Source organism: Actinopolyspora xinjiangensis, from assembly GCF_900104475.1.
Classification (GTDB): domain Bacteria; phylum Actinomycetota; class Actinomycetes; order Mycobacteriales; family Pseudonocardiaceae; genus Actinopolyspora; species Actinopolyspora xinjiangensis.
In genome coordinates, this window is sequence record NZ_FNJR01000019.1 from 1 (window position 1) to 57,671 (window position 57,671).

44 protein-coding genes, 1 tRNA gene and 1 pseudogene (1 of these 46 running past the window's edge) are annotated in these 57,671 nt (G+C 69.8%); 16 read left to right on the top strand and 30 right to left on the bottom strand.

The window, feature by feature from the left end:
* Positions 1-177: 177 nt before the first annotated feature.
* Positions 178-1,311, bottom strand: a complete 1,134-nt coding sequence (locus BLQ75_RS21535) for an IS701 family transposase (RefSeq protein WP_092604163.1) — start codon at positions 1,309-1,311, stop codon at positions 178-180.
* A 1,338-nt stretch (positions 1,312-2,649) separates the two neighbouring features.
* On the opposite strand from BLQ75_RS21535, the gene BLQ75_RS21545 reads away from it, so the two are divergent.
* Both BLQ75_RS21545 and BLQ75_RS21550 read left to right on the top strand, forming a co-directional pair.
* Complete coding sequence (locus tag BLQ75_RS21545) at positions 2,650-3,279, top strand: hypothetical protein (protein ID WP_092604504.1); 630 nt, start codon at positions 2,650-2,652, stop codon at positions 3,277-3,279.
* Positions 3,280-3,418: 139 nt separating this feature from the next.
* A pseudogene (locus BLQ75_RS21550) lies at positions 3,419-3,865 on the top strand (helicase-related protein); the annotation flags it as partial.
* A 338-nt stretch (positions 3,866-4,203) separates the two neighbouring features.
* On the opposite strand, the gene BLQ75_RS21555 reads toward BLQ75_RS21550, so the two are convergent.
* The gene (locus tag BLQ75_RS21555; RefSeq protein ID WP_092604506.1) at positions 4,204-4,659 is read right to left on the bottom strand and encodes a MarR family winged helix-turn-helix transcriptional regulator; all 456 of its coding nucleotides are present in this window, start codon (positions 4,657-4,659) and stop codon (positions 4,204-4,206) included.
* 111 nt (positions 4,660-4,770) lie between these two features.
* Here BLQ75_RS21555 and BLQ75_RS21560 point away from each other — a divergent pair, with 111 nt between their 5' ends.
* The gene (locus BLQ75_RS21560; protein ID WP_092604507.1) at positions 4,771-5,214 is read left to right on the top strand and encodes a DoxX family protein; all 444 of its coding nucleotides are present in this window, start codon (positions 4,771-4,773) and stop codon (positions 5,212-5,214) included.
* A 136-nt stretch (positions 5,215-5,350) separates the two neighbouring features.
* Here BLQ75_RS21560 and BLQ75_RS21565 read toward each other — a convergent pair whose 3' ends face one another.
* The 6 genes from BLQ75_RS21565 to BLQ75_RS21590 form a co-directional block, all read right to left on the bottom strand.
* A complete protein-coding gene (locus BLQ75_RS21565; RefSeq protein ID WP_092604508.1) occupies positions 5,351-6,484 on the bottom strand; it encodes a SagB/ThcOx family dehydrogenase in 1,134 nt (377 codons plus the stop codon).
* Positions 6,485-7,218: 734 nt separating this feature from the next.
* Positions 7,219-8,676, bottom strand: coding sequence for an FGGY-family carbohydrate kinase (locus BLQ75_RS21570; protein ID WP_092604509.1), 1,458 nt, complete (start codon positions 8,674-8,676; stop codon positions 7,219-7,221).
* The gene (locus tag BLQ75_RS21575; RefSeq protein ID WP_092604510.1) at positions 8,673-9,710 is read right to left on the bottom strand and encodes a 2-hydroxyacid dehydrogenase; all 1,038 of its coding nucleotides are present in this window, start codon (positions 9,708-9,710) and stop codon (positions 8,673-8,675) included. Before BLQ75_RS21575 ends, BLQ75_RS21570 begins: the two co-directional genes overlap by 4 nt.
* A gap of 125 nt (positions 9,711-9,835) precedes the next feature.
* Positions 9,836-10,291 carry a ribose-5-phosphate isomerase gene (locus BLQ75_RS21580; RefSeq protein WP_092604543.1) on the bottom strand — a complete coding sequence of 152 codons (456 nt, stop codon included), beginning with the start codon at positions 10,289-10,291 and terminating at the stop codon, positions 9,836-9,838.
* A 5-nt stretch (positions 10,292-10,296) separates the two neighbouring features.
* Positions 10,297-12,036, bottom strand: a complete 1,740-nt coding sequence (locus BLQ75_RS21585) for a dihydroxyacetone kinase family protein (RefSeq protein WP_092604511.1) — start codon at positions 12,034-12,036, stop codon at positions 10,297-10,299.
* Entirely contained in the window at positions 12,036-12,758 is a 723-nt protein-coding gene (locus BLQ75_RS21590; RefSeq protein ID WP_092604512.1) for an HAD family hydrolase, read from the bottom strand. The genes BLQ75_RS21585 and BLQ75_RS21590 overlap by 1 nt, the downstream gene beginning before the upstream one ends.
* A gap of 330 nt (positions 12,759-13,088) precedes the next feature.
* Between BLQ75_RS21590 and BLQ75_RS21595 the strand changes: the two genes are divergently transcribed.
* The 4 genes from BLQ75_RS21595 (at position 13,089) to BLQ75_RS21610 (ending at position 17,637) form a co-directional block, all read left to right on the top strand.
* Positions 13,089-14,465 carry an MFS transporter gene (locus tag BLQ75_RS21595; protein ID WP_244515843.1) on the top strand — a complete coding sequence of 459 codons (1,377 nt, stop codon included), beginning with the start codon at positions 13,089-13,091 and terminating at the stop codon, positions 14,463-14,465.
* Positions 14,466-14,720: 255 nt separating this feature from the next.
* The gene (locus BLQ75_RS21600; RefSeq protein WP_092604513.1) at positions 14,721-15,425 is read left to right on the top strand and encodes an HAD family hydrolase; all 705 of its coding nucleotides are present in this window, start codon (positions 14,721-14,723) and stop codon (positions 15,423-15,425) included.
* A complete protein-coding gene (locus BLQ75_RS21605) occupies positions 15,422-16,888 on the top strand; it encodes an FGGY-family carbohydrate kinase (RefSeq protein ID WP_244515845.1) in 1,467 nt (488 codons plus the stop codon). Before BLQ75_RS21600 ends, BLQ75_RS21605 begins: the two co-directional genes overlap by 4 nt.
* Positions 16,889-17,076: 188 nt before the next feature.
* The gene (locus BLQ75_RS21610) at positions 17,077-17,637 is read left to right on the top strand and encodes a ferritin (protein WP_092604514.1); all 561 of its coding nucleotides are present in this window, start codon (positions 17,077-17,079) and stop codon (positions 17,635-17,637) included.
* A 238-nt stretch (positions 17,638-17,875) separates the two neighbouring features.
* Here the strand turns inward: BLQ75_RS21610 and BLQ75_RS21615 are convergent, their stop codons facing one another.
* From BLQ75_RS21615 to BLQ75_RS21655, 9 genes are all read right to left on the bottom strand, one after another.
* Positions 17,876-18,838: a DUF5926 family protein gene (locus BLQ75_RS21615; protein ID WP_092604515.1), complete on the bottom strand. Its 963-nt coding sequence runs from the start codon at positions 18,836-18,838 to the stop codon at positions 17,876-17,878.
* Between the two features lie 157 nt (positions 18,839-18,995).
* Positions 18,996-19,913, bottom strand: a complete 918-nt coding sequence (locus BLQ75_RS21620) for a DUF4328 domain-containing protein (protein WP_092604516.1) — start codon at positions 19,911-19,913, stop codon at positions 18,996-18,998.
* Positions 19,910-20,251, bottom strand: coding sequence for a rhodanese-like domain-containing protein (locus BLQ75_RS21625; RefSeq protein ID WP_092604517.1), 342 nt, complete (start codon positions 20,249-20,251; stop codon positions 19,910-19,912). Before BLQ75_RS21625 ends, BLQ75_RS21620 begins: the two co-directional genes overlap by 4 nt.
* A 126-nt stretch (positions 20,252-20,377) precedes the next feature.
* Entirely contained in the window at positions 20,378-22,219 is a 1,842-nt protein-coding gene (locus tag BLQ75_RS21630) for a sodium/solute symporter (RefSeq protein WP_092604518.1), read from the bottom strand.
* Complete coding sequence (locus BLQ75_RS21635) at positions 22,216-22,608, bottom strand: hypothetical protein (RefSeq protein ID WP_211481543.1); 393 nt, start codon at positions 22,606-22,608, stop codon at positions 22,216-22,218. The genes BLQ75_RS21630 and BLQ75_RS21635 overlap by 4 nt, the downstream gene beginning before the upstream one ends.
* A 42-nt stretch (positions 22,609-22,650) precedes the next feature.
* The gene (locus BLQ75_RS21640) at positions 22,651-23,574 is read right to left on the bottom strand and encodes a LytR/AlgR family response regulator transcription factor (protein WP_211481544.1); all 924 of its coding nucleotides are present in this window, start codon (positions 23,572-23,574) and stop codon (positions 22,651-22,653) included.
* A gap of 626 nt (positions 23,575-24,200) precedes the next feature.
* Positions 24,201-25,109, bottom strand: a complete 909-nt coding sequence (locus BLQ75_RS21645; RefSeq protein ID WP_092604521.1) for a S49 family peptidase — start codon at positions 25,107-25,109, stop codon at positions 24,201-24,203.
* Between the two features lie 91 nt (positions 25,110-25,200).
* Positions 25,201-26,568, bottom strand: a complete 1,368-nt coding sequence (locus BLQ75_RS21650) for a sensor histidine kinase (protein WP_092604522.1) — start codon at positions 26,566-26,568, stop codon at positions 25,201-25,203.
* A 111-nt stretch (positions 26,569-26,679) separates the two neighbouring features.
* A complete protein-coding gene (locus BLQ75_RS21655) occupies positions 26,680-27,117 on the bottom strand; it encodes a DUF983 domain-containing protein (RefSeq protein WP_092604546.1) in 438 nt (145 codons plus the stop codon).
* Positions 27,118-27,338: 221 nt separating this feature from the next.
* Between BLQ75_RS21655 and BLQ75_RS21660 the strand changes: the two genes are divergently transcribed.
* Positions 27,339-27,737 (top strand): PPOX class F420-dependent oxidoreductase, encoded by a 399-nt coding sequence (locus tag BLQ75_RS21660; protein ID WP_092604523.1) that lies wholly within the window; start codon positions 27,339-27,341, stop codon positions 27,735-27,737.
* 143 nt (positions 27,738-27,880) lie between these two features.
* Positions 27,881-27,955 (top strand) — tRNA-Gly (locus BLQ75_RS21665).
* Positions 27,956-28,095: 140 nt separating this feature from the next.
* Here BLQ75_RS21665 and BLQ75_RS21670 read toward each other — a convergent pair.
* The gene (locus BLQ75_RS21670) at positions 28,096-28,305 is read right to left on the bottom strand and encodes a dodecin (RefSeq protein WP_092604524.1); all 210 of its coding nucleotides are present in this window, start codon (positions 28,303-28,305) and stop codon (positions 28,096-28,098) included.
* 231 nt (positions 28,306-28,536) lie between these two features.
* Between BLQ75_RS21670 and BLQ75_RS21675 the strand changes: the two genes are divergently transcribed.
* The gene (locus BLQ75_RS21675) at positions 28,537-29,145 is read left to right on the top strand and encodes a lytic polysaccharide monooxygenase auxiliary activity family 9 protein (RefSeq protein ID WP_092604525.1); all 609 of its coding nucleotides are present in this window, start codon (positions 28,537-28,539) and stop codon (positions 29,143-29,145) included.
* A 177-nt stretch (positions 29,146-29,322) separates the two neighbouring features.
* On the opposite strand, the gene msrA is transcribed toward BLQ75_RS21675, so the two are convergent.
* Both msrA and BLQ75_RS21685 read right to left on the bottom strand, forming a co-directional pair.
* Positions 29,323-29,979 carry a peptide-methionine (S)-S-oxide reductase MsrA gene (gene msrA, locus BLQ75_RS21680; protein ID WP_092604547.1) on the bottom strand — a complete coding sequence of 219 codons (657 nt, stop codon included), beginning with the start codon at positions 29,977-29,979 and terminating at the stop codon, positions 29,323-29,325.
* A 91-nt stretch (positions 29,980-30,070) separates the two neighbouring features.
* Complete coding sequence (locus BLQ75_RS21685) at positions 30,071-31,438, bottom strand: acyltransferase family protein (RefSeq protein WP_092604526.1); 1,368 nt, start codon at positions 31,436-31,438, stop codon at positions 30,071-30,073.
* Positions 31,439-31,795: 357 nt separating this feature from the next.
* Here BLQ75_RS21685 and BLQ75_RS21690 point away from each other — a divergent pair, with 357 nt between their 5' ends.
* Positions 31,796-33,064, top strand: a complete 1,269-nt coding sequence (locus BLQ75_RS21690) for an SHOCT domain-containing protein (RefSeq protein ID WP_092604548.1) — start codon at positions 31,796-31,798, stop codon at positions 33,062-33,064.
* A 104-nt stretch (positions 33,065-33,168) separates the two neighbouring features.
* On the opposite strand, the gene BLQ75_RS21695 is transcribed toward BLQ75_RS21690, so the two are convergent.
* The 5 genes from BLQ75_RS21695 to BLQ75_RS21715 form a co-directional block, all read right to left on the bottom strand.
* Positions 33,169-36,402 (bottom strand): glycosyltransferase, encoded by a 3,234-nt coding sequence (locus BLQ75_RS21695; protein WP_092604527.1) that lies wholly within the window; start codon positions 36,400-36,402, stop codon positions 33,169-33,171.
* A 207-nt stretch (positions 36,403-36,609) separates the two neighbouring features.
* A complete protein-coding gene (locus BLQ75_RS21700; protein ID WP_092604528.1) occupies positions 36,610-37,524 on the bottom strand; it encodes a WXG100 family type VII secretion target in 915 nt (304 codons plus the stop codon).
* A 185-nt stretch (positions 37,525-37,709) separates the two neighbouring features.
* Entirely contained in the window at positions 37,710-38,102 is a 393-nt protein-coding gene (locus tag BLQ75_RS21705; protein WP_139183064.1) for a hypothetical protein, read from the bottom strand.
* A gap of 187 nt (positions 38,103-38,289) precedes the next feature.
* Positions 38,290-39,438 carry an RtcB family protein gene (locus BLQ75_RS21710; protein ID WP_092604549.1) on the bottom strand — a complete coding sequence of 383 codons (1,149 nt, stop codon included), beginning with the start codon at positions 39,436-39,438 and terminating at the stop codon, positions 38,290-38,292.
* A gap of 389 nt (positions 39,439-39,827) precedes the next feature.
* Positions 39,828-41,630, bottom strand: a complete 1,803-nt coding sequence (locus tag BLQ75_RS21715) for a gamma-glutamyltransferase family protein (protein WP_211481546.1) — start codon at positions 41,628-41,630, stop codon at positions 39,828-39,830.
* Between the two features lie 191 nt (positions 41,631-41,821).
* On the opposite strand from BLQ75_RS21715, the gene BLQ75_RS21720 reads away from it, so the two are divergent.
* The 3 genes from BLQ75_RS21720 (at position 41,822) to BLQ75_RS21730 (ending at position 45,061) form a co-directional block, all read left to right on the top strand.
* Entirely contained in the window at positions 41,822-42,784 is a 963-nt protein-coding gene (locus tag BLQ75_RS21720; protein ID WP_092604530.1) for an aldo/keto reductase, read from the top strand.
* 310 nt (positions 42,785-43,094) lie between these two features.
* Positions 43,095-43,853 carry an SDR family NAD(P)-dependent oxidoreductase gene (locus tag BLQ75_RS21725; protein WP_092604531.1) on the top strand — a complete coding sequence of 253 codons (759 nt, stop codon included), beginning with the start codon at positions 43,095-43,097 and terminating at the stop codon, positions 43,851-43,853.
* Between the two features lie 173 nt (positions 43,854-44,026).
* Positions 44,027-45,061: an NAD(P)-dependent alcohol dehydrogenase gene (locus BLQ75_RS21730; RefSeq protein ID WP_092604532.1), complete on the top strand. Its 1,035-nt coding sequence runs from the start codon at positions 44,027-44,029 to the stop codon at positions 45,059-45,061.
* Positions 45,062-45,128: 67 nt separating this feature from the next.
* Here the strand turns inward: BLQ75_RS21730 and BLQ75_RS21735 are convergent, their stop codons facing one another.
* Positions 45,129-46,802 (bottom strand): TM0106 family RecB-like putative nuclease, encoded by a 1,674-nt coding sequence (locus tag BLQ75_RS21735; protein ID WP_092604533.1) that lies wholly within the window; start codon positions 46,800-46,802, stop codon positions 45,129-45,131.
* A gap of 273 nt (positions 46,803-47,075) precedes the next feature.
* Here BLQ75_RS21735 and BLQ75_RS21740 point away from each other — a divergent pair, with 273 nt between their 5' ends.
* The gene (locus tag BLQ75_RS21740; protein WP_211481548.1) at positions 47,076-47,684 is read left to right on the top strand and encodes a DUF6474 family protein; all 609 of its coding nucleotides are present in this window, start codon (positions 47,076-47,078) and stop codon (positions 47,682-47,684) included.
* 242 nt (positions 47,685-47,926) lie between these two features.
* Here the strand turns inward: BLQ75_RS21740 and BLQ75_RS21745 are convergent, their stop codons facing one another.
* From BLQ75_RS21745 to BLQ75_RS21760, 3 genes are all read right to left on the bottom strand, one after another.
* Positions 47,927-49,759 carry a BCCT family transporter gene (locus BLQ75_RS21745; RefSeq protein WP_092604534.1) on the bottom strand — a complete coding sequence of 611 codons (1,833 nt, stop codon included), beginning with the start codon at positions 49,757-49,759 and terminating at the stop codon, positions 47,927-47,929.
* A 767-nt stretch (positions 49,760-50,526) separates the two neighbouring features.
* Positions 50,527-51,453 carry a phosphotransferase enzyme family protein gene (locus tag BLQ75_RS21755; RefSeq protein ID WP_244515852.1) on the bottom strand — a complete coding sequence of 309 codons (927 nt, stop codon included), beginning with the start codon at positions 51,451-51,453 and terminating at the stop codon, positions 50,527-50,529.
* Between the two features lie 62 nt (positions 51,454-51,515).
* Positions 51,516-52,898, bottom strand: coding sequence for a helix-turn-helix domain-containing protein (locus BLQ75_RS21760; protein ID WP_092604536.1), 1,383 nt, complete (start codon positions 52,896-52,898; stop codon positions 51,516-51,518).
* Positions 52,899-53,408: 510 nt separating this feature from the next.
* Between BLQ75_RS21760 and BLQ75_RS21770 the strand changes: the two genes are divergently transcribed.
* Positions 53,409-53,747 carry a hypothetical protein gene (locus BLQ75_RS21770; RefSeq protein WP_043569550.1) on the top strand — a complete coding sequence of 113 codons (339 nt, stop codon included), beginning with the start codon at positions 53,409-53,411 and terminating at the stop codon, positions 53,745-53,747.
* Positions 53,748-54,644: 897 nt separating this feature from the next.
* Here BLQ75_RS21770 and BLQ75_RS21775 read toward each other — a convergent pair.
* A protein-coding gene (locus tag BLQ75_RS21775) for an L-tyrosine/L-tryptophan isonitrile synthase family protein (RefSeq protein ID WP_244515854.1) crosses the window boundary here: on the bottom strand, positions 54,645-57,671 show its 3' portion. The gene runs 174 nt beyond the window's last position; 3,027 of the gene's 3,201 nt are visible here — the last part of the coding sequence; the start codon falls outside the window, past its right edge — the gene reads right to left on this strand; its stop codon occupies positions 54,645-54,647.

The following is a 57,671-nucleotide window of genomic DNA, read 5'->3' on the forward strand; positions in this document are numbered from 1 at the left end:
CTAATACTGCAACGGCGCTCAGAGTGGGTAGCCGCGTTGTTGGTAGTGGCAGTGTCGGGCTTGGTGGTGTGCGTCGTCGGCGCCAGCGTGACCAGGACCAGACGTGGTCGGCGGGGTGTGGTGTTCGGGTGATGAGGTTGATCAACAGGCGACGGAGCTCTGCTAAGGTGTAGTCGATCATGCCCTGGTTGCTGACGCGGTTTCCCCCTGTATGGCCTGGGTTTTCGCGACGGCTAGCCAGGCGAGGGCGAGCAGGGACAGGGTGGTGTGGGCGTACCAGGCTCGCCAAGAACGTGCTTGGTAGTGGTCGAGTCCGGCCTCGTTGTTGGCCTGTTGGAAGCATTCCTCGACATGCCAGCGCGAGCCGGCGGTCCAGGCCAGGTCGAGCAGCCGGGATCGGCGGGGCCCATAGGCGATGTAGTAGGCGATCTCGCTGGGGTCGCTGATCGAGCGTCGCGCCAGCAGCCAGCGACCCCGCCCGGGCGGCCAGGCCGTGCCCAGCGGCACGCGGGCCCAGTCATACAGGCGTGGCCCGTGCCCACCGGCCCCGACCGACAGCCGCCGCCACGAGCCCGGCGAGAGTGTGGTGACGAGCTCGTCGGCCCGGCGCGTGTCACCGCCGGCGGTGGTCAGGGTGTCGGTGCGTTTGGTGGCCAGCACGTAGGCCACATCACGGTGCTCGAGCCAGTCCCGCAGGTAATGCGCCTGCCCGTAAGCCTCATCGCCGGTGACCCAGGCGAACGGCACCCCGGCCTGCACAGCACGGTCGATCATGGCCTGGGCCTGCTGGGGCTTGGTGGCGAAACCGACCTCGTCGGGTATCCCGGCCGCTCGGCACCGATCCCGGTCGTCAGTCCACGACCTCGGCAAATACAGCTCCCGGTCGATCAACGCATGCCCGGACCCAGAGGCGTAGGCCAAAAAGGTGCCGATCTGGCAGTTCTCCGTGCGCCCCGCCGTGCCGGAATACTGCCGCTGCACCCCCGCCGAACGCGTGCCCTTCTTCACAAACCCGGTCTCGTCAACGATCAACACCCCGTCGGACTCGCCGAGATGCTCGATGACGTAGTCCCGCACGTCATCGCGGACCCCAGCAATGTCCCAGTCCGCCCGCCGCAACAGCCGCTGCATCCCGTCCGGACTGACCTCACCAGCCTGCTCGGCAATCGTCCACCCGTTCTTGCGCTCCAAGCCCGCGACCAGGCCAGACACATACTCACGCACCCGCGCCCGCGGCTCGGAACGCACAAACCGCCCCGCAATCCGCGCGTGCACCCGCTCCAACTCCACCGAGATCACATCCAGCACCACACCCACCACGATCCACTACCGACTCACACGAGTGCCGTTGCAGTACTAACCCCGCCGGTGAGGCCATCGCGAAACTCAATCAACAGGTCGCCGCCGGAAACGAGGACGCCTCCGAGGAAAGGACCTTACGGGACCGAGAGAAGACCCCCGAAGGCCGTCCAATCTTTCCACTAGGAAATCCGACTTCCCCAGGAAACCGACGAAGGCAACGTCACCAACCTCGGAAAGCAGGAATGACCACCATGCCCCGACACTCCACAACAAGCCGCACCACCCTGCTGGCAGGGCTCGCTACAGGAAGCCTGCTGCTCGCCGCCTGCGGAGTAGACAGCTCCGGCGAGGACAGCTCAACCACTGATGAAGAGTCCACGACAACCGCAAACAACAGTTCCACACTCGCGCAGGAAAACCCGTGCGAACAACTACCACAGCCGACAAGGAAAAATCTTATGCGACACCATCGGAGAAAACCGAAATACAGCGATCCCTTTCAACGAAAAATTCTCCGCAAGTATAAGCAACGCGGTCGAATACATCCTTTCGTGGTGCGCACCGGCAAATAAGGCCGCTTCTATTATACGAAAAACCCCCAGGAGATTATCGATCAGAACACCCATATACTCTAGACCAATCAGCGTACGCTGAATCATGCCCTCGTGCGAGTGAAGCAACACAATAGAGCCCAACCCGTGACGGAACACACAGACGCTTGCAACATGAACACTGAACACCATAAATTTATTACCCGAACCAGAATTAATTTCCCGGCACACCAAGAAGGGGAATCTATGCGTCGCTTTCTAGCGACTCTGGCTAGCGGTGCTATCGTCGCTACTGCGCTCGTGACTGCTGGACCGACAGCTAGCGCCGATCCGGCACCAGGTTTCGAGTTCGACGCCGCAAAGCTGGAACAACGCATGGATGACTACCTAGAATAGGCTGTTGACAACAGCTTCGTCATCATGGGCTGGGTCAACCCCAGCACTGGCGAAACACACCAATGGCGCTGCAGCTCTCTCAAACACATGGTGTGGGACACTGAAAATCGCCCCGCGCACGATCCCTACGTTGATGTCTATAGTTTCATGCATTGTGCCGACCGGGTGGTAAGTTATGGCTTTCCCCGCCCAGGTGATCCAGGAAATACACGTTACATCGTTCAGTACCACGGAACGGACCGCAGAGGTGACGTCGTCGTCAATGACGCGACCGGAGACATAGCCACGATCTACACTGAGCCAAATAATGACTGGCGCGAGTGTACCTTCTGGCAGCCTGCTTCGGCCCAGAAAGACACCCTCGAAGACAAGCAGTGGCGAATGACCTACCCTGCCTCGAATGAGACCGAGGGGAGTACGGCAGCGGATTCAGCAGCTGCGTGAGCACGCCGAGCGACAGGACCAGGCCAATCCACATCTGGCGTTGCGCCGTGGCTTGACCCGGTTCATCCACGGGTGCGCCGCGTTGGGGTACTCCGACATCCCCGGCACCACCCTGGTGGAATCCTATCGAGAAGTGCGTGCGCTGTTGGACGACCCCGGTCAACAGCGCACGCACAGCACGCTGGAACGGGTGAGCCTGGACTGCATCGACCAATTGGGGAAGTGCGACGCCTTCACCGAAGTCGCCGCTGATCCGCAGCGGAAAGCAGGGCGTGACGACGAAATCGCCGAGCCGGTTCTGCTGCGGATACCCCCGAGAACACTGATGGGCCGAGACACCTCCGATTCCTACTTTCCCATGGCCTGCTTCAACGCTGCCGGGACCTGTCTGGACGGTGTCTTGTCCCCCTACCGTTGCTGCCTCCTCGTTACCAGTTTGGGGTACTACGAACCGGCCGAGGAACGAGAGTTGCTCGACATGATGCGCACCTTCCGCATCGACTACGAAGACCAACCCGATAACCGCACAGCCATCGCTGAACGGATTACTCACCAGCTGCGGGACTTCGCTCGGCGGTTCGAGTAGACCACCCTCCGAACGCCCGGTAGGCCATTCAGGGGCATCTAGTAGTGCGACGGCATCTATAGAGCCCCTAACGCATTTGGTGTGGGAGTCGTCGCCAGCAGATGAGGCTGGTGACCAGCGGCACACCACCAGCGCCCCCGCCGGTGTACCGGAGATCACGCTGGACCACGTGGGAACAGTGGAGAACGCGGCGAAAGTGATCGCCGCACTGCACCGGGGTGAGAAACGGCTGGTGTTCGTCGACTCCCGGCGCAGGGTGGAAGAGCCGGCCACGGCGCTCCGTTTCCGCGGAGTGACGACCTTCGTCTCGCACTCCTCGCTGTCGGCGACGCAGCGGCGTTCCTCCGAGCAGGCGTTCGCCGAAGCGAGCGACTGCGTGATCGTCGCCACCTCCACCTTGGAACTCGGCATCGACGTGGGGGACCTGGACCGGGTGATCCAGTTGGGTGCCCCCGCGACAGTCTCCTCGTTCCTGCAGCGGCTCGGCCGCACCGGCAGGCGTACCGGCTCGGTACGGAACTGCCTGTTCCTGGGCCCGAACGAGGAATCGGTGCTGCACGCGGCCGGTCTGCTGCGGTGCTGGAACGCGCTGCGCGGGCTGAAGTTCGCCACGGCGCTGCCCGAGGAACTGGCGGTGGACACGCTGGCACAGCGTCACATGGACACCACCGGCAGTGCCACAGTGCTGGGAGAACCACTGCGGCGAGTCGTCATCGAGGAGTGAATGGCGAGCGAGAGGCGATGGAATCGGTCCGCTACTTCGGTACCGCTTTGGTGAAAGTCCGCTCGACATGGACGGTCACCCGGTGCAAGCAGTCCAGGATCTCGACCTCGTTCCTGTCGGCTCCGAAATCCGGCCGATTCTCGGGTGGGCCAGTGGCCACCGAGATCGCCCTGACCGGCTCAAATGCCGAGCCGCGCCGCTCAGTCCTCCAACCCCCGCGCCACCGTGTCGAGCCCGTCGGTCAGCGCGGCCAGCTGTTCGCGGCTGAGCAGGTCGATCAGGGAGGAGCGGACCAGCTCCACATGGCCGGGGGCGGCCCGGCGCAGTGTCGCCATCCCCTCCTCGGTCAGCACCGCGAGCACCCCACGATCGTCCCCGGGGCACGAGCTCCGGCGGACCAGCCCGGCCTTCTCGAGCTTGCCGATCTGGTACGAGGCGCCGCTCTTGGAGGTCAGCAACGACTCGGCCAGCTCGGTCATCCGCAGCTGCCAGTCCGGCGCGTCGGCCAGCCGCACCAGGATCTCGTACTGGGGGTGCGAGAGTCCCTCCTGCTCGCGCAGGTGATGTTCCACACGCCGCTCCACCCGGTGGCTCACCTCCAGGAAGGCGTTCCACGCTGCCTTCTCCTGGGAGTCCAGCCACCTTGGTTGCGTCATGCATCCATCATAACGGTTGTTCGAATTTGAACAACCCGGTAGTTTGGCGGTGGTTTCGATTCGAACTATCCGGGCCGGGATCTCCCGGCTCCGACCCACAGGAGGAAGACCGTGCCGCAGTTACCAACCGCCGTCCGCGACCTGGCCCTGCTGCTCGGGCGTGTCGTGATCGGGATCGTGTTCGTCGTGCACGGCCTGCAGAAGTTCACCCAGTGGGGGATCAGCGGTACGACCGACTCGTTCGCCCAGATGGAAATCCCCGCTCCCGCTCTGTCCGCGTGGTTCGCGGCGCTGGTGGAGACGCTGGGCGGTATAGCCCTCATCGTGGGAGTCGCGCTGCCGCTGGCCGGAGCACTGCTGGCGGTGGTCATGCTCGGCGCGCTGTTCTTCGTACACCTCAGCCAGGGCTTCTCCGAGTACGAGTACGTGCTCGTGCTGGCCGCCGCCGCGCTCGCCCTCGGCTTCAACGGTGGCAACTACTCGATCGACCGGCTGCTGCGCGGCTCGGGCACATCGGGCAAGTCGAACACCGCGCCCGAAAGCGCCAACGCCTGACGAACCCCACGCCGTCCCCACTGGTCGGCCCCGACGCCGGGAACCGGCGGTCATCTCCGGAAGGATCGCTCCGGTCACCCCCTTCCGACCAGTTCCGGGGAACTTTCCCCGGCAGCGGTGGAACCGGACCACCGGATCAGCTGGACTCCACGGCGACTCCGCCGAGGTCGGTGCGCCGGAAGGTCTCCACCTCGGCCATCGGTGGCGCCTCGGTCTGCTCGGGCGCCGGGTACCCGGCCGCCAGCACGTAGAGCGGGGTGCTGCCGATGTTGTCCAGGCCCAGCCGTTCCGCGACGACCGAGTCGTGGAACGCCCCGGTCTGCGCCGGTCCGAGCCCCAGGGCGGTGGCGGTCAGCGCGAAGGTCTGCCCCAAGTGCCCCGCGTCGAGCAGCATCACGCGGTAGGAGCGCGGCGTGGGGTACTTGCTCAGCAGCCGGTCCACCACCGCGCTGAGCACCACCAGGAACGCCGCGCCACGCGCCCACTCCTGGTCCGCGCAGAAGTGGGTCGCGTCCTCCGGGGTGAAGCCCTCGGAGAGCAGTTCCAGCGAGTGCTCTCTGAGGTTGTAGTGGTACGTCCCCGGCCTCACCCCGGTGACGTTGCGGATCGCCACGTAGGCGTCCAGCTCCTGACGAGCCCCGCCCGCGGGGCTCGTGCGGCGGAACAGCGCGCAGCGTCCGCAGTCGATGTAGTCCACCGGGGCGAACACCGTGGCGAGCAGCGCGCTCAACACCTCGAGCGGTACCGGTTCCTCGGTGTGGTCCCGGCGGGTGCGGCGCGCGTACAGCACCTCGTCGTAGGGGGTGGCGAGCTCCGGGCAGCGCGGCCGGGGCAGCAGAATCCGGTCGGCCTCCGGATAACCGGTGAACAGCACGAAGGGGGAATCGGATTCACCGCCCGACACGATGTTCGCCGGCTGCTCCGTGTCGGGGTACTTGACGTCCTGGGTGGCGTAGTGGAAGAAGGACGCCTCCGGGGCCCAGGTACCCCACTGCCGGTCGAACCGTTCGTCGGACTCGGCCTCGGCGCTGCCCTCCGCCAGCAGCAACCCGTTCTCGTGCAACTGATCGACCGCGCCGGACAGGCTCTCCCCGGAGAGATGCCCCAGCTCCTCGGCCGCCTCCAGGGGATCGGTCCACTCCTCGAACGCGGAGAGGATCTCGGCCGCCACCGGGTGCATCGTGAGCGGATCACCGCCAGGATGCGGGTGGACGACGAAATTTCCCCCGTGCCAGTAACAGACCAGTCCGCGACGGCGACGCAATCGCATGAAGCACTCCGAATTCTCCGGCGTCGAAACAAGAATTCCCGATCAAGGTCGTGAGGCGGGGATTTCCCCGCCCCACGACGGAAGTGATCATCAGGACTGGCTCCACCACCAAACAAAGGGGCGCTCCTTGCGATCACTCCTGTTCACAGCGGCGATCCGCATGTCGATACTGCGCATTTTCATCACCTCCTCTCCACATCCGACGGGACGATGCGCCCACAATTGAGGCAGCACCACCACGGCCGGACAATGAGAAGGACGACCAATCACACCACAGGTGACAGGGAAACACTCGCATGTCGCAGTGAAACATATTTCACGAACCCGACACACCGGCAAGGAAATTATACTTGTTCCCGATGCCGCCCCGTGTGGAACGCGTGAACGAACGCGTCGGAAACGACGGACGAGGATAATCCACTCCGGACGGATTTTCGCCGGCGTCCCTGTCGAGGCGGAGAGCCCGCGGCCTGCCCGGACGAGGGATCCTGCAGTTCCGGCCGCGAGCCCTCCGGTCGGGTTCCGAGGAGTACCGCCCCTCGGACGATCTACGCAACGGGCCCGCCGGGACTTCGTCGACTCGCCTCGGCGACGGCTCGCTCGGCGCTACCTCCCGCCGACTCCCCCCGGCAGGACCGACATCGAGCGGGCACGTCCGAACCCGATGGAGCACCAGCACGGTGGTGTGTGGTGGTTTTCGCGCGAAAACCACCACACACCACTGGCGGAAGAGCTCAGCCCATCCAGTCACGCCAGAGCTCGCGCATGCTGTCCAGGGTCTCGCGGTACCGGCGATAGCCGTCCTCGTAGCGCTCCCGCACCCCGGGATCGGGCTCGACCTCGCGCAGCGGCAGCGTCCACTCGCCCGAGTCCACCTCGTCGCCCAGCGCGCGAGCCGCCGTCACGGCCGCTCCCCTGGCACCCATGCCGGGGTCGTCCGGCAGGTGCAGCGGCTGCCCCAGTACATCGGCGAACACCTGCGCCCAGGGGTGCGAACGCGTGCCACCACCGCATGCCACCAGCTTGCCGTCCAGCCCGGCCGCCTCGAAGCAGTGCCGCGCCGCGTAGGCCACGCTCTCGCAGACCGCCCGCACCACGTCGCTGCGGCTGGTTCCCAGCCGCACCCCGCTGAGCTGCCCACTGGCACGCGGGTCCACGAACGGCGAGCGCTCCCCGCCCGGCGCCAGGAACGGCAGCGCGGAGACGTCGTTGGCGCCGGGCGGGCTGGTCTCCAACGCACCACCCAGGTCGCCGATCTCCATCCCGAGCAGCTCCAGCACCCAGTCGAGGCTGGCCGTTCCCACCATCGCTGGCATGCCGTGCAGCAGCTCGTCCTCCTCGGGCGTGCACAGCCACATCCCGGAAGGCTCGTCCTGCCAACGGCGCTTGCCCACCTCGGTCAGCACCTGGCAGGCCAGCGTGGTCCCCACGATCAGCAGCCCGTCGCCGAACTCGCGCAGCCCGCCGCCCACGGCGCAGGCGGGCAGGTCGAACGGCCCCGCCGTGACCGGCAGCCCCCGCGGTAAGCCGAGCAGTTCGGCACCGTCGGCGCCGAGCTCGAACAGCTGCCTCGGCCGGGCCGGTTCGGGCAGCAGGTGCCGGTACTCCTCCAGCCCGCACGCCCGCAGCGCCTGCTCGTCGTACTCCCTGGTGTCGGCGTCCAGGAACGGCACGGAGGCGTCCGAGGCGTCCACGCCGATCTCACCGGTCAGCACGTGCAGCACCGAGTCGACGCAGTAACCGGCCACGGCGGCCTCGCGCAGCGACTCCGGCTCGTGGTCGCGGAGGTGGGCCAGCAGGGGGCCCTGCGCACCGGGGAACAGCCCGTTGCCGGTGCGGTCGTAGACCTGCCTGCTGACCCCGTCGCGCTGCCACCGCTTCACCACGGGAGCGGCGCGACCGTCCATCCACGAGATGGGGCGGCGGACCGGCCTTCCGGCGGAGTCCCGCAGCCACAACCCGTCGCCCTGCCCGGTCAGCGCCACCGCGCGCGGCCGCTGCCCGGTCCGCTCCCCCACCTCACGCACCACCGCGGCCACAGTGGACACGACGTCGTCGAGGTCCTGCTCGACCCTGCCGTCGGAGTGGTGCTCCAGGCGCGAGTGCCTGCTCGCCTCGACCAGCACGCGACCCGAGTCGTCGAAGGCCGCCGCCTTGGTCAGCGAAGTCCCGATGTCGACCGCGGTGATCATGTCTCGCTCCCCAGGACGTCGGGGTTGGCCAGGTGCGCGGCCGGCTCGCCGCGCGCGTAGCGTCCGACCTCGGCCGCGACGATCTCGGCGGCCCGGTGCGCGGTCTGCCGGGTGGCCCCCGCCAGGTGCGGAGTGGTGATGAGGTTGGGCGCGCCGTGCAACGGCCAGTCGGGCGGCGGGGGTTCCTCGTCGTAGACGTCCAGCGCCAGCGCGCCCAGCTTGCCGTCGCGCAGCAGCCCGGACAGCGGCCGGTAGTCGAGCAGCCCGCCCCTGGCGGTGTTGACCAGCACCGCTCCCTCGGGCAGCAGCGCCAGCCGGTCGGCGTCGAGCAGGTGCTTGGTCTCCGGGGTGAGCCTGGCGTGCAGGCTGACCACCGAGCAGCGCGGCAGCATCTCCTCCAGCCCGACCGGTTCCACCCCGTCGGCGCGCAACTTGTCCGGGTCGGTGTAGGGGTCGGCCACCAACACTTCGGCGCCGAAGGCGCGCAGCACCCTGGCGACCCTGCTGCCGATCGCGCCGTAGCCGACCAGGCCGACCGTGCTGCCCTCCAGCTCGATGCCCGCCTCGGGGTAGGCGTAGAAGTCGCCCCGCCACTCGCCCCGTTTGAGCTCCGAGTCGGAGTCGGGGATGCGCCGCATCGCCGCCAGGATCATGCCGACCGCGTACTCGGCGGCAGCGGCGGCGTTGCGCCCCGGCGCGTAGGTCACCGAGACCCCCGCCCTCGTCGCCGCCGCCAGGTCCACGTTGACCGGACCGCCGCGCGAGACGGCGACCAGCTGCAGCGAGGGCACGGCGTCGAACACCCGCTCGGTGAACGGCGCCATCTGGGTCACGCACACCTCGGCGCCCTCGGCGGCCTCGATGACCTGCTGTTCGGTTCCGCTGGCCTCCTCGACCCCGCCTACGGGGCCGAACGGCTCGACCGGCCAGGGAAGTTTGAGCCTGCCGACCTCCGGGGCGTCCACCTGGGAACGCACCGCGGTCTCGAGCAGGTCCGGGCCGACGAAGTTGTCTCCCGCTGCCAGCACGCGCACTGTTGATTCCTCCTTCAGCGGTCCCACCGCTGTCCGATGGCTCACCGCGACGGCGGGCCGGGGCCGATCCAGCTACTCCGGGGGCACTCCGGCCGTTCCACCGCTGCCGCCGACGGCCGCGGCTATCAGCTCCGGTGTTCGTAGTCGGTTATGTAGGCGACCTTGGCCGCGCTCGCCGAGGACGGGTCGAAGGAATAGCCCAACCACTCGTCGACCAGTCGTCTGGCCAGCTCGGGGCCGATGACCCTGGCTCCCATGGTCAGCACCTGGCAGTCGTTCGACTTGATCGAGCGTTCCGCCGAATAGGAGTCGTGCGCGACCGTAGCGCGCACTCCCTCGACCTTGTTGGCCGAGACGCACATGCCGATCCCGGTGCCGCAGACCAGCACCGCCCGGTCGGCCTCGCCGCGCGCCACGGCTTCGGCCGCCGCCAGCCCGAGCCGGGGGTAAGCCCGGTCGTCGGAGTCGTCGTGCACCCCGTAGTCCAGCACCTCGCCCACCCTGGAGTCACCCTCCAGCTGTTCGGCGAGCAGCTTCTTGAGTTCCACACCGGCGTTGTCGGCCGCCACGGCCACGGTGATCGGGCTCATGATCGCGGGTTCCCCTTTCGACGGTTCCGCTCGCAGGCGCCGTCGGAGACTCCGGCGGCCACGGCGTTGAGCAACAGGGCCAGGGAAGTGGCACCGGGGTCGACGGTGCCCAGGTCGTGCCCGCCCAGCCGGGAGGCGCGACCGCGCGCGGAGGTCAGCAGCGCGGTGTCCCGCGCCGCCTCGGTGGCGACCTCGGCAGCGGCGGTCAGCGCGGCGGGCTGCTCGGATCCGACACGAGCCTGTTCGGCGAGCTCCTCGGCGAACGGCTCCAGCGCGTCGAGCAGCGTCTTGTCACCCTTGGCGGCGCCGCCGAGCTCGGCGACCGCCCTGGACGCTTCCCACACCGCTTCGGCCAGCAGGGCGGTGCTCACGCTCCCGTGGTCACGCAGTCCGGCTCCGGTCTGGCTGAGCAGCGTGCCGTAGAGCGCACCGGAAGCCCCACCGGCCGCGTCGGCCAGCGCGGTCCCGGCCGCCAGCAGAGCGTCACCGATCGAGCGCGGGTCCGCCGAGTCGCTGCCCGCCCCGTCCGCGGCCCGGACGGCGGCCCGCAGGCCGCGCACGATGCCCTGACCGTGGTCCCCGTCGCCCGCCACGGCGTCGAGCCCGCCCAGTTCGTCCTCGGAGGCGGCCACGTCGCGCAGTGCGCGGTCGAGCAGTTCGTGCACGAGTCCACCCCGGCTCTCGGACTCCTCCGAGGGTGCGGCTCCGCGTTCGCCGGGGGCGGGCTCGTCGGCGGCCGGCGGTCGCAGCGGCCGGTGACCGGGGGTGTCGCAGTCCGCGTCGTAGAGCTCGGCGAGCTCGTCGTCCAGCGCGAGCAGCGACAGCGAGAGCCCGGCCATGTCCAGCGAGGTGACGAACTCCCCCACCTCCGGGCGGTGGGGGCGCAGCCCGGCGGCCCGCAACCGGCGCTCGACGGCCGGGTAGCAGGCGAACATCTCCTCGTACTTGGTGCGTCCGAGTCCGTTGAGCAGCACGGCCACCCGCTCGGTGCCGGGCGGCAGCTCGGCCAGCAGGTTGTCGACCAGCTCGGCGGCCAGTTGCTCGGCGCCCATGGCGTCGACGCCGCGCGCCCCGGACTCCCCGTGGATTCCCAGCCCCAGCTCCATCCGGCCGGGCTCGACGGTGAACAGCGGTTCCGACCTGCCGGGCAGCGTGCAGCCGCCGAAGGCGGCGCCGTAGGTGCGGGTGCGCTCGTTGGCCCTGCGCGCCAGCGCGGCCACGCGGTCCAGGTCGTCGCCGCGCTCGGCGGCGGCACCGGCGATCTTGAACACGAAGAGGTCCCCGGCCACGCCGCGCCTGACCTCGGGGGTGTCGGCGGAACCGCTGGCGATGTCGTCGGTGACCAGCACGGTGCGGCTGTCGACACCCTCGGCGGCCAGTCGCCGTGCGGCGAGCCCGAAGTGCATCACGTCGCCGGAGTAGTTGCCGTAGCTGAACAGCACCCCGGCTCCGCCGTCGGCGGCCAGCGCGGTGCGGTAGACCTGTTCGGCGCTGGGGCTGGTGAACACGTCGCCGATCACGGCGGCGTCGGCCAGCCCGGGGCCGACGAGCCCGGCGAAGGCGGGGTAGTGCCCGCAGCCGCCGCCGATGACCACCGACACCCTGCCCCGGCGGGGGGCGTGCCTGCCCACCACGCCGTAGGCGCCGGGCACGCGTGCCACGGAACGGCCGTAGGCGGCGACGAAACCGTCCAGCCAGGAGTCCTTGAAGGTGGCGGCGTCCGTCAGTCCGGTCATCAGGCACCCTCGCTCTCGGTCACCGGTTCGGACAGCATGGCCAGCAGGGTCTCGCGCACTCGGTCCAGCGAATCGACGACGACGGTGGCCGAGGCGATGGCGTCCGGCTTGGGGGGATAACCGGCGTTGGGGATGGCGACCACGCTCATCCCGGCCGCGTGGGCGGCGCGGATGCCGTTGCTGGAGTCCTCGACGCCCGCGCACTCCGGGCCGGTGAACCCGAGCCGGTGGGCCGCCTCGGTGTAGACGTCGGGGCTGGGCTTGCCCCTGGGAACCTCGGCGCTGGAGACGGTCGCGGTGAAGTGCCCGGCCAGACCGTGCCGGTCCAGCACGGCGTCGATCAGCCGCCTGGCTGCCGAGGAGGCGAGCGCGATGGGAACCACCGCGCTGACCTCGGTGACCATCTCGCGGGCACCGTCGAGCAGCTCGATCTCGCCGTCGTCCAGCGCGGCGATCATGTCGTCGACGACAGCGCGTTCGGTCTCCGAGGCGGGTTCGGGGCCGCCGCAGACCCTGCCGAGGTAGGCCGACCATTCCGGCGAGCTCATTCCCTGGACCGTCGAGGTGTCCTCGGCGCTCCACTCGTGCCCGTGCCTGGCGGCGTAGCGGGTCCACATGCGTTCCCAGAGGTGCTCGCTCTCCACCAGCACGCCGTCCATATCGAACACGACCGCCCGCAGCGGTCCCGCCGACCGGGGCTCGATTACCTGACTGACCGTCATGCGCCGTCCTTTCACAAACTTAGAGTTAAATTAACTCCAATCACTTTAAATGTCCAGGGTCGAGTTAACACGTAAGCACGCCTCGATTCCCTCGACTGCGCAGCGACACCCGTTGGCCACCCCTGGACCGATTCACGTCTCGCGCATAGCGATCACCACAGGAAACTCAGAAATAACATCTTGCGAGTTAAAGTAACGGAGTGCATGATAACCAATCAACACCGGCGGTGCCGCGCATCACACTCCGATCGCTCAGCCGCCGCGTCCACGGGACTCCGCCGACCGAGGCCGCGGGGTCCGGCACCACCACTCGCTTCGGAGGCGGAGACATTGGTACAGCAACCAGCCGCGGCGGACGGCTCGGCCGCCGCGTCGGAGAGCCGTAGCCGGCTCGACAGAATCGGCATCCCCAAGCCGCTGCTGTGGGGTTTCGTCGGTGTGCTGATCTTCATGATCGGCGACGGCGTGGAGATCACCTACCTGACCGACTACCTCCAGCAGCCCGAGGGCGGTGGGCTGGAGGGCTCGCAGGCCACCTTCGCCACCGTGACCATCTACGGCCTCGCCGTGATGATCGCCTCCTGGTTCTCCGGCACGCTGTCCTCGATCTGGGGGCCGCGCTACGTGATGTGGCTCGGCGCGGCCTGGTGGATCGTCTTCGAGCTCCTGTTCCTGTTCGTGGCCGTCCCCACGCAGAGCTACGCGCTGATCCTGACCATCTACGGCATCCGCGGCTTCGCCTACCCGCTGTTCGCCTACGCCTTCCTGGTGTGGGCCCAGGTGGCCAGCCCGGTGCACATGCGCGGTTCGGTCGCGGGCTGGTTCTGGTTCGTGTTCACCGGCGGCCTGCCCACCCTGGGTGCGGCCGTGGCGTGGTTCGCGATCGGCCCGCTCGGCATGAGCCTGCACGCCACCCTGGTGCTCTCACTGGTGCTGGTCGCCATCGGTGGCCTGATCGGCTGCTCGGTCAGCGAACCGCACGGCACCAGGCCCATCGCCGACGAGAGCGTGGCCAACCCGCGCAGCCCGAAACGGCTGCTGGAGGGCGTGGACATCCTCTGGCGCGACAAGCGGACCCTGGCGGGCGGCATCACCCGCATCGTCAACACCGCGCCGGAGTTCGGCTTCTTCGCGATGTTCCCCTTCGTGATCGGCCCCGCGACCCCCGGCGGCGGCTTCCTCAGCGCCTCCCAGATCGCGGCGATGACCAGCATCGTCTACGGTGCCAACATCGCCGCCAACCTGGCGTTCGGTGTGCTGGGCGACTACTTCGGCTGGCGCCGCACCGTGACCTGGTTCGGCTGCGTGGGCTGCGCCGTCTCCACCCCGCTGTGGTATTTCGCCACGGTGGCCAGCGAGAGCTTCACCGTCGCGGCCACGCTGGGCGCCGTCTACGGCGTGCTGCTGGCCGGGTTCGTCCCGCTGTCGGCGCTGATGCCCTCCATGGTCGCCACCAAGGACAAGGGCTCGGCCCTGGCGGTGCTCAACTTCGGCGCGGGCGGGGCGGCCTTCCTCGGCCCGGTGACTGTCTACGCCGTCCACCCGGTGTTCGGCGGCGGTGGCGTGGCGATCGCCTTCGCGCTGATGTACGTGCTCGTGGCGGTGCTGTCCTGCTTCGTCAAGGACGACAGCGACCCCGGCGAGGCCAGGAGGAAGCAGCGGGCCACCCCGGACACCGCCCCGACGACGGAGGCCACGACGGCCTGACGCCGGGACGGCGAATACCGCGGGAGGACGCGGAGGGTGCCGCCGAACCGGCGACGAGACGACGCCGTACGGCGTCACGGGGAGTTCGAGCCGCCACGGGCGAGAATCTCCGAGAGCACCCCGTTCCCCCTGGAGGCGGCGCGTGCGGTGGCCGGACCCCGCACGCGCCGTTCCGGCACACCACCCCGCCACGCGCCCGCACGCCGCGAGCGGACCCTGGTACCAGCACACCGTCCGAACCCCACTGCGAGAGCCATGACCAGCGAAGCGAACAGCCACCGGCCCGCCCCCACCGAACTGGTGCTGCTGGACGTGGGCGGGCCGATCTACGACGACGCCGTCTACCGCGACGCGCTGCTGCGCGCCACCCGAGAGCTCGCCGAAACCGAGATCGACCGCGAGACGTTTCAGCGGGTCTACGACGGACAACGGCAGCGGCAGGCGGGCTCGCTGCGCACCGCCGTGGCCGAGCACTTCCTGACACCGGGGGACCGACGCGGGCTGTCCGACCTCGCCGAGAGCTACTGGGAGTACCCGCCGAGCGCGCTCTACCCGGAGGTGGTGCCCACCCTGCGGACGCTGGCCGGGAGGTACCGGCTGGCCGTGGTGGCCAATCAGCGGGAGCTGGTGGTGAAGGCGCTGCGCCGCGACGGCATCGCCGAGCACATCGACGTCTGGGCGATCTCGGAGACGGTCGGTGCGGAGAAACCGGACCCCGCGATCTTCCGGTACGCCTTGGACCGGGCCGGGGTCCCCGCCGAGCGAGCGGTTCACGTGGGCAACCGGCTGGACACCGACGTGCGTGGCGCGAAGCGAGTCGGGCTGCGCAGCGTGTGGATCACCCGGGGCGAGGCACCTCCCGAACCCACCGAGGCGCAGCTGGCGGAACCCGACGCCGTGATTCGCTCGCTCGACGAGCTCCCTGCGGTGCTGGAACGGCTGGAAGGGACGGCGTCGTGAGCCCCAGGACCTCGGAACCCGGCGGGTCGGCCGAACCGTTGGTGGTGGGCGTGGACATGGCCACGGCGGAGGTGCGGGCCGAGGTCCGCGACAGCCGGGGCGGCCTCGCGGCGAGCGCGTCGGCGGCGCTGCCGCACCCGATCCACGGCGCCGACGGCTCGGCCGAGCAGGACGCCCGGACCTGGTGGCCCGCCGTACGCGAGGCGCTGGCGCGCTGCACCGCCGAGCTCGGCGACCGGAGTCGTGCGATAGCGGCGCTGGCCGTCTGCGCCACCTCGGGCACCGTCACCGCGGTGGACACCGACGCGGAGCCGGTCGCGCCCGCGATCATGTACGACGACAGGCGCGGCACCGAACCGGCGGCGCGGGCCAGGCGCGCCGGGGCGGGGCGCTGGAACGACATCGGTATCACCCCTTCGGCTACCTCGGGGCTGGCCCACCTGGCGCTGCTCGCGGAGCACACCGAGGCCCCGGGCACCAGGCTGGTGCACACCCCCGACGTGATAGCCGAGCGGCTGGTCGGCCACCCCGTCGCCACCGACAGCAGCCACGCGCTCAAGAGCGGCTACGACCCGCTGCGCGAGCAGTGGGTGCACGAGGCGCTGGAGGCGGCGGGGGTCGCACCGGAGCGCCTGCCCGAGGTGGTGGCACCGGCCCGCCCGTTGGGCCTGGTCTCCCGGAAGGCGGCCGCCGAGACCGGACTCCCGGTCGGTTGCCAGGTGCGATCCGGGATGACGGATGGCTGCGCCGGACAGCTCGCCGCCGGAGCGGTGGAGAACGGCCAGGTGGTCACCGTCATCGGGACCACGATGGTGCTCAAGGCGGTCTCGGCCGAGCTGGCGCACGACCCGACCGGCGTGGTCTACAGCCACCGGCACCCCGAGGGCGGCTGGTTGCCGGGAGGGGCCTCCAACACCGGGGGTGAGGCGCTGGCGGACATGGCCGGCGAACTGGCCGAACTGGACCGGGCCGCCGAGGAGCGCGGTCCGGCCGGAATGGTCTGCTACCCGCTGCGCAGGCGGGGGGAACGGTTCCCGTTCTCCGACGAGCGGGCGCGCGGCTTCCGCTCGGCGGAACCCGGCGACCGGGTGGAGCTGCACCGGGCGCGCCTCGAAGGGGTGGCGTTCTGCGAGAAGCTGGCGCTGCGCAGGCTCGGTGCGCTCGGGGTCACCGTGAACGGGCCGATCCGCACGGCGGGCGGCGGTGCCCGCAGTTCCACCTGGTGCCGGATACGCGCCTCGGTGCTCGGCGAACCGGTGCTGCGCGTTCCCGGTGCGGGCACACCGCTGGGGGCGGCGCTGCTCGCCGCCAGCGGCACTGTGTACCCCGATCTGTCGAGCGCGGCGGCGGTCATGGCTCCGCGAGCGCGGGTGGTGGAACCGGTGGCGGACGAGGTGGAACGGCTGGCCGAGAGCTACGAGACCTTCCGGGCCGAGCTCACCGCCAGGGGATGGCTCGCGTGACCGCCGACGGGTCGGCCCACCGGGGGTGAATTCCTCAGGGAAAAAGCGGCGGCATTGTTCTCGACGATCCGTGCCACTTTGTTGAGGTTCACCTAAATTCGATGAGGCTCACTTATCGGAGGCAAGGCGAACTTTTTTGAGGCGACCCTGAGGAAAATACCACGGAAGAAAAGGCGTACATTCGTGGTATGACTTTGAAGGCCGCCAAACCGGAAGAACGCGAATCCAAGTTCCACCAGCTGCTGCAGAAGCAGGTGCGCAGCGAGTTCAATGCTTCACAGCAGTACATCGCACTCGCCGTGTGGTTCGACAAGTCCGATCTCCCCAGGCTTGCCGCGCACTTCTACAAGCAGGCCCTGGAAGAACGCAATCACGGGATGATGATCGTCCGGTTCCTGATGGACAACGACATTTCCGTACACATTCCGGGAACCGACGAGGTGCGGAACGAGTTCAACGAGGCCCGCGAACTGGTCGCACTGGCACTGGAGCAGGAGCGCGAGGTCACCCGCGAGATCGAGATGCTGGCCAAGACGGCACGCGCCGAGGACGACTACATCGGCGAGCAGTTCATGCAGTGGTTCCTCAAGGAGCAGGTCGAGGAGGTCTCGCAGATGTCCACGCTGCTGACCGTGATCGACCGTGCGAACGGCAACCTGTTCGAGGTGGAGACCTTCCTCGCACGGGAGAACGTCGGCGACGGCGGCGAGGACCCCTCCGCGCCCGAGGCCGCGGGCGGTGCCGTCTGAGATCACGCGAAGCGAAGCACTGTGTCGGCTCGACTCTCGTAACAGCGCGCTTGGCGGAACCTCTCGCGGGCTCTCGCTGCTTTGCCGTACCGGTCGCTCTGGCACGGCGGTCGGGTAGCCGGCACGTGAGGCGGCACCTCGCCGCGTTGGGCCGCTCTTGAGCAGCGACCTACGCGGCGAGGCGGCCCCGGAGGTTCCGCCGAGAAACCGACTACGCGGGGCGAGCCGCCGACCCCGACTACCGGATGGTGATCTGCCGCCCGCGCAGCCCGTCCCGGGCACGCCGCTCGGAGGCGTCCAGCCCCCGCTCGTCCAGCGAGGCCAACGCCTCGTCCAACCGGCCGCCCAGCGCGGCGGCGGGCTCCTCCCACTCGCGGTGGTGCTTCTCGCGGTCGAGGTCCCACACCGGCACCAGCAGCCCGTGGGCGCGGAACGACCCGGCGTAACGGCTGTCCTCGTCCAGCGCGAGCTCTCCACGGGCCGACAATCGCGCCAGCGCGGAGATCAGCTTCTCCTCCGGCTCGGAACGCACCCAACGCAGGTGGGCCCGATCGGTCGCGTCCACCCAGTAGGCGGCGTGCACCCCCTCGGCCTCCAGCCGCCGGGTGGGCATGATCGCCGCGTTGGCGCGTTCCAGCGACATGGCGACCTCCCCCGAGGCCTCCACGCCTTCCGGCATCCACCACGAGAAGTCCTCGTGGATGCGCACGTCCAGCGGGGCGTCGGGATCCATCAGGTCCTGCAGCCGGTTGGGCACGGTGCCCTCGGGTGCGTCCTCCGGGCCGACGGCCGACAGGGAGTTCCCCGGCTCGGCGGTCTCCGCCCACTCCACGGCCCGCGCCAGGTCCCGGCTGATGTCTCCCGACCTGGTCTGCACCTGCAGGCCGACGAACGCCTTGCCGTCGGTGCGCACCAGGGCGGCCGCGGCCATCGGCAGCACCGTGGCCAGCTCGATCTCCCGCTCACCGGACCGTCTGGGCAGGACAGCCGTGGCCGAGGGGACGAACTCGCGCAGCGCGACCAGCTCGCACTCCGCCGCCAGCCCCTCGAAAGGTCTGGTCACCTTGATCTTGCTCTGCCCGCCCGAGGCGCCGTGGCAGGCCTTGTAGCGCTTGCCGGAACCGCACGGACACGGTTGCCTGCGCCCGACCACCGGGATCTCCGAGGCGGGACGTTGTTGTGCTTCGGTGCGTTCGTTCACGATCTCTCCTGGTAGTGCTCGTCAGAGGGTTGCCGCGCTCTCAGGGGGTGCCGCTCCCGGCGGGAGCACCGTGCCGTGCCCACCTTCCCGGACGACAGCACCGACACATCCCACCACGCGCCGCGCCGCCGGCTGGCGGAGTCCGACGACGGGACGGTCACCGCACCGCGTGCGGCGGCCTGGGTGCTCGCGGAGGTGCGGGAGCTCCGGTCACCCGCCGAACCAGCACGGGACGCGACGCCGTCGGGTCGACGGGCACCAGCAGCCGGGTGATCCGTTTGACGACCAGCGCCGAGAGCACCGCCACCACGGTCAACGCCACGTCCGAGGCGGCGTGCAGCAGCACACCGTCGGCCAGCGCCTGCGCGCTGTCGCGCAGCCCCCACAGCAGCGTGCCCCACCCCAGCAGCAGGCTCGCGCACCAACCGCCCCACCACAGGCCGACGAGCCGCGAAGGAGCGGGCCGGGTTCGCCGGTCGGCCTCACCGAGGCCGCGCAGCGTGGCGTGCTCCAGCTCGGCCAGCGCCGATCCGGGGACGAACAGGTTGAGTCCGGGAACCACGAACCCGGCCACCACCTGCCAGTCCCGGCGTGCGGGCAGCAGCCCGGCGCGATTGTGGGCGTGGGAACGGGCCCGCAACGCCCACAGCACGCCGAAGACACCGCCGAGCACCCCGAACAGCCAGGTCATGATCCCGGCGGTGGCCACGAGGGCGTCCGAGACCGCGAGAACGGTCCCGTTCAGCGCTCCACTCCTGCTGTGCAGCAGCAGCACGTACCGCCACAGCTCGGCACCGGCGGCGGCGCACCCCAGCACCGCCGTGATCCACAGGGTCGCGACCGTCGTCACCGACAGCGAGGTGATCCGCTCGGCGGGGTCGGCACGACTGTTCGTCGGCAGCGCCAGCGGCCAACGCCAGGCCAACGGCGGGAAGCCCCAACGCGGCGGGGCCGGGTAGGAGGGCGGACCGGTGTAGGGCCGCCGGGTGCGCCGTCGCCGCGGTGGGGGTGGGCCACCCGGCGGGGTGGCCGTCCACTCCGCCGGGCGTCCGGACGCGGGCGGATGACTCGTCACAGCACGTAGGGTTCCGCGTCGGGGTCCTCGGACACCAACGGGCGCCCGATCGAGGACCAACCGTTCATGCCCCGCTGGACGTTGACCGCGTCCCAGCCGCTGGCGTTCAGGTAAGCGGTGACCTTGGAGGAGCGGCCTCCCGAACGGCAGATCACGTAGAGCTGGTCCACCTCCGGGATCTCGTCCAACCGCTGCGGGATCTCGTTCATCGGAATGTGCACCGCGTCCGGTGCGTGTCCGGCGGACCACTCCTCGTGCTCCCGCACGTCCAGCAGCGCCCCGTCGGGCAACCGCTCCGGAAGTTCCTCGGGGGCCACCTCGGGAACGTGGCCGTGCATCGGTGTAGTCACACCCCGATACTGCCACCCTCGAGCCCGCTCCGATAACGGGCCGGGCGCGGCCCGCCGTCCGCACGGCGGATGCCGCCGCCCGCCCCGGTGTCTCGGTAGCTCGCCCTCGTGGTCTCAGCGGCGGCGTCTGCCGCGCCGCAGCCGGTGACGCCCGTTGGAACGACCCGGGTTCTCCGCCGTGGTGCTCCGCTCCGCCGCGTGGTGGTCGGCCGAGCGGTCCCGCGTGAACCCGAGCCGGTCCGGGGTGTGCATGCGCAGCATGACCCTGCCGGTGGCTTCGGGAACCCCACCCGCGGTCAGTTTGCTCACCAGCACCGTCACCAGGAAGGCGAGCGGGACGGTGAACGCGGCGGGCTGCAGCAGCACCGCCGACCACCAGCCGTAGCCGTCCCCCAGGAACGCCCCCGTGAGCACGGCCAGCAGCACCAGGCCGCCCCCCACGACCAGTCCGCTCATCGCCCCCACGGCGGTGAGCCCCCGCCACCAGATGCCGAGCACCAGCAGCGGGAAGAACGTGGAGGCCGCCATCGCGAAGGCCAGCCCCACGCTCTGCGAGATGTCCCGGCCGATGGCGATCACGGCCAGCGCGGCGGGCAGGATGCACGAGCCCAGCGCGACCAGCCGGAAGTTGGAGAGTCTGCCCGGCAGCAGGTCGGTGAACAACACCCCGGCCACGCTCATCACCAGACCGGACGAAGTGGACAGAAAGGCCGCGAACGCCCCGGCGGCGGTGATGGCGCCCACCAGCTCGCCCGGCCAGCCCCCCAGCATCTCGGTCGGCAACAACAGCACCGCCGCGTCGGTTTTGCCGGTGACCAGCAGCTGCGGTACGTAGAACCGCGAGAGCACCCCGAGAACCGTGGGGAACAGGTAGAACAGCCCCAGCAGGCCCAGCACGACGAGGGTGGTGCGCCGGGCGCTCCACCCGGTGGGGTTGGTGTAGAACCGCACCAGCACGTGCGGCAGCCCCATCGTTCCCAGGAAGGTCGACATGAGCAGCGAGTAGGTCTCGAACAGCTCGTAGGAGTCGCCGTCCTGGGGCAGCAGCCAGGAACGGTTGTTCGGTTCGGCGTCGGCCACCGCCGGAACCGCGCTACCCGCCGGGAACCGCAGCTCGGAATCGGCACTGACCGCGTGCATGCCGGGCGCGAGGTAGACCGTCGCACCACTTCGCCCGGGCGGCTGTTCGGCCGGTCCGCTGACCCGTTCCGGCCCGGGGCCGGAGAGCACCTCCACCCACACCGCCTCGGTGACCCGCAACCGCACGTCCGTTTCGATCCGGACCGTGGTGGCCCGCTCGAAGACCGGCGGCATCGGCGCGTCCAGACCGCGCCGGTGCTGCGAATCGTGCCCGAGGAACACGAAGAACAGCACGAACACGGGGACGGCTATCGCGAAGAGCTTGACCCCGTACTGGAACGCCTGCACCAGCGTCACCACGCGCATCCCGCCGCTGAGCACCCCGGCCAACACCACGATCGCCACCATGGCTATCCCGCCCGCGTAGGAGATACCGGTGACGGTGGACAGGGTCACCCCGGCCGCCTGCAGCTGCGGTACGAGGTACAGCCAGCCGATCAGTACCACCAGAACGGTGGACAGGGTTCGCACCCGGCTCGAATCCAGCCGTACCTGCGCGAAGTCCGGCAGGGTGTAGGCACCGGAGCGGCGCAGCGGCGCGGCGACGAACAGGATCAGCGCCAGGTAGCCCGCCGTGTAGCCGATCGGGTACCAGAGCGCCTCGATGCCGTCCTTGAGCAGCAACCCGGCGATGCCGAGGAACGAGGCGGCGGAGAGGTACTCCCCCGCTATGGCGGCCGCGTTGCGCTCCACACCGACCATGCGTCTGGCGAGCAGAAAGTCGGAGGTGGTCCGCGCGCCGCGCGACCCCCAGGCCGCCAGGCCGAACGTGCCGACCGCGATCAGCGCGACACCGCCGAGTGCCCAGGGGTTCACCGATCCACCAACTCCGTGAACTCGCGCTCGTGCCGTTCCGCCTCGCGCGTGGCGATGTAGCCGATCAGCAGGATGAACGGGAAGGGCAGCACTCCGAGGACGATCCACGGCAGCGGGATCGCCCACAGCTGGATCCGCGAGATCGCGGGGACCCAGCGCAACAGCGCGGGAAGCGCGCCCAGCACCACCACGCTGATCCCGGCCAGCAGCAACGCGGTGCGCAGCTGGGCCCGCACCAGTCCACGCACCATCGCCTCACCCATGGTGCTCTGGTCCTCGAGCTCGATGATCGTGCGCGGCACCTGGCGTTCCCCGCGCCGGTTGGCCAGCACTACCCGTTTGCGACGTGGTGGGCGCTGCTGCGCCGCGGACGCCCTGCTGGAAGTCACGATCATCGACCTTCTTCGGAGTGATGGCCCGTGGTCATCCCGTCATTCCCGCCGCTGGCGGGGCGACCGTACCAACCTGTCCTTGAGCTCTCGGGTGTGTCTGCGGCTCACCGGCAGTTCACGAGTCTCGCGGTACTGCCCCCCGGCTATCAACACCGAGTACCCGGAGGAGGACATGCGCAGCTCGTTGATGAGGTTCAGCGAGACCAGGTAGGAGCGGTGGATGCGCACGAACCCGGCGTCGGCCCACTTCTCCTCCAGTTGGGCCAGCGGAATCCGCACCAGGTGCGAGCCCTCGTCGGTGTGCAGCCGCGCGTAGTCGCCCTGCGCCTCCACCCAGCGCACCTGGGAACGCTGCACCAGGCGGGTGGTTCCGCCGAGCTCTACTGGGATGACCGAGTGGTCGTCCTGCCCACCCGAGCCGATCGCGGCGTTGCCCGAGCCCTGGTTCAGCGCTGCCTGTTCACCGGTCGTCCCCTCCAGCGGCATGGTGATCCGCTGGACCTTGCGCAGCGCGCGTTCGACCCGTTCCGGGCTGGCCGGTTTCATGACGTAGTCGATGGCCCCCAGGTCGAAGGCCTCCAGCGCGTTCTCGCCGTGAGCGGTTATGAACACCAGGGCGGGGGCGTTCTCGAAGGAGAACAGCACCCTCGCCAGGTCCATGCCGGTCAGTCCCGGCATGGCGACGTCGATGAACACGGCGTCCACCAGCGGGGCGTCCGAGGGACGTCCGGCGAGTTCCGGATTGTCCTGCCGCAGTTTCCGCAACGCCTCGGCGGCGTCGAAGGCGGTCAGCACCTTGCCGACACGTGGATTGCTGTTGAGCATGTCCCGTGTCGTCGAGATTCCCGGCTCCTCGTCGTCGACGACGAGCACGACGAGCCCGCCACGATCCGAATCGGCGGCACCCGCACCGGCCCGCTCGATCCGACCGTGGGAACCGTTGATGCGATATGGGGTACTCACGACAACGCCCAATCCTCCCGAGTTCACCGGGCACTGTCCACGGCCGACTCCCATCGCCGGTCACGACGCGTGAGCTTCGCACGGTCCGTGGTCGCCGGCCGAGGGGTGAGTGGGCACACTCACCGATATCAACCTAAGCCCCCGCATTCATGTTTCGCGCGGTGGGTGCAAATGCATTCGCACGATCGTTGCAACGATCCCCGGTTTTTCCTCCGTTGGAGGGAAGCCGAGGAGCTCGGGAAACCGTCACTCGACGGTTCCGCGAAGCGGACCGCTGAAAGCACGAGCCGAATCCCGTCAGGTCACTGTGGACTCCCGGTCGAACCGGCGGACGAGCCGAGCTCCCCTCCGGAACTCCGCGCTGGAGCTCCGCGCGACCGACTCGGCCACCGGTGGGCTCTCCGGAGTCGCGCTACCGCGAGGAGGAATCATCCCCGGATCGACTGGCGTCCGATCGAGATCACCGGGCGCGCGAGCGCGGGTCGTATCGCAGCGCGGGGCGCGGAGAGCTGACGAGACGGGAACGCTCCCCGCGCGGGGCGCGGTTCGGAGCCGCCCCGACACCGCGAGGCGCCGCTTCACCTGCCGGGAACCGGACCCGCGCACCCGAGGTCGCGACCGAACCGTCAGAGCCCGAAGCGGGACCACATGGTCCTGTTGTCGGCGCTCTCGAACAGCCCTCGCACCAGTCCGGCCGCCAGTTCCTGGGTTCCCCCGGCGGGGCCGGTCATCCCCAGTCGCGCCAGCAACGGCTTGCGCGGTTCCACGGAGACCACGTGCGACTCCGGGAAACGGCGGGCGACCACCTCGCGCAGGTTGCCGACCCCGTCCACCAGCCCGAGCTCCCGAGCCCGCCTGCCGGTCCAGACCTCGCCGGAGAACAGGTCCTCGTCGGCCGCCTCCAGCGCGTCACCGCGCCGCTGCCGCACCCAGTCCGCGAACTGGGTGTGCAGCTCCTGCTGCATCCCCTGCAACCACTGCACGTCCTCGGCGTTCTCGGGGCGGAACGGGTCGAGGCGGCTCTTGTGCTGCCCCGCGGTGTGCACCCGGCGTTCGACCCCGGCGCGCCGGATCAGTTCCTCCAGGCCGAAACCCGCGCTGACGACGCCGATCGATCCCACCATCGAACTGGCGTGGGCGTAGACCTCGTCACCGGCACAGGCCAGCCAGTACCCGCCGGAGGCTGCCACGTCCTCGCAGAAGGTCAGGACCGGCACCTCCTTCTTGACGGCCAGGTCGCGTATCCGCTCCGCGACCAGGGCTGACTGGGTGGCCGCACCGCCCGGCGAGTTGATCGCCAGCGCCACGGCGGACAACCGGTCGAAGGAGAACGCGCGGGTCAGCGCGGACTCCACGGTCTGCAGCGAGATCGAGGGACGGCTCACCGGCGAGGGAGTGGGAGTGATCGGCCCGTGCAGCCTGACCACGGGGACCACCGGCCCCCGCTCGGCACGCTCGGCCAGCTTCCCCGGCAGCTTCTCCGAGAGCTTGTCCGACAGGGCGGCGGTGAACTTCTGGGGGGACTTGTCGTTCATGTCCCCCACGTTACTGTCCGTGGACGTTGCGTCCGCGACTCGATCGCTCTCCGAAGCCGAGCACCGCCCGCGGCGGCGTGGCGCGGGGGACTCACCCGGAGGGCGAGGGGTCGGTCGAGACCACCGCTCGTACCGGTTTATCCACTTCGGACTCCCGGACCTCTTCGTCCTCGGTTCCGGAGAGCTCCCCCGTCCCAGGCGGGCGCTCCGGGTCCACGTCGGGCTCGGGCACTTCGGGGCAGTCGAGCTCCTCGAACGGCTCGGGAGCGGCGGGACGCACTCCGGGGGCGAACTTCGGCACGCGCATCACGACCTTCATCCCCGCTCCGCGCTCGGTCTCCACGATCAGGCCGTAGTCGTTGCCGAACGTGGCACGCATCCGATCGTTGACGTTGCCCAGCCCCACGTGCGATCCCTCGGTGTGACTGCCCTCCAGCTCCAGTTCCAGCTCGCGGGGGTCCATACCGACACCGTTGTCGTCCACGCTGATCAGCGCCTCGCTGCCGTTGTCCTCCGCGACGACCGAGAGCGTCCCGCCACCAGGCTGCTTGGCGAGCCCGTGCCGCACGGCGTTCTCCACCAGCGGCTGCAGCGCCAGGAACGGCAGCACCACGGGAAGCACCTCGGGTGCGATCTTGAGCTGCACGTTCAGCCGTTCCGGGCCGAACCTGGCGCACTCCAGCGTCAGGTAGCGGTCGATGTTGCGCATCTCGTCCGCCAGGGTCGTGTACATCTCGTTCGAGCGGAAGGAATACCTGGTGAAGTCCGCGAACTCCTGGATGAGCTCCCTGGCGTGGTCCGGGTCGGTACGGATCAGCGCCGAGATCGTGTTCAGCGAATTGTAGACGAAATGCGGCGAGATCTGGGCCCGCAGCGCCCGCACCTCGGCCCTGGCCAGCTTCTCCCGGGAGACCTGCAGCTCGGCCAGTTGCAGCTGTGAGGTGACGTGCTCGGCCACCTCGTTGGCCGCACGGATCAACCGGCCGCGCTCCCCCGCCGTGATCAGCACCAACGCACCCCGGATCACACCGTCCACGTCGAGTGGCACGATCACGACGTGCCGCATCAGGCAGGGACGTTCGTCGCAGACGATGTCGGAATGGTCCACGTACTCGCTCTTGCCGGTGCGCAGTGACCGCTCGATGCTCTCGGTGAGGTCCTGGTAGTGCCGGTTGGCCCCGCCGTCCCACGCGAGCAGCGTCCCTTCCGGGTCGACGATGCCCACGGCCAGGCAGGACAGCAGGGCGCGCAGGTGCGGCGCCGTCTCGTCGGCGGACTCCTGGTTGAGCCCGTGGCGCAGGTGAGGGGCGGCGCTGGTCACGCGGTGCAGCGCCGCCAGCGTGGCGTCCTCTTTGGAAGTGCTGACTCGGCGTGAACGACACAGCATCACGAACATGCCGAGCACAGCCAACGCGGCGATGACGGTCAGTACTGTTCGCTCAGTCAACAGCTCGAGCACACTTCACATGTTCACGGGAATCACTTGAGGAATCAAGGAAGTCACGACCAGTGAACCCCGTGAGTCGGTGAACGGTTCGCCGGTTTCCCCGCTACCCCATATGGCGGCTGATCACTCGACCGGTTGCAGGGCTCCGTTCATGTCGGGTTCGGCGTAGAGCTCGATGTTGCGCGCCACCCGCGCGCTCTCCTGCCTGGCGGTGAGCGCGCCCCGCACCACACCGACCCAGCGCTCCGGCGGGTGTTCGTCGGTGTCACCGGGGGTGTCGGCGATGATCGTCCACGGCCTGCGCACCAGCCAGCGAACCGGGAAGAACAGCACCAGCACCAGCAGGGCCAGGATCAACCAGCCCGGGACGACCACGGCGGAAGGGGTCCAGACCAGGAACGTACCGATCATCACGATCACGACCGTGCCCATCACCAAGCCGGGTGAACGACCGCCGCTGACGTCGAGCTCCCACTCGTCGACCTGGAGCGGATCGCTCCACTCGATATTGGTCTTCAGGGTCCATCTCCGCCCGTCGGAACCACGTACCGCGCGGTTCATTACCGCCTCCACGCACTGGTCGAACAGGTCCGGGACCGTGACGGCCCGTCCCCGGTTGATCGGCAACCGTGATCCCACCGTACCGCGCGGACTCCGCGAATGCGTCGAACAAGACCGCGGTCTTACTCTTCCGGAGGAGTCGAGCAGCCGCCGTCCGTCCGCCGCGGGACGGCCCACCACCCAAGCCGGTCCGGCCGAAACGGCCGGAGCAGGGAGGACCGATGGATCTGGACCAGGCACGCGCGATCGTGCGCGAGCAGCACCACGCGGTGCTGGCGACCCGGCGCTCCGACGGCTCACCGCAGTTGAGCCCGGTGCTGGCCACCGTGGACGCCGGCGGTCGTGTCACCGTCAGCACCACGGCGAACACCGCCAAGGTGGCCAACATCGCCAGGGACCCGCACGTGTCGCTGTGCGTGCTCCCCGACGAGTTCTTCGGCCGGTGGGTCCAGCTCGACGGCACGGCCGAGACGGTGCGGCTGCCCGAGGCGATGCCGCTGTTGGAGGAGTACTACCGCGCCGTCTCGGGCGAGCACGAGGACTGGGAGCGGTACCGCGCGGCCATGCGGGCCGAACAGCGGGTGCTGCTGCGGATCGAGCCGACGCGCGCGGCCCCTTGAGCCGGCTCCCCGTGCGGGGCGTAGGGCCGCGCCGCACGGGGCGACGCCCACACGGGGACCCCCTTGTCGGGGGTCTCTCCGGGATGGGTTAGAGTATTCAGCAGCAGCGGCGGGGAGCCGGTGCGGATGTGAAAACCAAGCACGCGGATGTAGCGCAGCGGTAGCGCATCACCTTGCCAAGGTGAGGGTCGCGGGTTCGAATCCCGTCATCCGCTCCACGAGAGAACCCGCCGGGAATTTCCCGGCGGGTTCTCTCATCGTGACAGCCCCGTCTTGACGACAGGTCGCGGCGGTCCGGCCCGGTACGGACACTAGGGGCCGTCACTCGATCCCTCGTGTGAACCGGTCAACGAGTTCCTCATTCCTCCAGCCGGAAACCGACCTTGAGACCCACCTGGAAGTGCGCCACCTCGCCCTCGGCGACGTGCCCTCTGATCTCGGACACCTCGAACCAGTCGACCTCTCGCAGCGTCCGCGACGCGCGGTGTACCCCCTTGCGGATGGCGTCGTCGAGCCCCTGGTCGGAGGTACCGACGATCTCCGTTACCCGGTAAACGTTGTCACTCATCCCCGCATGCTCGGCGCAGCCGGGGAACGGCGCAAGAGACGAGCGCGCTTCCCACCTGTCAGAGTGGCGCACTCGCCCATTCGGACTACAGGTCTAGACCAGAACTGGCCATGAGGTCTGGACCAAAGTGATGGTGATCATCCGCCCCGAATTACGCGAAACGGAGCTGCCGACGCCCCGAAGAACGTCCGTAGCTTTTCCCGTTACCAAACAGCGACGAAGGGAGCACCCATGCTCACCAAACGCATCCGACGGGCACTCGGCATCGCCGCCTTCGCGGTCGTACCGCTGGCGCTGCCCATGGTCACCTCGGGGGCCGCGGCGGGCCACGGCTACACGCAGAACCCGATGAGCAGGCAGGCGCTGTGCGCCGACGGTACGGTCAGCAACTGCGGCTCCATCCAGTGGGAGCCGCAGAGCGTGGAGGGACCGGGCAACTTCCCCGCCCAGGGACCGTCCGACGGCCAACTTTGCAGCGGGGGCAACAGCCGGTTCTCCGAGCTGGACGACCCGCGCGGTGGCGACTGGCCCGCCACCGAGCTGAACGCGGGGCAGGACCTGCAGTTCCGCTGGAAGCTCACGGCGGCTCACTCCACCGAGTCGTTCCGCTACTTCATCACGAAGGACAGCTACGACCCGAGCCAGCCGCTGACCCGCAGCGACCTGGAGCTGGACCCGTTCTTCACGGTGAACTACAACGGTGAGCAGCCCGACTTCACCGTCACCCACACCGGGCAGCTGCCCAGCGACAAGAGCGGCAAGCACCTGATCTTCGGTGTTTGGGAGGTCGCCGACACCGCCAACGCGTTCTACACCTGCTCGGACGTCAACCTCAGCTGATGCCCGGCGCACGGTCCCACAGCCGCGCACGGACGAGGCCACCGAGCCGAAGTGCCGGTGAATCGGCCGTGAGCGGGAAACCCGTCCCGGCGCCACCGTTGCGGCGCCGGGACGGATCACGTCCGGCCCACGCGATCTCTCGCGAAATGTACGCGGTGCGTACGGCCGGAGCGTCCGTTACACGGCCAGCCCGGTGGGGCAGGCGACCCCGGTCCCACCGATGCCGCAGTATCCGTTCGGGTTCTTCGCGTCCGAGAGATACTGCTGGTGGTACCCCTCCGCGTAGTAGAACTCGCCGAGCGGAGCCACCTCGGTCGTGATGGCGCCGTGCCCGGCATCGGTGAGCGCCCGCTGGAACCGCTCCCGACTCGCCTCGGCCACCTCCCGCTGCCGCTCGTCGACGGTCAGGACGGCCGAGCGGTACTGCGAGCCGACGTCGTTGCCCTGCCGCAGCCCCTGCGTCGGGTCGTGGTTCTCCCAGAACACCCGGAGCACACCGGCGTAGTCGATCACCGCCGGGTCGAACACCACCAGCACGACCTCGGCGTGCCCGGTCATACCGCTGCACACCTCCTCATAGGTGGGGTTGGGGGTGTAACCGCCCGCGTACCCCACGGCGGTGGTCCAGACCCCCTCGGTGCGCCAGAAGGTCCGCTCCGCGCCCCAGAAGCACCCCATGCCGAGCACCGCGCGCTCGGTTCCCTCCGGGAAGGGCCCCACGATGGAGCGGTCCGGGTACACGGCGTGCCGCTCGGGGACGTTCAACGGGGTGGAACGGCCCGGCAGCGCCTCGGCGGGCTCGATCATGCGGGTCTTGTTGCCGAACAGTGCCATGCCCCGAGGATACGCGGCGACGCGGCCGAACCGGCCGCGAACGGGAACGACCCGGGATCCCGGAGGACCGCGCCGGGAACCGGCTCGTGGCTCACCACCGTCCGCGCTCCCGGTGGCCGGCGTCCTCGTCCACTCCGTCGCCCTCACCGGCGGGGACGCGCGGCAGCACCGGGGAGGTTCGCTCCTCGGCCGACTCCACCGGCAGGACCGTTGAAGTGTGGATCGGTTCGGTGGGCGGGCCGTCGACGCCCGAGGAATCGGCTCCCGGAAACACGGTTTCCCGGGCCTCCTCCCCTCGCTCCTGCTCCGGTGCGTGCCCCGGGGCGCCCGAGGGCTCCCCGAGCGGCTCCCCGGCTCGGTGGGAACTCCGCGCGCGGTGCGGCACCAGGTAGTGGCGCAACCGCATGGTGGGTTCCTCGACGAACTTCCACGACAACGTGCCCACCACGTAGGCGATCGGTGCCGCCAGCCCCAGCAGCAGCCACTGGTTTCCAACCCCCGCCAGCACGAGGGTCTGCTGGATGGGGAAGGCCCAGACGTAGACGCCGTAACTACCGTTGACCCAGGTCCCCGGCACGCTCGCCCGGGCGGGCCAGTGGTGCCCGAAGACGATCACCGCGTAGCTGACCGCGATGCACATCCAGAACGAGGTGACCTCACTCATCGGCATGGCCGCCAGCGCGAGCAACCCGCTCGTCGCCGCCAGGGGTGATCGGGGAACCGGGTAGAGCCGCAGCACGACGCCGATGGCGAAGGCCACCGAGAAGGACAGCAGCGGCTCGACGGGCACGCTCAGCAGCGAACCACCGGTGTCGGCCCCTGGAGCGTGCGCCAACCTGCGGTCCACGACCACGAGCACCACGAGGGCCAGCAACGCCAGCCACCGCTCGCGTCGGCGCGCCGCCCCCAACAGCAACAGCACCCACAGCCCGGCGTAGGCGATCAGCTCCATCGGAAGTGTCCACAGTGAACCATTCACCGAGCCGTCCCAGGGGTTGTCCTCGAACACCCCCGGGACGTAGTGCCGCAGCGTCAGCATGCCCGCGTTGTTGACCACGTACCCCCAGGTGGGGCGCGCGGCGAAGTAGTCCTCCAGTGGCAGCGTGGTCACCAGCGGTCCGAGCACCAGGGCGACGAACAACGAGACGCTCAGCATGGGCGGCCAGAGCCGGAGCACGCGTTTGACCGCGAACCGCAGCGGATGCGGATCACCGATCCAGCTACCGGTGATCTGGAAACCGCTCATGGCGAAGAACCCCATGAGCAGCCCGTGGTCGGGCTGGACCGGCCACTCCGGAGGGAACATCTCGTTGCCGCTGACCAGCGGATAACTGTGGCCGTAGATGACGACCAGCGCCCCGATCATCCGCAGCCAGGCGAACCCGTGACTGGGCTCGGCGAACCGAGCGGGACGCGTGCCGGGACGCGTGTGACCGACGTGTGGCGCGCGTTCACCCATCCCGCGACCTCACCCGTACGACTGCGGCGACGCGACGTAGCCTAACCTCCGCGCCGTGCTGCCCGGGCCCAGCGTTCACGGGCGACCGCGCCCGGTGAGGCACGCGGCTGTCCGCGGCCGGTGAGGCACGCGGCTGTCCGCGGCCGGTTCCCTCGGGCAACTCCTCGCGGCACACGCCGAGCGGGGCATCGCGGCGGGCCCGAACACTGCCGCACGAGGACTTCTCCGAGACGGACTCCGCACGGGCTCGTCAGCACGATCGTTTCCGGGTAGTGACCACACCGGGCCCTCGGGGGTGCGATGATGGAGAACGGTCGCGGTTGGGGCGCGGCCGTGCGATCCGGAAAGGGCTCAGCGGTGACCTGGCAAGACGAGCTGCAACAACTGGACGCGGAACTCGCGGCGGGACAGATCTCCGCCGAGGAGTACCGGCAACGGCGCGACGCCGTGCTGGGCCGCGTCCAAGCGGAGCAATCGGGCGGCCCATCGGACGGTTTCCCGACGCAGCAGCCCGATCCGGGACCGGATTCCGGCGGTGCGACCTCCTGGCCTCGGCACTCCGGCGACGCGGCCCAGAGCTCGGGACCCCACGGAGGACAGGCGGGGACCCCGCAGAGCCCGTTCCCACCCGCGTTCAGCTGGCAGCAGTACGGCGGGGACGCCGACGGCCAGTCGGAAAGCACCCAGGTGGTGCGCAACAGCGGGGCGCAGCCCCCCGCCGGGCAGGGGTTCCCGCAGCAGGGCTACCAGCAGCAACCGCCCAGTCCGCCGGGAGGCTGGCCGAGCCAGGGACAACCCCAGCACGGACAGGCACACGAACAGTTCCAGTGGGGGCAGTACTGGGGCACCGGTGACAGCGGCGGCACTCCCTGGGGCAACTCAGACCTTCCACCGGAACACGGTGACACCAGCTGGATGCGGCAGGGCCCCGAGGTCTTCGAGACGGTGGGCAAGTCCTCCAGTAAGGGCAAGACTGTGGGGATCACCGTCGGCGGCGTGCTGATGGTGGGCCTCGTCGTCGCGGCTGTGTTCTACTTCGTCTCCGCCGACGAACCACCCCGGGCGACGCCACCGCCGGTCACCAGCAGCTCGACCCCCACCTCGACGACACCGCCGCTGCCGGAGCCGCCTCCCGCCAAACCGGCGCCGGGCAACGCCGAGGAAGTCCTCATCCAGCCCCCCGAAGGGCCGAGGCACCCGTTCAACGGCCCGTTGGGCAGGAGCGCACTGGAGGGACCGCACTCGGGCGCCCTGCTCGGGCCGGTCCGCGAGTTCGCGCTCAACAACGGCATCGTCAACGGCCGCTACGCCGGGACCAACGACGAGGGCGTGCCGGTACGCACGACGCTGATCGCCATCGAGATGCCCGACGAGGCCACCGCCGAGCGGCTCACCCGGAAGTACCTGGAGCAGCAGGAGGCGCTGGCGGTCATCGACGAGCTTTCCTACCGGGGCGTCGAGGTCTACTCCTCCGGCGACACACTGCGGACGGCCTACACCAGCCACAGCTGGACCGTGATCGTGGACGTGCAGACTCTCGACGCCCCGGACGGCGAGGCCCGCTCACTGTTCGAGGACGTCCTGAGCCAGCAGCTCGCGAAGACACCGCCGACGGTTCGCGAGTGACCCCCGGAGGGCGGGGCGGCGGGTGCGCCCGCCGGACGCGTCCGGCGCCCACCCACGAGCCGGTGGTGGGCTCCGCCGACTCGGCGGCGACGGAAACCACCGTTTCAGGTCTGCCGCACGCCGAGTGAGAGCAGTTCCCGCAGCGTACGCTCGCAGACCTCCGGCCCGAACTGCTCGGCGACGGCGCTTCCACCCACTTCGGACAGGCGGGACCACTCGGTGTCGTCGGTGAGCACCCGAACCAGGCGGGAGGCCAGTCCGGCCGCGTCATCGGCGACCGGGACGTCGCGGTCGGGGGTGAGGCTTATGCCCTCCAGCGCCAGGTTGGTGCCGACCACCGGCACCCCGGCCGCCAGGCTCTCACCCACCTTGCCCTTGACTCCCGCCCCGAACCGCAGCGGAGCCAGGGTCACCCTGACACGGTCGTAGATCCCGGCGAGGTCGTCGACCCAGCCGTGCACCTCGACACCGGGCCCGTGCAACCCGTTGACCTCCGGTGGCGGATTGCTGCCCACGACGTGCAGCCGGGCGCTCGGGCACTCGCGCCACACCAGCGGCATGATCTCCCGGACCGCCCACTCGGCCGCGTCGACGTTCGGCGGGTGATCGAAACCGCCGACGAACAGCACGTCAGCGCGCCCCTCGGGGCCTCCGTTCGCCCGGCGGACCTCGTGCACGTTGGACAGGACGCGCACGTCGGCGTCGTCCACCAGTTCGGTCAGCATCCGTCGTTCGTCCTCGGAGACCACCAGCGTCACGTCGCAACTGCGCACGAGGCCGATCTCCGACTGCCGGGACGCGAAGGCCCTGCGGCGCAGCGCTTCGGCCTCCGAGGTCCGCGACCGGGCCTCGGCCAGCTCTGCCTGCCGCCCCAGGCGGACGAAGTGCATGTCCACCGTGTCGTAGGCGATCACCGCGTCGGGGGCGTCCACCCGCAGCCGCTCCACCAGGCTCCAGGCGACCTGCGGACGGGACAGCAGCGCCAGCGTGATCTCGGAGCCCGCTTCGGCGAGGAAGGCGTGCTGGTGCTCCTGCCTGGCGAGCACGGTGACTCCCAGCCTGCGCAGGTCCTCGGTGTAGGGCCGCGGTTCGGCGTGATTGTCCGGGAAGAACACGACCCTGGCCCCCAGGGCGACCAGCCGTTCCAGGACACGCCACATGCGCACCGAACCGGAGTCGTGGTCCGGGCGGGGGACCTGGTGGTCCTTGACCAGCACCAGCGGACCGAAGTGACCGTGCGTGCCGCGTTCGCGCGCCAGCCAGAGGGCCCGCGTGTCCGCCTCCGGCAGATGCTGCTCCCGCAGCGTGTCCTCCCATTTCGCGACGAAGGACCGCCGGTTGAGCTCCTGGTGTCGTTTGACCCCCGAACCGGTCTCGGTTCCGTTGGAGACCCCCTCGTGGTGCACCACGACCGCCCGAGGCTGCACCACGGTGCGGTAGCCGGCGGCACGCACCCCGAACGCCAGATCGGTGTCCTCGTAGTAGGCGGGCGAGTACCGGGTGTCGAATCCGCCCAGCGAGTCGAAGAGTTCACGACGCACCAGCAGCGCGGCGCCCGAACAGTAGTCCACATCGCGCAGCGCGGCGTACTCGGGAGCGTCCGGGTCGCCGAGCCTGCCGAGGTTCCAGCCGGTGCCGTCGGACCACACGACGCTGCCGCACTCCTGCATCCGCCCGTCGGGGTAGAGCAGCCTGGCACCGACAAGGCCGATCCGCTCGTCGGAGTCGGCCGCCGCGAGCAGCTCGTCCAGCCACGATTCGGTGACCTCGGCGTCGTTGTTGAGGAAGAACAGGTAGTGCCCCCGGGCGTGTTCGGCGCCGAGGTTGCAGGCACCGACGAAGCCCAGGTTGCGCCCGGTTCGCACCAGCCGCACCCCGGGGCAGCGTGCCAGCAGCTCGGCGCTGTCGTCCGGTGAGGCGTCGTCGACCACCACCACCTCGAAGGGGGCGCTCGCCCGGTGCCCGGCCAGGCTGCGCAGGCACCGCCTGGTGTAGTCCCACTCGCCGTGCACGGGCACGATCACGCTGACCTCGGGCTGTTCACCGTACGGCACGGCCACCGGCCCCCGCTCGGTCGTGACCTGCGAGGCGGAGGTTCCCCGGCCCATCGCGATCTCGTAGACGTCGCGCCTGGTGGTGCCGCGCGGGGCGATCCGTTCGACCACATTGCGATACCTGGTCACGGCGCGCTGCACGAGGGCGGAGTTCTGCTCGGTCAACTCGGCGACCCGCCGCCCTGCTTTGTCCAGTTCGGATTCCAGCTCGCCGACCGTCTCACGCAGCCACTCGTTGCGTGCCGACTCGCGCCGCCACCACGACCGGACCTCGTGCAGCTCGGCGCGCAGCGCGTCCCGCTCCCGCTCGGCCTCGACGGCGCGGCTCTCGGCGGCTCCGCGCGCCGACTCCAGTTCGCCGATGGTGCGCTTGAGCTCCTCGGCCTCGGCCCGGTTGGTGCGGAACAGCTCGTTGAGCCGGGCGACGTCGGCCACCGCCGCGTCACGCTGTTCCAGGACCTCGCGTCGTTCCTGCCCGGCGTCGGCCCGCGCGAGCTTGAGGTCGGCGTCCAGCAGCACCGCCGCCGCGGGAAGCTGCGGCAACTGCCGATCGGAGGCCAGCCCCAGCAGGTAGGTGTGGTCCACCCCCTGCCGGACCTCCCAGCCACCGGAGTCCAGCTGGCGCATGGTCTGCAGCCGCACCCCGTCGGCGGCGGTGTCGGGGTCCCCGGGGTCGGCGGGTGTGACCAGCGAGCCGACCGCGACGTTCTGCTTGAGCATCGCCACGTGCCGGAAGGAGTCCCGCAGCAACGCCTCGAACTGCGGGGCCGCGAGCTCCTTGACGTGGAACGGATTGTCGTTGCCGTGCTCGTCGTGGTACACGGCGGTGTCCGGGGTGCTGATCAGCAGCAGCCCGCCGGAGGCGAGCCTGGCGCGGACGAGCCGGAGCACGGCGTCGTGCTCGGCGACGTGCTCGATGGCCTCGAAACAGACCACGACGTCGAAGGAACCCGCGTCCGACAACACCTCGGGATCGGTGATCGATCCGGTGTGGAACGTCAGGTTCGGCGCGGTGTAGTTGCTCGCGGCGTGCCGCACGGTCTCCCGATCGATGTCCACCCCCACCACCTCGGATGCCTGGGTGGCGAGCATGGCGGCGCCGAAGCCCTCGCCGCTGGCGAGGTCGAGGACGCGCTTGCCGCGCACGAGACGGGCGGCCAGGGCGTAGCGGTGGTAGTGCTCGTAGATGACCCGCGCGTCGTCGGACCACGGGACGCACCGCTCCCCGGTCCATTCGATCAACCGCCGTGGCCGTTCCGTGGCCGGACCGCCGTTGTCGCTCATTCGGACCCCCTTCGACGCGGCGGAACATCGGCCCGGGTCCGCCGCCCATCCCGCGCCGTCCACCGGCGACCGTGTCCTCAATTCTGCCTCGGTTCGGCCGCACCTCCGGAGCGGGCCGGGAAATCGTTCCGGGGTTCGGTCGAGTTATCACCCGAACGGCGGCCCGGTGCGGACCTCGCGGCCTCGCCGGACGACTCGGACGGCGGGCTAGGCCACTCCGTACCGCCCGAACGCCCGTTCCTCCTCGGGCTCCTCGGGCAGCTCACCGATCACAGCGGGGACCGCGCCCGGAGCGGCGCCGAACAGCTCGTCGGGGTCCGTGTCCTCGAACATCCCCCCGGCGCGCCGGTGCTCGGCGTCCTCATCGGACTCCTCGTCCCCACGCGAACCGGCGAATCCGGGGAAACCGCGCCCACTGATCCCGCCACGCCCGGTGACCCGCTCGTTGAGCACACCGCCGCCGAGCACCGCTCCGCCGGTGGCGACCAACCCCGCGGCCCCCGCGGCCACGTGGGCACCGGAAACCTCGTCGGGGCCGGTCACGGAGTCGGTCCCCGCTTCCGAGGAGTCCCAGAACGCCGAGTGCGTCGGTGCCGGGTCGGCTTCGCCGCCCGGCTCGACGAAGCGCGGTGTGCTCCGGGTGTTCTCGGCGGTGCGGGCTCCGTAGTCCTCCAGAGCCGCCTGGTTCGCGCGCTGCTTGTCCCCCAGCGTCGCGGACTCCTCGACGACGGAACCGGGATCGGCGGCCCCGGCCGGGGAATCGGCGGCGGTCGAGCGCTCGGCGACCTCCAGAACCCGCTTCCTGGCCTCGTGGAACCCGAAGCTCTGCTCCCGCAACGCCTCTCCGGCCCGCTCGGCGAGCTCGGCCGAGTCGTCGGTCGCGGCACGAAGCCTGCGGCCACGATCCCGCACCGCCTCGGCCGCGTCGCCGCTCCAGGACGCCGCCAACCGCCTGACGGCGGTGTCGACGTGCTCGGCGGCCTCGGCGTGCCTACCCGCTATCCTGCGCCAGCTCTCGGCCGCCTGGTCCAGGCTCCCGGTGCCGGGAGCGTGGTGGAACCACTGGTGGATCGTCTCGGCGTCCACTCCCTGGGGACGGAGCCACGAATCGGGCCGGTCCACGTGTCACCGCCTTTCGGATCGGGGCCACGAGGTGCCCGCCGGTCGGGCACGATCGCATGCGGCCCCGTCACCGCGCAGTCTGCCAGAAGCGGAACTCGGTTCCGGGCGGTTCGCGGGAAAACGCCCCGACGGACCGGTCCACCTCGACCGAACCGGCCCGTGGGGCCGGACGGCACGGCCCCACTTCATTCGGAGACGGAGCGCAGCGCGCGATCCGCCTCCTCCTCGCGCGCGTCGTAGTCGCGCATGGCGTTCTCGACAACCGAGATCATCGCGCGCAGCTCTTCCTGCTCGCGTTCGTTGGCGGTCAGGTACTCCGCCACCAGTCTCGGTCCCATCTCGTGCGCGGCACGACGACTGTGGGGGTCGTGGCCCGGCGCGACCAGATCCTCGTTGCCCCGGGCCTCGTCGGCGGCACGCTCCAGTGCGTGCAACGCCCGCCGCAGCTCCGCGACGACCTCGGGAACCCGGTCGAGGTCGATCGTGTAACCGGAGGAATCCGCCGTCGCGGTCTCCCGCTCGGTTCCCGTCGACGCGGGAACCCACCCGTCCTCGTCCATCGGCGTCGCAGAGTTCACCAGCCGCGGCCTCTCCGTCAGGTACAGGGACTCGACAAGGGTGCGGGTCTCCGGCGGAGGTACGTACCGCACCCGATCGCGCAGTCTCGCAGACCGAACCGGGTCCGTGGTCCGGACGGAAACGAATCGCCGCTCGGAACACCCCGCGATGCGGACGGGAACCGCCGCGCCTCCGAAACGGGATCGGTCATCCCTTCACGCAGACGACCTGCCGCAGCTTCGCCACGACCTCCACGAGCCCCGCCTGTGCCTCGACGACGGAGTCGATGTCCTTGTAGGCCCCCGGGATCTCGTCGAGCACCCCGTCGTCCTTGCGGCACTCCACCCCCGAGGTCTGCCGCAGCAGGTCCTGGGAATCGAACGTCTTCTTGGCCCTGTTCCTGCTCATCCTGCGCCCGGCGCCGTGCGCCGCCGACTGGAAGGACTCGGTCGAACCGAGGCCGCGGACCACGTAGGACCCGGTTCCCATCGAGCCGGGTATGAGCCCCATGTCGCCCTTCCCCGCCCGGATCGCTCCCTTGCGGGTGACCAGCATGGGCTGACCGTCGATCGTCTCCTCGGCCACGTAGTTGTGGTGGCAGGAGATCGGCTCGTGGAAGTCCACCTCCCTGTCGGCGAAGCAGCCGCGCAGCGCGCGCGTGGTCAGCGCGAGCATGATCCGCCGGTTCACGCGGGCGTACTCCTGGGCCCAGAACAGGTCGTGCCGGTAGGCCGTCATCTGCGGCGTGTCGGCGACGAAGACCGCCAGGTCGCGGTCCGGCAGGTCCCGGTTGTGCGGGAGTTCGCGGGCTTCGGCGATGTGCTGCTCGGCGAGTTGCTTCCCGATGTGGCGGGAGCCGCTGTGCAGCATGATCCAGACCGAGTCGTCCTCGTCCAGGCACACCTCGATGAAGTGGTTGCCACCGCCGAGCGTGCCGAGCTGTTTGCCCGCCTTGCCCTCCAGCGAGCTCACTCCCGCGTGCAGCTCGCCGTAACGCTTCCAGAGATCCTTCCACTCCGAGGTGTCCAGCCCCAGCCGAGCCGGATCCACGGCCTCCTCGTGCGCCCGGAAGCCCACCGGGACGGCGCGCTCGATGCTCGCGCGGATTCCGCCGAGGTCGGCGGGCAGGTCCTCGGCCCGCAGCGAGGTCTTGACGCCCTCCATGCCGCAGCCGATGTCCACCCCGACGGCGGCCGGGGAAACGGCCTGCCGCATGGCGATGACCGAACCGACCGTGGCGCCCTTGCCCAGGTGCACATCGGGCATCACCCGGACGCCGTGCACCCAGGGCAGGGCCGCGATGTTGCGCAGCTGGTCGAGCACGGCCGGTTCGACCTCGTGCTCGGCCGCCCACATGAGCGTGGGAGCGCGCGCACCGGACAGTGGCACGGGGTACTCGATCAAGACACTTCACCCTCTGCACACGAATAGCGGAACTCGCGCGCCCGGTGGGGCACGCGAGCCGGACGAATCCCTCCTCAACGGCCCCGGAGATCCGGGGAGGCGAGGCGGAGCCCTCGTGCGGAATCGACACCCGCTCGCGGGGTCCGCAGCCGAGCTCGGGGATTCGGAAATCGGACGACAAAACCGTAAACCCGGCCGGAAAAGGGCGTCCAACGGTTTTGTTCCCGGCAGGAGCACCGCCGAGTTCCCCGGAAGAGGGTCTGTCGGAGCCGCACTGCCGGATGGTGACCAGCGCCCTCGCGGCGGCGACCGCGCGGGCGACCCCGCGAGGGCGCCGGTGCCTACCGCCCCACCGCGTACCCCTGCGCTCCTCGGGCGTTGGCGGCGCCGCGCAGCATCCCGGTGTCCGGGTCCCTGCCGACGGCCGAGAGCCTGCCCAGCGCCCAGGGACCGGCGTCGGTCACCTCGTGGCCGCGTCGCCGCAGCCGCTCCACCGCGTCCGCGCCGAGCCGGGACTCGACCAGCACGCGGCGCGGCTGCCAGCCGCGCGGGTAGAACGAGGCGGGGAACGCGGTGGTGTGCCAGGCGGGCGCGTCGATCGCCGCCTGCAGGTCCAGCCCACCGCGCGCGTGGGCCAGCCAGAAGCACAGCTGCCACTGATCCTGCTGGTCACCACCCGGCGTGCCGAAGGCCAGCACGGGATCGTCGCCCCGGGTGAGCAACGAGGGGCTGAGCGTGCTGCGCGGCCTGCGGCCCGGGACCAGCGAGTTCGGCAGCCCCTCCCGCAGCCAGCACATCTGGGCCCGGGTTCCCAGGCAGAACCCCAGCTCCTCGATGACCGGCGAGGACTGCAGCCAACCCCCCGAGGGGGTGGCCGAGACCATGTTGCCCCAGCGGTCGACCACGTCGAGGTGCACGGTGTCTCCCCTGCTGTCTCCGTTCGGGGAGACGGTCGGCTCACCGAGCCCGACTCCGCTGGGGTCGGGTGGCACCCCGGCACCCCGCCCCTCGGCGACGAAGTCGGGCAGCCGGGGGAGGTGCCCGCCGGGACTGCCCGGCCGCAGCGTCGCCGCCGCCCGCTCCCCGATCAGTTCCCGGCGCGCGTCGGTGTAGCCGGTGGCCAACAGCTCCGGCAGCACGCCGGGATCGGCCGAGTCGCCGTAGTGGGCCTCCCGGTCGGCGAAGGCGAGCTTGGCCGCCTCCACCGCGTGGTGCACGGTCTCCGGGGTGGCCACCCCGTCCCGGTACTCCACCGGGAGCTCCTCCAACAGCCGCAGCTGTTGCAGCAACACGGGCCCTTGGCACCACGGGCCGAACTTCGCCAGCCGCCCGCCTTCCGGGGTCGGCAGCGTCACCGGCTCCTCGTAGCTCGCGGCGTAGGTGGCCATGTCCTGCCCGGTGAGCACACCGGGATGCGACCGTCCCGAGCTGTCGGCGACGGGGTGGCGCACGAACCGGTCCACGGCTTCGGCGACGAATCCCTGCGACCAGGCACGGCGAGCCGCGTCGATACGCCGGTCACGGTCGCCCCCGGCCTCCTCGGCGGCACGCAGCAGTCGCTGCCAGGTCGCCGCGAGGGCGGGGTTGCGCAGCCTCGTCCCCGGTGCGGGAACGGCACCGTCACGCAACCACGTCCGTGCCGAGGAGGGCCACCACGCGCGGAACAGCTCGCGCACCGTGGCGATGGTCTCGGACAGGCGCGGGACTACGGGAAAGCCGTCGCGGGCGTAGCCGATCGCGAACCGCAGCACCTCGTCGAGCCGCTTGGTGCCGTGGTCGCGCAGCAACGACAGCCAACCGTCCCATGCGCCGGGCACGGTGGCGGGAAGCAGCCCGGAGCCCGGGATCAGTTCGAGCCCCAGCTCGTCCCGGAAGTGCTCGACGGTGGCCCCGGCGGGTACCGGTCCCTGGCCGCAGAGCGCCCGAACCGGACCGCCGGGCGCGGCGAACAGGACGGGAAGCTCACCACCCGGCCCGTTGAGGTGCGGTTCGACCACCTGCAGCACGAAGCCCGCGGCCACGGCGGCGTCGAAGGCGTTCCCGTCCTCCTCCAGCACCGCCATGCCCGCCGCCGAGGCGAGCCAGTGCGTCGAGGCGACCATCCCGTGCGTGCCCGCGAGTTCGGGGCGGGTGGTGCTGCCCATGCGATTCCTCCGATCGGTGGGGAGAGCTTCGCGGCCCGGTCTACCGGGGCGCCCCGCTCGGGGGAACCCCAGGACGGTCGCCGAACACGGCGCGAGCGGAGCCGGGCGGTCACCGCGGTACTGACGCGACCGGGCGGCGGTGGGAGAAGACCCGTGACGCGAGGTCGCGCGCGCGGCTAGAGTCGGATCTCGTGGAACAGCGACGTCTGGGCGACTCCGGCCTCGTGGTGAGCGCCGTCGGTCTGGGGTGCAACAACCTGGGCAGGCCGGGCACGACGACCGAGTCCCCGCGCGGTGCGCAGTCCGTGGTCAACCGCGCGCTGGATTCGGGCATCACCTTCTTCGACGTGGCCGACGTGTACGGCTCACCCCGGGGACGCAGCGAGGAACTGCTCGGGCAGGCCCTGCGGGGGCACCGCGACCATGCCGTCATCGCGACCAAGTTCGGGATGGACATGCAGGGGTCCAACGGGCCCGACTTCGAGGCGCGCGGTTCCCGCCGCTACGTGCGCCGCGCGGTGGAGGCGTCGCTGCGGCGGCTGGACACCGACTGGATCGACCTGTACCAGCTGCACCGTTCCGATCCGCTGACCCCGCTGGACGAGACGTTGTCCGTGCTGGACGACCTGGTCCGGGAGGGCAAGATCCGCTACGTCGGGCACTGCAACCTCGCCGGGTGGCAGACCACGGACGCGTCGTGGACCGCCTCGCACCGCGGGCTGACCGGGCCGGTCTCGGCCCAGATCCACTACTCGCTGCTGGAGCGCGAGGCGGAGCGCGAGGTGATCCCGGCGTGCGCGAAGTTCGGGGTGGGGCTGATCCCCTACTTCCCCCTGGCGAACGGACTGCTCACCGGCAAGTACCAGCAGGGGCAGGAACCTCCGGCCGGCAGCAGGCTCTCCGGCCGTGAGCGGCTGCTGGCCGACGCTCCCTGGGAACGGATCGAACGGCTGCGGGAGTTCGCGGGCAAGCGCGAGATATCGATGATCGCCGTCGCGGTCGGCTGGTTGGCGGCGCAGCCCACCGTCGGATCGGTGATCAGCGGTGCCACCTCGCCGGAGCAGGTCGAGACGAACGCCTCGGCCGGGCAGTGGCGGCCGAGCCAGGCCGATCTCGACGAGATCGACACGATCTGCCCACCCGCCTACCGGTGACGAGCGGGTATCGCTCGACAGTCCCCACGGCGTTCGCGACGCGGCGTGAGAACCGTCCACGACGATCCCACCGGGAGAACACCCCACGACAGGAGCGGCTGACAGACCCCGGATTCTCCCTCGGCGCTCCCGGCGCCCCCCAGAAACCGGCACCGCCGCGGGTTCTCCCGTGCGGCTCTCGCGAGGAAGGCCCGACGTCGTGCGGTACCTGCCCGATGTCGGGACTGGCCGGAGCGGGAGCCGTGCGGGAGGTTCCGCCACGCAACCACCCCGGACAGGGGCAAGCAGGAAACCTCGACAGGAGAGAGACATGTTGTTGAAGGACACCGCCGCACTCGTCACCGGCGGGGCCTCCGGGCTCGGCGCCGCCACGGCGCGCGAGCTGGCCGCCAAGGGCGCCCGCGTCTTCGCGCTCGACCTGCCGGACGCCGTGGCGAAGGCCCCCGAGGTCGACGGCGTGACCTACACCGGCGCCGATGTGACGGACGCGGAGCAGGTGAGCTCGGCCGTGGAGCTGGCTGCCGGTTCGGGGCCGCCGCTGCGCACCCTCGTCAACTGCGCGGGCATCGGCCCCTCGGCGCGAGTCGCCGGGCGGAAGGGGCCGCACGACCTCGACCTGTTCCGCAAGGTCGTCGAGGTCAACCTGGTGGGCACCTTCAACACGCTCCGGCTGGCGGCGGCCGCGATCGGCGAGACCGAACCGGACGGGAACGGGCAGCGCGGCGTCGTCGTGAACACGGCCTCGATCGCGGCCCACGACGGACAGATCGGGCAGGCCGCCTACGCCGCCTCCAAGGGTGGCGTCGCCAGCCTGACCTTGCCTGCGGCACGCGACCTGGCCTCGGCGGGAATCCGCGTGATGACGATCGCCCCGGGCATCGTGGACACTCCGATGCTGGCCACGGTGGGCGAGGAGATCCGCGAGACGCTCGCCGAGGGAGTGCCGTTCCCCAAGAGGCTGGGAACTCCCGAGGACTACGCCGGGCTGGCCCTGGACATCATCGAGCACGACTACCTCAACGGCGAGGTCATCCGGATGGACGGCGGGCTGCGGATGGGGCCCAAGTAACCCGCTTCCCCCGAAGCGTCCTCCACGCGGGCGCGGGCGGACTCGGCGTGCGCCGGGAGGCGCGGGGGCGACCCCCGGCGCCGCCCCCGCGCCCGTGGAGCACTGCGGCGACCGCGCCGATACCGCATGATGCCAACGGCAGCGATGCGAAGGGGTGTGGAATGTCGCGCACTATGAAAGCCGTTCAGTACCGCCGGGTTGGGAACCGACCGGAAGTGGTCGAGGTGGAAATTCCCGAACCGGGTCCCGGTCAGGTCCTGCTCAAAGTGGACGCGGCCGGGATGTGCCACTCGGACATAGCCGTGATGAGCTGGCCCGAGGAGGAGTTCCCCTACTCGCTGCCCCTGACGTTGGGCCACGAGGGAATCGGCACCGTCAGCGCGCTCGGCCCCGGCGACCACAGCTGCGCCGAGGGCGAGCGGATGGCCGTCTACGGTCCCTGGGGCTGCGGACTCTGCCACATGTGCGCCCAGGGCAAGGAGAACTACTGCGACCACGCGGCCCGGTTGGGGATCCGCCCGCCGGGGCTGGGTGCGCCGGGCGCCATGGCGGAGTACCTGCTCGTGGACGACGAGCGTCACCTGGTGCCGCTGGGGGACCTGGACCCGGTCGAGGCCGCCCCGCTGACCGACGCGGGGCTGACCCCCTACCACGCGATCAAGAAGTCGCTGCCGAAACTCGTCGGCGGTTCCACCGCCGTGGTCATCGGCACGGGCGGCCTCGGCCACGTGGCGGTGCAGCTGCTGCGCGCCCTCTCACCCACGAAGGTGATCGCGGTGGACGTCAGCGAGCAGAAGCTGGAGTTGGCGCACCGGGTCGGCGCGCAACACACCGTGCTCTCCGACGAGTCGGCACCGGGCAAGGTCCGCGACCTCACGGCCGGTTTCGGCGCCGAGGTGGTGTTCGACTTCGTGGGCAACTCCGCGACCACCGCCATCGCGGCGAAGTGCACCCGCACCGAGGGTGATCTCGCCGTGGTGGGCATCGGCGGTGGCACGGTGCCGGTCGGGTTCGGCTCGATGCCGTTCGAGGTCTCGGTCTCAGCGCCGTACTGGGGGTCGCGTTCCGAGCTGATCGAGGTGCTGGAGCTGGCCCGGGCCGGTTCGGTGCGGGTGCACGTGGACTCGTTCGGGCTGGACGAGACCCCCGAGGTCTACGAGCGCTTCCACCGGGGCGAGATCCCCGGCAGGGCCGTGATCGTGCCCTGAGCGACCGCTCCCCCGCCGGGGTCCGGTCGCGGCTCCGCCGGGCCCGGTGGGGGTGTTCCGGTGCCGGTCACAGCTCCCCGGTGTAGGGGATCTCCCGCACTCCTCCCGAGGTGATCCAACGGCGGATCGCCAGGGTGGCCCGCACGTCGTCCTCGTTGTACTCCAACAGCCGTCCGCGCTGCTTGTCCTCGGGCGGACCACCGTCGAAGCCGACGGCGTCGCGGTACCAGCGCATCGAGTTCTCCCCGCCCGCCTCGGCGTCGCGCCAGGCGAACCCCGCGCTGGGCGCGATGACCTTCAGGCCCTTGCCGTTCGGGCAGAGGAACTGGTCGCGGACCACGGCGAACACGTCCACCCACTCGGGCGAGGTGATGAACTTCCGGACCTCCTCGACGGTGGGGATGCCGGGTTTTCCCGCGAACCGTTCGGCCGAGCTCAGCATCCAGCGGTTCTCGGCGAGCTCGTTGTAGCAGTAGGCGCGGAAGGTGAGGCCGCGCTCGCGGGCGGCGCGCCGCACCGAGGTGAACCAGGCCCAGAACTCCGCGAACGAACGAGCCTCGTCGTCGGAGGGCAGCGGGTCCCAGGTGACGAACCCCCTGTAACCGGTCCCGAAGCCGAGCAGTTCGGCCGTGTCGGTGCTCCGCCCGCCCTCGTCACGCGGGTAGGAGAGCAGCGTCCCCCACAGGTACGCCCCGGAATCGGCGTAGCTCTCCATGTCCACGTCGATCTCGACGTCGCCGCGCGGAACCGTCACCTCCGGAACACGCCGCACCAACGGAAGGTCGCGCAGCCAGGCCCTGGCCAGCAGCACGGCGTCGCCCATCCGGTTGGCGGGAAGCGGTCGTCCCGACCTGTTGTCGGGGGAGAGCTCCGCCAACTCGTCCACGGTGTTGACCCCGACCCCGCGAAGCCGCACCGCGTCGTCACCGCGCACCACCAGGCTCACGTCGCGGGCGGTGCGCAGCTGCTCTCCGCAGACCGGCCACCAGGGGCAGCCCTTGCACTCCAGCACGCGGGTGGGCTGGGCCAGCGCCTCGTTCCGGCTCGCGGCTGCCTCGGCCACCGCGAGCCGGTCGGCGAACCGCTCGTCGTACTCGGCGAGCACGCTCCTGCCACCGGACCAGGTGCGGGCCTCCAGGTCGTGCCACAGCACGGTGTCGGCGTCGGAGCCGATGGCCCCGCCGAACTTCCTGCCGGTGCTGTGCATCCCGCAGGCCTGCAGCAACCGGACCAGGTGGGCCAGCCGGAGCTGGTCCCTGGCCTGCGAACGAGGCTTGCGGGTGGGGTCCTTGCGCGCCGATTCGGGCCTGGGATCGGTCAGCGGGGAGATACGGGCACCCTTGCCCGGGTCGGTCACCTTGTGACGGACCACGAGCACTGGGACGTAGCCATCGCCGCTGCGTACCAGCAGATCCACCGAGCCCTGTCGGCCGCCCTCGCGGTCCAGCGGCAGCTGCGCCCCCGATATGTAACCGGCACCGGCGCACATCGCGGCGAGGGTTTCCTCCTCGCGCTCCTCGGTGCTCGCCTCCCGGGGGATCTCGGTCCAGTCCGCCCCGAGGGTGCCGCCGAGCCACTCGGCGAGTTCGCGCCGGTACTCGGCGGCGTCGGCGATCCGCTGCTCCGCACCGGGGTCGAGGGGCGCGGTCGGCGTGCCGATCATGGTCGGATCGTGGTCGAGATGTACGCGACGGCGACAGCGCGTCACCACATCGCCATCCAGCAGCACCTCTGAATCCACGCTTGCAGGGTATGTCCTAACTCCGACGAGCGCGTCCATCACCCCGGTGAGAGATACGACAATCACTCTTCCGGCTGGTAGAAAACCCTGGACAGGGCAATGGGAAGCCGCCCGGTGCGGCGAACGGCACATGACTCGTGCCCACGAACCGGAAAAACACCCAACACGTAAAGTAATCATCCGCTCGGTTCGCTGTAGCGACGAACGGCGGTACTTCCTAGACTGATCGGAGCAGCGTCTGCTACTCCGATCGCCCCGGAGGTGTTCGTCGGCATGACACGTACCCAGCGAGCGCGAGGCGCACCGACGGCGCGTCGGGATTCCGGACCCGGACGCCCCCGGGATGGGGAGAGGGGAAACTGCCGGGAGGGCAAGGACCCCGAAACCGCCAAGCAGGAGGTCAAGCTCGCCAAGCAGCGCCTCAAGGCGGCCCGCAAGGGCGAGCTGGGCAGGGTCACCCCCGGCAACGCCAGGAAGGTCGTGGGGGTCGTCAGGGTGATCGGCCCGGTGCTGGCGCCCTACGCGGCGCAGGCCGCCTCCGCCGCCAGGGAGACCTACGAGCGGGCGAGAGCCCGCAGGCTCGGGGTGACCGTGGCGGAGGTGGACCGCTTCTCGGGGCGGGGCGCCGCCCTGCACGCCCGCATCGCCGGCGACAGCGCCGCCCTGCGGGACCTGCGTGAACAGGGTGTCCAGGATGACCCCGGAAACGAGGTGCGGGAGTTCGTGGACTCGGCGCAGCGACGCCTGTCGGAGCTGGCCAGCACGGTACGCGCGGCCGAGCGGATGCCCTCGGGCAGGCGTCGCTCGGCGCACAGGGCCGTGCGCGGGGAGCTGGGCAGGATGGAGGACGACCTGCTGCGCCGCTTCCAGGCGAGCGAGTGAGGGATCGTCGGCCCGGCTCGCCCGAGTGGTGCTGTGGCCGAATCTCTGGCACGGCTCCCGCCGCGGTCGTGCCCGACATCGGACAGTGACTACACAACGTCGGACCTTCCTCGCGAGAGCCCGCGGCGGTGCGGGCCGCGGGCGTGGTGGGAGTTCGGCACCGCGTCGAAGCGGGGTGTCGATCTCGCGAGAGATCGACACCCCCAACGGACACGGCCCGCCCCCGACCGGGTCTTACAGCCCTACCGGTCCTGCTCGGCGGCGTCAGCGCCCGCCGTCGGAGATCCGGCGGAACCACCGTCCGACCGTTCGCCGTCGTCCTCGGAGATCTCCAGCTCGAAGTTGCCGTCGTGCCGCCGGTGCCCCTTGACCACGGCCCGCTCCAGCACCTCCGCCCCCTTGTCGGCGCGGAGCGTGAGCGGGTCGGCGCGCAGGTCCTTCACCAGCGCCACGCACATCACCACCATCACCACGGTGAACGGCAGCGCCCCGATGAAGGTCAGATTCTGGATACCGCTCAACGCGGTGTCCCCACCGTGTCCGATCACCAGCATCACCGCGGCGACGGCCCCGGTGGCCGCACCCCAGAAGATCACGACCCAGCGCCTGGGCTCGATGGACCCGCGCTGCGAGAGGGTCCCCATCACCACCGAGCCCGCGTCGGCCCCGGAAACGAAGAAAATCGCCACCAGCACCATCACCAGCACCGAGGTGACGGTGGACAGCGGGAGCCGCTCCAGCACGTTGAACGTCTGGGTCTCCGCCCCACCCTCCGCGACGGAGACCCCGTCCCGGGCCAGGCCGACTGCCGCTCCGCCGAAGATCGCGAACCAGATCACGCTGACGACACTGGGCACGAGCAGCACACCGCCCACGAACTGCCGGATGGTCCGCCCCCGGCTGATCCTGGCGATGAACATCCCCACGAAGGGAGTCCAGGAGATCCACCAGGCCCAGTAGAAGACGGTCCACGTGGACAGCCACCGTTGCGTCCCGCTACCACCGGTGGCTCCGGAACGCGAAGCCATTAGCCCGAAGTCGCTGAGGTAGGTGCCCAGCGAGGTGGGGATCAGGTTCAGCATGAACACCGTCGGCCCCACCAGGAACACGAACACCGCCAGCAGCGCGGCGAGCACCATGTTGATGTTGGACAGGTACTGGATCCCCCTGGCGATGCCGGACACCGCCGAAGCGATGAAGCAGACGGTGAGCACCACGATGATCAGTACCAGCACGACGGTGCTCGCGCCGTCGATCCAGCCCGCCTCGCTGAGCCCGGTGCGGATCTGCAGGGTTCCGATCCCCAGCGAGGCGGCCGAGCCGAACAGGGTAGCGAACAGCGCGAGCACGTCGATGAGCTTGCCGAGCGGACCGGCGGCGCGGCGCTCACCGAGCAGTGGGGCGAAAACGGCGCTGATGAGCTGTTCGCGCCCTTTTCGGAAGGCGCTGTAGGCGATCGCCAGCCCCGCGACCGCGTAAATGGCCCAGGGGTGCAGTGTCCAGTGGAACAGCGAGGTCGCCAGGGCGGTGCGAACGGCGTCGTCGGTGGCGCCGGGCGCCACGACGGCCTCGCCGTCCGGCCCCGGCACGGTGGGAACCGTCGCGGGTGGTGGTGACACGAAGTGCGAGAGCGGCTCGCTGACGCCGTAGAACATCAGCCCGATCCCCATTCCCGCGCTGAACATCATCGCGATCCAGGAAACTGTCCGGAACTCGGGGCCTTCGTCGTCCCGGCCGAGCGGGATGCGGCCGAACCTGCTCACCGCCAGGTAGAGCGCGAACACGACGAAACCGGTCGAGGCGAGGACCAGGCTCCAGCCGAAGTTGCCGATGAGCCAGTCCAACGCGCCGCCGGACCAGTCGGCCAGCGATTCGGTGGCGAAGCCGCCCCAGGCGACCAGCGCGAACATGATGAGGGCCACCGTTCCGAACACGATCCGGTCGGTGGCTGGACCGTCGTGGCCGTCCACGGACGGAGTGATCGGATACGCGGTGTTCCCGGGGCTCTCGCCGGGTTCCGGCTCACCCGCCCCGAGTCCTTGCTGTTCGAGTGGAGTATTCGTGGACACAGGCATCGGCGCCACCCGCCAGCGGTGACGCCCCCTCCTCTCCGGTGCTCCGATGGTCGTCGGAACCCGCGTGCCGAGCCGGTGGGAGCGTTCCGGGCGAACGGATCGCGCAGCGGTGGCTGTCGACCGGTCCGACCGTCGAACGGAATCCCCCGGGACTCGCGGACAAGCTCCGACCCTCCCTCCCGGAAGATCACTTCGAGTGGTTGGAACGCTTCATTGCGACGCGCCACATCGCGAACCGGATCTGAATCAGACGAAAATGTGACATCGAACACATTTACATGGGACACGAGGGCCGATCCCACCGAGGCGGGAACCACTCCCTGCGCGCGCCCGAGTGGCGAAGCGGGAAACGAGACACTACGCTTCGCCGACGAACGCGGAACAGAATCGAAGCCCCACCCGTCAGCCGAACCGAAGTTCGGCAAAAACCGAACAAATCATTCCACGATGCGAAAAGAAAGCCGTGTCGTTGAACGGTCGATTCTCGTCGGTGAGTTGCCGGACTTCGGCCGCGCCGATCGAATTCCGGCCACGACATGACGTGTCCGGTCGAGTTCACCCGGTACACCGAGAGCGACGAAAAGCCCGTTCCCCTTCGGGACACCGCGCCTCCGGGGTGAATCCCGGCGGACACCCCAGGTCAGCAACACTCGCGCCGACCCGCGACCACTCCCTTTCCAAGCAGGGGGGAAACGCACGGCGACCCAGGGGCGAGTAACCGGCGCCGCGGCCGCCCGCACGGAATGCGAACCCGCGTACCCGCCGTTTCAGCGGTAGGGGAACCAACGCACGGTGAAATCCCGCTCACGCATCGAACTCAACCGACGATAAAACTCGTCGGCGATCCCCGGATTACCGCGAAGATTCGGCAGCACACTCATGGTTATTTTGAGTTCGCGCAAGTCCCGCAGAACCGGGAAACCCGGCCAGTCGGTCACGTCGAAACCGTAGGCCTCCACGAGCTGCCGATACGCGAGCGGCGAGCGCCCCAACCGCAGGTAGCCCACCGCCATGGGCGTGAGGTCCCACTCCGGGGGCCCGGCACACAACGAGTCGAAGTCGCACAGCACCGGCCCGTTCGGCCCGACGATGACGTTGCCCAGGTGCGCATCGCCGTGCACGGCGCTGCGGGGGAGCACGAACTCCAGTTCGGAGAGCCGCTGTTCGACGTCGTCGCAGTGCCGCTTCAGGAAATCCCGGTCGGCGCGGTCGAGCTCGCCCTCACCTTCCGCCAGTCGGCGCCGCGCGTCGCCCATCGGCTGCCACTCCGGAACCGAAGGGGGCTCCCCCAGGGAGTGCAGTTCGCGCAGCAACTTGCCCAGGTCGTATCCCGTGGGCTCGACACCGGAGTCGGAGACCTCCTCCCAGAGGGTGGCGACGTGCCTGCCCACCCGCACCGGCTGGGAGATTCCGGGGTACAGCCGCACTGAGTCCACATCGTGCTCGGCCAACCAGCGGGCCACCTCGACCACGTTGTCCGCCCGGTAGGCCAACGAGGGGGAGAGCACGATCCGCACCACCACGGGGTGCTCCCGCAGCAGGAAGACCCCGTTGTTGACGAACCGCAACAGGCGTGCACCACGGTGGTCGAGACCTGCCTCGGCGCACACCCGGGCCAGCACCGTTTCGAGTTCGGGCGGAATCTCGGCAGCGTGTGCCGACTTCGGCGGGAAAGTCATGTCGGCCGGTGTCATGTCGTGTCTTCTCGGTGTGGTCGAACCGGTTCCACGCTTCTTTCGACCACCGGTGGTCGGGATCAAACCGAACGCGCCTCCCGGAAGGTACGGACCTGCTCGGCGAAGTCACGCGCGTCCGGGTTCATGGTGTGTTTGGCCGCCTCCAGCTGCAAGGGTCGCAACCGGTCGGGAACCCTCGCCGACTTGACCAGCGCACCGAGTTCCAGCGCCTGCCTACCCACCTTGATCCCCTGCTGGACGTCGCCCGACCTCATGTGGTTGGTCGCCTGCATGCCCAACATGAACACGTGGCTGCGCTGCATGTTGTCACCGTACGACTCGTTACTCTTGAGCGTCTCGGAGACCGCGAGCGGGGCGTAACGCTCCGGCGTGAACTCCGCGAGGGCGTCGTAAACGGAACCGGTCATGCCGTGCAGATCGTGCCGGTTGAAGAACTTCACCCAGTCCGGTTCCTCGTTGAGGTCGGCCCTGGCGAACTCGTCCCTGGTCCGCCCCAACATCTTCTCGACCTGGTCGGGGCGGTTGAGCATGCCGTAGGCCCAGCCCTCGTTCGCGCACATCACGGCGACCGTCAACGCCGAACCGGAGTCCTGCGCGGCGATCTGCCCCAGCTGGAACAGCTTGAGTGCCTCGTTCGGCTGCTGGTAGTGCAGGTACACCCGCCCCATGCGGTAGAGCACGTTGGCGACCAGGCTGTCGTCGTTGGCCTGCTTCGCGAACTGCAACGCCTTGCCGAAGTGACTGCGCGCGGGGTCCATCAGCCCCATGTCGAACGACGTCCACCCCGCGAGGCTGTGCATGTCGGCCAACGACACGAACAGCCGCTGCTTGACGTGTTCGGAGCAGTCGGCGTGCAGCAGCTGTCTCGCCCAGTTCAGCTGGGCCACGACAGCGTCACGGCAAGTCCCCCCGCCGTGCCGGTAGTCCAGATCACGCAGAGCCTTGGTCGCCGCCTGAATCTGTTGAACGTCGGTCATGCCGATGCGTGACGGCGCCGGAGTCTGGGCGCTGGACAACATCCACTCCCCCTCCTCGGCACCGAAGACAGAAGCCCCCATCGCAACCGCCGCGGCATGGGTAAGAAACTTCCGACGCTTCACCGTCTCGTCCTCCTCAGCCGGGGAGCCACTCGGTTCGTGTTCGGTGGCTCTCACTGCCATCGCCCCGTCGTAGGCGAGGCCCATGTACCCCCTCGGGACGCCGAGACCATCCGCGATCCGGGCCAGCACGTCGTAGGCGATGACCTGCCTGCCCTTGAGGATCTCCGAAACCTCGGACTGCGACTGGCCGGTAGCCGCGGCGATCTGACGCTGCGAGACACCGTGCTTGCGCAACAGCTTGTAGATGTCGCTGATGTCGCGATTGGCCAGTGCTTGGCGCATCTCCCGCCCCTCCCAGACCTCGGGTGTAACGAGAGAACCGCTCGAACCGATGGTGTTCATTTGAAGACCCCTCTAAGCTTCTCGGGCGTCGATCGCAGATTAAGGCTCCGCCCAACAGGCGGTGAAGTCGATATCGTGCGTCGGTGATCGGTGGCGCCGAAGTCCGTTGACCGCTCATCGCGCGGTACGTCCGGTCGTCGCCCACCACCTAGCCAGTCGGCGGTTGTTCGTTCCAATCTAGTCATCGAGCAGGCAACCGAGCACCGAAAGGGCATCCGAGAAGTGGATTCCTTCCAGCAGTCCGGCGAACCGGAGTCGGTGGGACCCGTCCCCCGACCGGAAGACCGCCACGACGACTCCGGGGAGACGGCCGGGGCGAATCGACTGCGGGTGCGGTGCCGGGGAGTGGACCACACCCCCCGGACCCTGGAGGTGCTCCTCGATAGGGACAGGGTGGTTCTCGCCGGACCGCCCGGTGCAACCGCGGCGCTGCCGACCGACCGCGTCGGTCAACTCAGCTCCGCGCTGCGGTTCGCCGCTGATCAGGCGAGAAAGTGACGGTGACGTACGGTGGACGCGATCCTGGGACAGGTTCTGCGCAACGCGGTCTGGGAGCGACTCGATGTGCTCTCCGAGCTCGCCAACCGCGCGGATGCGTCGTCCCTGCTGTCCGTAGCGCGCTCCGAGATCCCGCGGCTCACGGCGGGGTGGCGGACGCTGCTGACCGCACACGAACCGGACGAACGGGGCAACTGCCCGGAGTGCTCGACCCGACTGCGCCAGCGCAAGGCACCCTGCGCGGTATGGCGCTCGGCCTACGAGCACCTGGTGGCCGGTGGCCTCGCACCCCGTCCCGCACGGCACCTGCGCCCGGCGCAGGCCCTGCGCCGCGCGGCGCCGGTGCCGTAGGACTCGGCGGGCTCGGTCACCGGACACCACCTCCCCCGAACTGGTTTCGGACCGAGTCCCCGCCGACTGACCGGTGATCGGCATGACGTGCCCCCCGACCACGGCTATGCCGATCACCGGTCTCCCCCGTCCCCCGACAGGTGCGACGGCGGGAGTGGGACCACACCGTGGTGACAACTCCCGTGCGCCCAACAACTCCACAATGCCTTACAACAGCACAATATGAAGGTACGAACACCTTTTCGGGCCAACGATTTCACCGAAAAGATCGTGCTCTCCGAGACTTCCGCGGGCCGGTACCGGCGTACTCCCCTCCCCCGAACCGGTGCCGGCTCGCGGATTCCAGCAACTCCGTCGTTGAGGAACTCCGCTGCTCAACCATCAACGACGACGGAGTCGAACCGGGATTCCGGCACTCGTTTCCCCCCTGGCGAGTACTGGAATCCCGGTTTTTTCGAATATGGACGGTGTCAGCGCCGTACGTGGTCGGTTACCGGCACGTGAGGCGGCGCCTCGCGGCGTTGGGCCTGGTGGTGAGTAGCGACCTGTGCGGCGAGCGGCCCGGCCTTGCAATGCATCCGACTCACGCACCGGGGACAGCCACGCTGTTCGGGGTATGACGGCTGGCGCGACTCCGTGACTCGGCCGTTATAGCCGCTCAATCGGCGAAGCCTCTCGCGGGCTCTCGCTACGGCCAGGCTCGACATCGGGTAGTCAACACGACGTCGGGCCTTCTTCGCGAGAGACCCCGCGACGATGCCGACCGCGGACACGGTGGGAGTTCAACCCGCTGGAGCGGTTGGAGTTCGGCACCGGCGAAACACGCACTGCTCAGCCGCATGGCCCTGTTTCGGCGAATGGTCCGACAATCTCACGCTCAGCGTCACAAGGGGCGGATCACTTGCGGCGCAGTCGGGCCTTCTCCCGCAGCGATTCGTCCAACCGGGTTCCCGACATGCGCGTCCCCCGAACAGGGAGCCGGGCGTACTGCGGCGGAACCATCATCAGTGGTTGCCTCGGCCCCAGCAGCGGCGAGAAGGCGGGAACGAACCCCTGGTCGATCAACGACACCGCGAAGTCCACCGCCACGTAGCCCCGGCTGTCCAGCACCCCGGTCCCCTGCCAGGGAAGCAGTCCTGAACCTCCCAGGTAGGTGAATCCGCAGCGCCCCTTGGTCACCGCGCTCACGGTGAGCCGAACCCTGGGGTCGAACAGCTTCTCGTAACCGAGTTCCTCGTCCACCCGCATGGTGGACAGATAACGGACGGCGTTGTGCCAGGCGCGGCGGAGCACCGCGACGCGCGCCTGCCGCAGCCGCGACGCGAGGCGGGCGTCGTCGAGGTTGTACACGTCCGCGTAAACCCGCCTGGCCCAACCGAGCCGGTCCGTGCCCGACGGAGTCGGCACCGGCACGGAGTAGACCATGGACATGACCATCTCGCGGAACAGGTACAGCGAACGCGCGGTGATCTCGGAGTCCGGCCCGAGCTGCGCGTCCGCCCGGTCCCGCACCCGGTCCAGCGTCCGCAGCGGCTGGTCGGTGATGTCGAGCCCGCGCAGCGCCTGTTCGAGTGAACGCCGGAAGCGCTCGTACATCGCGGGGCGGAGGTCGGTCACCTCCCGCCCGAACCGCTCGGTGGCCAGCGAGTCGATCTCACGGATGGACACGCAGCCGTCGAGGCCGACCATCGAGGCGTACTCGTGCAGCTTGCGGGTGTAGGCGGCGGTCACCGAAGCCGGGCGGGGGCGGAAGTGCCTGCCGTCGGTGAGGATGTTGAACCGCAGCCCGGGCGGGTGGACGCCGCGTGCCGCGCGCTGCAGCTCGCGGAGCCGGATCAGCCCGCCGAGCTCGGCGAGGTCCGGCAGCGGCCCGCACGCCTTCAGCCGGTTCAGGGACTGCTTGACCGGGAACCCGAGCAGCATCACCTCCACGGGTTCGCCCCGCGTCACGAAGTGATCGGCGTCGCGGTGCATGTCCGCGACCAGGTAGTTGGACCGCGAGCCCTTGAGGAACTGCTTCCTGGTGAACACGTGGTGCAGCGCGCCGACGGTGCGACGCGCGCGTTCCGCCGGATCGGCGACCGGCTCGTCGGCGGCGAACTTCGCCACCGCCCCCCGTGCGGTTCGCTCGGCCGCTCGGTCGGCGTCGTCGAGCACGGCCTCCACCATGGACATGGTTTCCGCACTGGTCAGCCGTACCGCCCAGCGCCAGGAGCTGCGGTTCTCCCGCAACGAGGCGATCTGGAGTTCTTCCAGGGAGTGCGTGTTGGACAGCACCGGTTGCGCCCGGGCGGAACGCCGCCAGGGCGAGGTCTCGAAGCTGGAGATCACGGGAGCTCCGTCCTCCGACGACGAGCGGGAGCCCACAGCGGTGTCGCGGTTGCCGTTCCGCTGCCGGGGGAGATCACCGTGCGTGGACACCGCCACGGTCAACACCCCGGCGAGCTCGCCGCTCCTCCGACCGGTGGAGGCGGTGTCGAAGACCGCCACGACGTCGGCGTCACCGAGTTCGCGCAACCTGCACACCGTCCACTCCACGGCCGTGCCCGCACCGTTGCCCGGAACCCGGATCAACTCGGCCTCGGGCATCCCGGCGCGGTCCAGCAGCGCCCGCGCGTGCTCGTAGTCGCGCTCGGACCCGAGTACGCAGAAGACCACCCTCCCGCCCGCGTCCCGGACGTCCCAGACGAACCTGGGCAGTCCCGAACCGGTCGTGGCGGTGGTCCGGATGTCCAGTTCGGCCAGTTCCGCGGTCGGTGGATCCCACACGGTTTCCGGAGGCCGGTGGGGTTCCCGTCCCCGATCAGTCCGGTCGGAGGTAGTGGCGTGCTCCTCCTGGCCGCCGCTGTCCACGCGGCGGCGGTGCGGTTGTTCGTCGAGCCCCGCCGGACGGGTGACCGCGTCGAACCCCGGTCGAGTCCGGGAGTGCTCGGGCCCGGACTGCTCCGGGGTGGAGACGCGTTCCGGCAGCAGGCCGCACGAGGCCACGTCTATGACCACGGCGGGCTGACCGAGATCGCGGTCCCACCTGCGCAGCCGGGTGCGTTCCTGCACGGTGCGCAGCACCCTCCGGAGCAGCTCGTCCTGTTCGGCCGGAACGGTGTGGACGAAACCGCGCAGCGGGTGGTCGCCGGACAGCACGTCGGCGCTGCCGGTCTCCAGATCGCGCAGTTCGGCGGCCATAACCCGCCGCATGGCGGCGCGGAACTCGCCGCGCCGGGTCCGCTCGTGCTCGGCGAACTCCTCGCGCTCGAACGTCTCGGACAATCTCCAAAGCGTGTGGACCAGTTCGCGCACCCCCTCGTGGACCTCACCGGCGGTGACCCGTTCCACCTCGCGCACCGCCGTCCCGGGGGTCACGACGAACCGTCCGGTGGCCTGTGTCTCGGGGGAGAGCTCCACGGCGAGAGTGTCCGCGCTCGGGCACAGCAGCATCCCCCTCGGGCTCTCCAGCGCGAGCCGGAACGCCCGCAGCGGCGGCCGGACGAAGTGTTCGAGGAAATAGCGTGCGGCGTTCTCGCGACGCTCGAAGCGGTTGGTGATCACCTCACGCAGCAGCGTGTGCCCCAGCGCGGGGTCGGTCCGCAGCAGGGCGGGCAGCCGCACGGCGATGGTTCCACCTGGGAAGGCCGGATGGGCGGGGACCGGCTCGCCCAGCCGCCCCGCCACGCCGTCGAGGAAGCGGGGTTCGGCGGTGGCGCAGTGCATCCGGGCCGCCGGATCGTCGGCCAACATCCCGGCGAACCCGAGCCATTCGGCACCGGCGTCCTCCGGCGCTGGACCGCCGTGCTCCGGATCGGCGCGCTGCGGGTCCAGGATCTCGGTGAGCAGGGCCAGCCAGGCCGGGTCGCGGCGCCTGCGGGTGAGCCGCAGCCGGATCAGGACCCGGTAGAGCTGTCGCCAGGTCGGGGGGCTTCCCAGCGA

Bases quoted from the DNA above. Each gene is read 5' to 3' on its own strand.
- BLQ75_RS21545 (WP_092604504.1), top strand. From the start codon at position 2,650: ATGAGACCGAGGGGAGTACGGCAGCGGATTCAGCAGCTGCGTGAGCAC.
- BLQ75_RS21555 (WP_092604506.1), bottom strand. From the start codon at position 4,659: ATGACGCAACCAAGGTGGCTGGACTCCCAGGAGAAGGCAGCGTGGAAC.
- BLQ75_RS21565 (WP_092604508.1), bottom strand. From the start codon at position 6,484: ATGCGATTGCGTCGCCGTCGCGGACTGGTCTGTTACTGGCACGGGGGA.
- BLQ75_RS21570 (WP_092604509.1), bottom strand. From the start codon at position 8,676: ATGATCACCGCGGTCGACATCGGGACTTCGCTGACCAAGGCGGCGGCC.
- BLQ75_RS21585 (WP_092604511.1), bottom strand. From the start codon at position 12,036: ATGACCGGACTGACGGACGCCGCCACCTTCAAGGACTCCTGGCTGGAC.
- BLQ75_RS21590 (WP_092604512.1), bottom strand. From the start codon at position 12,758: ATGACGGTCAGTCAGGTAATCGAGCCCCGGTCGGCGGGACCGCTGCGG.
- BLQ75_RS21600 (WP_092604513.1), top strand. From the start codon at position 14,721: ATGACCAGCGAAGCGAACAGCCACCGGCCCGCCCCCACCGAACTGGTG.
- BLQ75_RS21610 (WP_092604514.1), top strand. From the start codon at position 17,077: ATGACTTTGAAGGCCGCCAAACCGGAAGAACGCGAATCCAAGTTCCAC.
- BLQ75_RS21625 (WP_092604517.1), bottom strand. From the start codon at position 20,251: ATGCACGGCCACGTTCCCGAGGTGGCCCCCGAGGAACTTCCGGAGCGG.
- BLQ75_RS21645 (WP_092604521.1), bottom strand. From the start codon at position 25,109: ATGAACGACAAGTCCCCCCAGAAGTTCACCGCCGCCCTGTCGGACAAG.
- BLQ75_RS21655 (WP_092604546.1), bottom strand. From the start codon at position 27,117: ATGAACCGCGCGGTACGTGGTTCCGACGGGCGGAGATGGACCCTGAAG.
- BLQ75_RS21660 (WP_092604523.1), top strand. From the start codon at position 27,339: ATGGATCTGGACCAGGCACGCGCGATCGTGCGCGAGCAGCACCACGCG.
- BLQ75_RS21670 (WP_092604524.1), bottom strand. From the start codon at position 28,305: ATGAGTGACAACGTTTACCGGGTAACGGAGATCGTCGGTACCTCCGAC.
- BLQ75_RS21675 (WP_092604525.1), top strand. From the start codon at position 28,537: ATGCTCACCAAACGCATCCGACGGGCACTCGGCATCGCCGCCTTCGCG.
- msrA (WP_092604547.1), bottom strand. From the start codon at position 29,979: ATGGCACTGTTCGGCAACAAGACCCGCATGATCGAGCCCGCCGAGGCG.
- BLQ75_RS21685 (WP_092604526.1), bottom strand. From the start codon at position 31,438: ATGGGTGAACGCGCGCCACACGTCGGTCACACGCGTCCCGGCACGCGT.
- BLQ75_RS21695 (WP_092604527.1), bottom strand. From the start codon at position 36,402: ATGAGCGACAACGGCGGTCCGGCCACGGAACGGCCACGGCGGTTGATC.
- BLQ75_RS21710 (WP_092604549.1), bottom strand. From the start codon at position 39,438: ATGTGGGCGGCCGAGCACGAGGTCGAACCGGCCGTGCTCGACCAGCTG.
- BLQ75_RS21715 (WP_211481546.1), bottom strand. From the start codon at position 41,630: ATGGGCAGCACCACCCGCCCCGAACTCGCGGGCACGCACGGGATGGTC.
- BLQ75_RS21725 (WP_092604531.1), top strand. From the start codon at position 43,095: ATGTTGTTGAAGGACACCGCCGCACTCGTCACCGGCGGGGCCTCCGGG.
- BLQ75_RS21730 (WP_092604532.1), top strand. From the start codon at position 44,027: ATGAAAGCCGTTCAGTACCGCCGGGTTGGGAACCGACCGGAAGTGGTC.
- BLQ75_RS21740 (WP_211481548.1), top strand. From the start codon at position 47,076: ATGACACGTACCCAGCGAGCGCGAGGCGCACCGACGGCGCGTCGGGAT.
- BLQ75_RS21745 (WP_092604534.1), bottom strand. From the start codon at position 49,759: ATGCCTGTGTCCACGAATACTCCACTCGAACAGCAAGGACTCGGGGCG.
- BLQ75_RS21755 (WP_244515852.1), bottom strand. From the start codon at position 51,453: ATGACACCGGCCGACATGACTTTCCCGCCGAAGTCGGCACACGCTGCC.
- BLQ75_RS21760 (WP_092604536.1), bottom strand. From the start codon at position 52,898: ATGAACACCATCGGTTCGAGCGGTTCTCTCGTTACACCCGAGGTCTGG.